Genomic DNA, 56,160 nt, shown 5'->3' with positions numbered 1-56,160 from the left:
CCACCAACGTGGTATCCCGTGCCGGATCCATACGGGTGGTGATAGCCCAGATTACCTCCTTCCAATCGCGCACGTTCACGTCCTCATCCACTACGACGATAAACTTGGTATACATGAACTGGCGCAGGAAAGACCAGATCCCGAACATCACGCGCTTGGCATGTCCTGGATACTGCTTGCGGATTGATACCACGGCCATGCGGTAACTGCAGCCTTCGGGCGGCAGATAGAAATCGACGATTTCCGGAAACTGCTTCTGCAGGATCGGCACGAACACTTCATTCAGCGCCACGCCGAGCACGGCCGGCTCATCCGGTGGTTTGCCGGTATAAGTGCTGTGGTAAATCGGGTTTTCGCGCATGGTCATGCGATCGATGGTGAATACCGGGAACCAGTCCTGCTCGTTGTAGTAGCCGGTATGGTCGCCGTATGGCCCCTCCAGGGCCATTTCAAATCCAGTGCTCGGCCGTGGCGGAACGCCGGCCGGGCGGCCTTCCAGTGCCTGCTCAAAGCCGGTTGGTGAATCGGCATCCGGGTAGATATGGCCTTCCAGCACGATCTCGGCGCGTGCCGGCACTTGCAGGCCAGAACCGAGACACTGCACCAGCTCGGTACGGGCACCGCGCAACAAACCGGCGAACTGGTATTCGGACAAGGAATCGGGTACCGGCGTTACCGCCCCCAGAATAGTGGCCGGATCGCACCCCAATACCACGGCGATCGGAAAAGGCTGGCCCGGATACAAGCGGGCATGTTCGCGAAAATCCAGCGCCCCGCCGCGATGCGCAAGCCAGCGCATGATCACCTTGTTGCGGCCAATGACCTGCTGACGGTAGATCCCCAGATTCTGGCGCTTTTTCTCCGGGCCGCGCGTTACCACCAGCCCCCAGGTAATCAGCGGTGCCACATCGCCGGGCCAGCAATGCTGGATCGGCAATGTTCCCAGATCGACATCAGGGCCTTCAATCACGATTGCCTGGCATGGCGCCCGCCCAACCACCTTGGGCGCCATGTTCAGCACCTGCTTGAGCACCGGCCACTTTTCCCACGCATCGCGCAGGCCTTGTGGCGGCTCCGGCTCTTTGAGGTAGGCCAGCAACTTGCCGATCTCGCGCAGGGCAGTGACATCATTCGCCCCCATACCCAGCGCTACCCGCTGCGGCGTGCCGAACAGGTTGGCCAACACGGGCAGTGAATGGCCGACAGCCTTTTCAAACAAAATCGCAGGCCCGCCGCTACGCAATACCCGATCGCAAATCTCGGTCATTTCCAGTACGGGAGAAACCGGCACGCCGATGCGCCTGAGCTCGCCCCGACACTCAAGCTGTTGCATGAAATCGCGTAAATCCTGGTATCGCATGGGGATGGACTCAAATGGAAACAGCCCATCATTATGACGGGCTGTTCATTGGCATGGAATACGGAATCAGTACGACAGAGTCATCGAACACTGGTATTGGCCACCCGGCGGCAGCGTCACTGCCCGGTCTGCCACATCGCAACGCTCCACGCAGAGATACCCGACATGATTGCCTTCGCCCAGGTCAGCCATATTCTTGTCGTTGGTCCAGGCATTCCAGACTACGGCGCATTTGGCATCAGATTCAATCACTACCTGGCGCCCGGCAGCATTCAGGTGCTGCACGGCAGGCACATCCAGGTAAATGCGGTCGGTCACACCTTCAATCGTCACCTCGCCAGACTGGGTCTTGCGCGCGAAATTATCCATCTTGTCGATAAAGGTCGTTCCTTCCAGGCCCGCCACACGTGCCTTGGCTACATCTTCAACAGCAAAATAGGTATGGAAGGCAAAGGCAAACGGCGCCGGTTGGTTGCTACGGTTCTCGGCGACCAGTTTGAGCGAGAGCTTGCCGCCAACCGTTATCTCCAGGCGGAAACTGAAGGCATGCGGCCACAGCGGATTCACACTCTCATCGCCTGTCAACTCCAGCACCACGCGCGTTGCCCCATTGCCACAAACCTCTGATCCCACCAGACTCCACGGCATCAGTCTGGCAAAACCGTGCGGCGTGCTGCCATCGGCACCCGGCCCAAACCAGGGCAGGCAGAGCGGGATACCGCCACGGATCGGCTTGCCGGCTTCAAGCATGCACTTGGGCGAGATCCAGAACATTTCCGGCGCGCCAGCTGGCTTGAATTCCATAAGGTGAGCACCCTGCAAAGCGATTACGGCACGCCCAAGCTTGTTTTCAACGACAAGCATGGGCAAACCGACATCACCAGCCTGGTGCAGGGCCGGATAAAGCTCCGTCGAATTGACCAATTGCACGCCGGCTGCTGCGGCGAGTTGCGCAAACATATTCTGGATAGACATTCGGGCCTCCTTCGAAAACCGCGATTGTAATGGAAGCCAGCCCCATCTGCTCAGACCGTCAAACCAGATTTTGATTTCAACCTGGATGATCCGTTAGAACCTGTTCAAAGTCTGTCGCGAGAGGATCTCTGCGGGGTGAAGCGCAGCACAGGAATCGGGGTTTATGTGGATAAATGATGACGCTCGAAGGAGTCTCTCTTGGGACGTTCCGAGCAGCGCCTCGCCGCAAGACTTTGAACAGGTTCTTGTGGAGCACGATAGGATGGCAAGGCAGCGTTCACGCAGGCTCAAAGGGCGTTCAATGGAGAACCGGATTCAACGACCTTGCTTGCTGCTGGGGGGAACGCCCTGGATTGCACGCTCCGGATCAAACCAGCGTGAAAACCATTTAAACGTACGGCGATTGGCATCTTGCGCAGCATCGACGGCCGGTTCATTAAAGGCCGAATCCTTGCTCCGCGCATGGTTGGGAACATCATTCTGCGCAGAAGGGCTGGCCACCGGCGCATCGAAATCATGTCCAACCTCGGGATAAGTCACGACATGAAACAGATCCTGGCCTGTCTTGGCGGCCAATTTCTTGCACTCCTGCGCCGGCGCGGCTTTGTCCATTTCGCCCACCAGGACCAGCGTAGGTGCCGAAACCCGATACTTCTTTAACTTGGCAAACGAACGGCAGCTGGGGTAATAGGTCACCGCGGCCTTGATCGAACGGTTCTTGCGACCCAGCAAGGAAAGAATGGCATCAGCGCCGTGCGACCACCCCAGTACGCCAATCCGGGAACCATCGACATTTTTTTGCCGACGCAACCAACTGACCGCAGCTTCGGCATCCCGCGCCCGGATGGATGGCGCAATCGTGCCTGAGGATGCCCCCGGAGAACACACTTGCTTGATGCCGCGCGGAGTAAAGCTGTCCAGGTAAAGAACCCCGTAGCCCATTTCCTGCAGCAGGTTGCCTACACGAACCATACGGCTGCTGATCTGCCCTGTCGGCGTAAGCAAGCCGCCACAGCCATGCATCATCAATATGGCAGGCATGCGGGGCTGGGTAGGTGCGCGATATTCCGCCGGTAAGGAAATATCCCCGGCCTGAATGAGAACACGACGAGCTTCTGCCGGGATGACTACCCCAAGCATCAGGAATGAGATAAAAAATCGGAGCAACACAGCGGGGAACCAACCTGTCATCAGGCAGCGTGCGGACAGGAATCCATCCTCAAACGAACCTGAAAAATGCGTGCAACTGTACCATAACCAGCCGCTTCCCAGTTACAGCCAGCCAACAGCAAGGGCATGAGGATCAAAAAGACAAGAAGCCCGGCGGAATTTTAATGACGTTATGCAATTCAGACAGCGCGCGATGCACGAGCAATGATGGCTCCCTCTCGCGCAGCGCAACCACATCGAGCATACCTGCATCGCGGCTGACGGCCTGATCGCTCTCGCCGCCGAGCACCTCGCAACACACTTCCCATACCTGCCCCATTTGCATCCTCTCTACACAACAGCCTCATACGCTTTATCGGCAGAAATCCAGAAAAATGGAGGGTGAAATGCAAAACGGCGACATAAATGTCGCCGTTTTGCATTTCTTAACATACCTGCTTATTCAGTCTTGGCCTTTGCTGCCGGATACTCAACCTGGATCTGCTTGCGCAGGCCATCAAGATAAGACTGCAACGCCACCTGCCCATACATTTGCGCAAGCGAGTCGCTCATCTGCCGGCGAGCCGAAGCTTCGAGCGGCGTTGCTGGGGACACCTTGGCCACCTTGAAGATCAGATAACCAACGCCCTTGAGCTCGCCGCCGACATAACCCGGCAACTTGTCCGCCGGCACACGGAATATCGCCTTCAATTGCTCTTCGTCGATCTGGCGAGTGCCGATGCGAACAACCTCTTGTGGCTGAGACCACTGCAGATCAATGCGCTCACCTGCCTGCAAACGCTTCAGGCGGGCCGCACCTTCTTCCATCGCATTCTGCACCGCCTTGTCTTCACGCAGTTTGGCAGAGATCTTTGTACTGACCTCGGCCAGCGCAGGGATCTGCTCCGGCTTATGTTCAATCACACGCGCCGAAACCAGCACGCCCGGCGCGACCTCGATTGCTTCGGAATTGTGCTTGCCTTTGAGCACATCATCACCGAAAACAGCTTCCATAAGCTTTGGGCTCGCAAGATCGCCGTTCTGCGCACCCTGTTTGCCGATCCAGTCACTCTTGTGAATTTGCAGCTTCAGTTCGTTTGCAGCGGGCTGCAAACTGTCGGCTTGCTGGTAAACGATTTCGTTGAATTTTTCCATCTGCACTTGGAAGGCGTTTTGCGCCTTCTGTTGCTTCAGGGTTTCAAGAATTTCCGATTTGGCATCTGCCAGTGCCTTGTTACGCACATCATCCAGTTTGATGATATGGAAACCGAACTCGCTTTCCACCAGAGTGCTGGTTTTTCCTTTTTCCAGTGCGAATACTGCATCCTCAAACGGCTTGACCATCATGCCGCGCCCAAACCAGCCCAGGTCGCCACCATTTGCGGCAGAGCCGGGATCCTGCGATTTCTGCTTGGCAATTTCGGCAAAGCGCGCTGCGTTTTGCTGGACTTCAGCCAGGACTGCTTCAGCCTGCTTCTTGACAGCCGCCTTCTGCTCGGCAGAGGCTCCCTGCGGGAAGGTCAGCAGGATGTGGCGAGCACGGCGCTCTTCCTTGGCAAGATCCTGCTTGTGGGCATCGTAGTATTTCTGCACTTCATCATCCGATACCACCTGCGCTTTGGACAACTCATCGCGCGAGAGAACCAGATACTCAAGCTTGACCTGTTCCGGCATCTTGAACTCGGCCGAATGTGTCTCGTAATACTTTTGGATTTCCGCGTCGGTAATAGCCACTTTTTGCACGAATTCCTGTGCCGACACCACGGACACTTGCAGTTCGCGGCGCTCGCCTAGCAGCTTTTCCATTCTCTCCTGCATGGCCGATGAAACAATCCCAGCGCCAGCCATGCCTCCGACCAATTGGCGCAATGCCAGATCCTGCTTGAGCTTTTGCTCAAAGGCTTCCGGCGTCATGCGCTGTTGCGCCAGCAACTCCTTGTAGAGAGCCGGATCGAATTTGCCATCTTTCTGGAAGGCATCGATCTTTGCGATAAACTCACGCAGGGTGGCATCGCTCACGTTCAGACGCAATGCCGCAGCCTGTGTTGCCAGCAACTTTTGCTGAACCACCTGCTCGATGATTGCAGGGCGCATTTCCGCCGGAACATTTTGATTATTGACTGCTTCGGCAATATCGCGCTCCGTGATCTCGACATCACCCACCTTGGCGAGATAATTACCGCCATCCTGGAAGGCGCTATAACCACTGATCCCGAATCCGACCACCAGACCAAGGGATACCATTGCCAGCACAATCTGTACTACGGTTTTATTCTTCTGCACCAGATCAAACATGAACCCCGAACTCCTTCAATCAAACAGCGGCATATGATGCCAGATCAGCATGCACTCTGTCTTTCCGTACTTTCCGGCATTCACACGCGCATAGCCCACCATCCACGGAGGCCGAACTCACATGAACGCCTATCAGATGCACAAAATAAAAAAGGGCAAACCTGAGTTTGCCCTTTTCTAGCATTTTGGCGGAGCGGACGGGGCTCGAACCCGCGACCCCCGGCGTGACAGGCCGGTATTCTAACCAACTGAACTACCGCTCCAAAACGGACGTGGATGTTAACCCAAAAAACAGCAACCAGCAAGCAACTGCATTTTGGTGGGTAGTAGTGGATTCGAACCACCGACCTCCTGCGTGTGAAGCAGGCGCTCTAACCAACTGAGCTAACCACCCTTTACCACATATCTATCTCGCCTATAGGGCGAGATAGAAAGTCGATTATTGTACTGCATCCTTCAGGGATTTGCCAGCCCTGAACTTCGGTTGCTTGGCAGCAGCGATCTTGATCGTTTCGCCAGTACGCGGATTGCGGCCGGTACGCTCTTCGCGATCTGCCACATAGAAAGAACCAAAGCCAACCAGCGTTACTTCTTCGCCTTCTTTCAATGCCTTGCCGATGGCATCCACGGTTGCATCAAGTGCTTTGCCTGCCTGAGCTTTAGTCAAACCAGCAGATTCAGCAATGGCGTCGATCAGTTCCGATTTATTCACTTACGTCCCCTTTCAGATTTATGGTTGGATAGGTCCGGGAGTCCGAATTACCAAGGCTTTATAACAAGTGGCAAATTGCCATGTCAACTAGTGTTTAACCGGCTGTTGGATCGGCTCAACGCTGTTGTCGGCAATCACCGCCTCAACCGCCACATCCTTAACCGGTAATAACTCAGGCTGACGCTCCAATGAAAGCCCAAGCACCTGATCAAACCACTTAACTGGATGAATTGTCAGGCCACGCTTTACATTATCCGGAATTTCAGCCAAGTCCTTTACGTTACCATCCGGGATCAATACATGCTTGATGCCGCCACGCAATGCAGCCAGCAGCTTTTCTTTCAGACCACCAATAGGCAGCACTTCGCCCCGCAGCGTGATCTCGCCCGTCATGGCAACATCACAGCGTACCGGAATACCGGTCAGAATGGAAACCATTGCCGTCGCAATGGCGATACCGGCTGACGGACCATCTTTCGGCGTAGCCCCTTCCGGCAAGTGCACATGGATATCATGCTTTTGATAAAACTCGGTATCGATCCCCAACAAGGCGGCACGGCTACGAACTGCCGATAAGGCCGTCTGAATCGACTCCTGCATGACATCGCCCAGCTTGCCGGTACGCAGGATATTACCCTTACCCGGCAACAGCACCGCCTCAATCGTCAAAAGCTCGCCACCCACCTCGGTCCAGGCAAGCCCCGTCACCTGGCCGATCTGGTTTTTCTGCTCGGCCAGACCGTATTCATAGCGCCGCACCCCCAGATACTTGTCGAGGTTCTTGGCCGTCACCACGATTTTTTTGTCGGAAGGCTTGGTCAGCAAACCTTTCACCACCTTGCGGCAAATGCGTGCAATCTCGCGATCCAGACTGCGCACCCCGGCCTCGCGCGTGTAATAGCGGACAATATCGCGGATCGCGGCGTCGCCGATCTGCAACTCCCCTTCCTTCACGCCATTGGCATTCAATTGCTTGGGCACCAGATACTTGAGCGCGATATTTACCTTTTCATCCTCGGTGTATCCGGACAAGTGAATCACTTCCATCCGATCCAGCAAGGCCGGCGGAATATTCAGGGTATTGGCCGTAGCAACGAACATGACATCGGACAGGTCATAATCCACTTCCAGATAATGATCGCTGAAGGCGTGGTTCTGCTCCGGATCAAGCACTTCCAGCAAAGCCGAAGAAGGGTCGCCCCGGAAATCTGCGCCAATCTTGTCGACTTCATCCAGCAGGAACAGCGGATTCTTGACTCCGACCTTGGTGATCGACTGCAGGATTTTACCCGGCATTGAACCGATGTAAGTGCGGCGGTGTCCCCGAATTTCAGCCTCATCACGCATGCCACCCAAGGCCATTCGCACAAACTTGCGATTGGTTGCCTTGGCTATGGATTCACCAAGCGAAGTCTTGCCCACACCGGGCGGCCCAACCAGGCAAAGAATTGGCGCCTTGAGCTTGTCGACCCGACTTTGCACCGCCAGATACTCGACAATGCGCTCCTTGACCTTTTCCAGGCCATAGTGATCAGTATCGAGCGTCACTTCGGCGGCCGCGATATCCTTGCTGATCTTGGTTCTCTTCTTCCAGGGCAGACCAATCAGCGTATCGATATAGTTGCGTACCACCGTCGCCTCTGCCGACATCGGCGACATCATGCGCAGCTTCTTGAGCTCCGCCTCGGCCTTTTCTCTGGCCTCTTTGGTCATGCCGGCGTTTTTGATTTTTTTGTCCAGCTCGTCGAGCTCGGCACTTTCCTCGGCCTCACCGAGTTCCTTTTGAATGGCCTTAACCTGCTCGTTCAGGTAATACTCGCGCTGGCTCTTTTCCATCTGGCGTTTCACGCGACCACGAATGCGCTTTTCCACCTGCAGGATATCGAGCTCGGTTTCGAGCTGCTTGAGCAAATGCTCCAGCCGGCGCTTGACGTCGGTCATTTCGAGCAAAACCTGCTTTTGTTCAAGCTTGAGCGGCAAATGTGCCGCCACGGTATCCGCAAGACGGCTGGCGGATTCGATTCCGGACAGAGAGGCCAGAATTTCCGGCGGTATTTTCTTGTTCAGCTTTACGTACTGATCAAACTGCGTCATCAGGGTACGACGCATCGCCTCGATCTCATGCCCATCATCATCGCCGACAGCCAGTGGCAAGGCCTCTGCGCGGTAATAGCCCTCCTCATCAGAAAGCGCTGAAATTTCTGCGCGCTGGACACCTTCGACCAGCACCTTGACCGTTCCATCCGGCAACTTCAGCAACTGCAGAACCGTTGCAACCGTGCCGACCGGATAGATATCGGCCAGTTCAGGTTCATCCTTGGCTGCATTCTTTTGTGCGGCCAGCAAAATATGCCGACCACCATCGGCGGCAGCCTCCAACGCACGAATCGATTTGGGCCGGCCAACAAACAGCGGGATAACCATGTGCGGAAACACGACAACATCGCGCAACGGCAACATGGGTAAGGCGGTGAGTTCAGCGGGCAATGCTTGATGTTCGGACATGATGCTCAAGGCCTGATAAGAAATATGCTTGGTATGACAATGCGGTTGAAAGACACTTTATTCAACCCGAAGAAACAAAACAAGCCGCCCTTTTATGTACGGGCGGCCCGTTCCTGTGACAAATAGCTTATGCAGCGGCTTGCTGCTTTGGATCGGCAGGCACGAGTAGTGGCTGCGTTTTGCCGGTAATCACCTCGGCATTGACAACCACCCGTGAGACTCCGTCCATGGCAGGCAATTCGTACATGGTATCCAGCAAAACGCCCTCAAGGATGGAACGCAAGCCCCGCGCACCGGTTTTACGCTCCATGGCCTTGTGTGCCATGGCCGTCAGCGCTGACGGTTCGATTTCCAGCTGCACTTCTTCCATTTCGAACAGCTTCTGGAATTGCTTGACCAGCGCATTCTTGGGCTCGGTCAGAATCGACACCAAGGCAGCCTCATCAAGCTCATCCAGCGTGGCAATCACGGGCAAACGGCCAACGAATTCCGGAATCAAGCCAAACTTGACCAGATCATCCGGTTCAACATCCTGCAACCGCCTAGCCGTTTTTTCGCGGGCTTCTTCGCTGATCACCTGCGCTCCAAAACCGATACCCCCCTTGACCGAGCGGTTGCGGATTATCTTTTCCAGCCCTTCGAATGCACCACCGCAAATAAAAAGAATATTCGTGGTATCAACCTGCGGCATCTCCTGATTGGGATGCTTGCGCCCGCCATGCGGCGGTACCGATGCAACCGTACCTTCGACGATCTTCAGCAAGGCCTGCTGTACACCCTCGCCTGAAACATCGCGCGTAATCGAAGGATTTTCGGATTTGCGTGCAATCTTGTCGATTTCATCGATGAAAACGATGCCGCGCTGGGCCTTTTCCACGTCGTAATCGCATTGCGCCAACAACTTGGCAATGATGTGCTCCACATCCTCGCCAACATAACCCGCCTCAGTCAGCGTCGTGGCATCTGCAATTACAAAAGGCACATCCAGCATCTTGGCCAGCGTTTGCGCCAGATACGTCTTGCCTGAACCAGTTGGACCGATCAGCAGGATATTGGATTTGGACAGCTCGACATCACCAGTCTGCACCTTGCTGGCAAGCCGCTTGTAGTGGTTATAGACCGCCACGGCCAGAATTTTCTTGGCACGATCCTGGCCAATCACGTACTGGTCGAGGTTTTCACGGATTTCAGTCGGCAAAGGCAAATGCTTGCCTTCCGGCGTATGCACTTCACTCACACTGGCCTGGCCAGCTTCTTCGCGAATAATGTCCTGGCACAATGCAATGCATTCATTGCAGATGAATACCTGAGGCCCGGCTATCAGCTTGGTGACTTCATGCTGGCTTTTGCCGCAGAAAGAACAATAGAGAAGTTTGTCGCTTGATTTGGGCATTTTGTGCGATCCCTGTCATCAGGGCAGAGAAAATGAAGGCTGCCGTACAAATACGGCAGCCAGGGAAAACATCAGTGTGCGGCTGCGCGGGTCAGCAACACTTCATCCACGAGGCCATAGGATTTGGCTTCCTCGGCGCTCATGAAATTGTCACGGTCGGTATCACGTTCAAGCGTGCTGATATTCTGGCCGGTATGTTTGGCCAGCAACTCATTCAAGGTTCGCTTGGTTTTGATCAATTCACGCGCGTGAATTTCAATGTCGGAAGCCTGGCCCGCCAAGCCGCCGATCAGCGGCTGATGAATCATGATACGCGAATGCGGCAGCGCAAAGCGTTTGCCCTTGGCGCCGCCTGCCAGCAGGAATGCCCCCATACTGGCAGCCATGCCGACGCACAAGGTCGATACATCTGGCTTGATGAACTGCATCGTGTCATAAATCGCCAGTCCGGCCGTAACCGAACCTCCGGGCGAATTGATGTAGAGGGAGATATCCTTATCCGGGTTTTCCGATTCAAGGAACAGCAACTGCGCTACCACAAGGTTAGCTGTCTGATCATTGACCGGCCCAACCAGGAACACAACCCGCTCCTTGAGCAGGCGTGAATAAATATCGTACGAACGCTCGCCACGCCCACTTTGCTCAACCACCATCGGGATGTAGCCAAGGTTTTGCGGATCGAATTCCTGTTTGGTCATACTTTATCTCCCTGCCGATGCATCAGCCTTGCTGACCCATCAACTCATCGAAGGCTACAGCCTTTTCCACAACCTTGGCCTTGCCCAGAACAAAATCAACCACGCCATCCTCGAGCGCCATCGACTCTACATTAGCCAGGCGCTTCTTGTCGGCGTAGTACCATGCTACGACTTCAGACGGATTTTCGTAGTTTTGTGCCATATCTTCGATCAGCGCCTTAACCTGTTCCGGCTTGGCTTTCAGATCATTGGCATCCACCAGCTCAGCAAGAACCAGGCCAAGATGAACACGGCGCTTGGCTTGTTCTTCAAACATCTCTGCCGGGAACGGCATCTGCTTCGGATCAATGCCACGCGCTTTCATGTCCGACTGAGCATTTTCATGCAGGCGTGCGGTTTCAATGGAAACCAGCGCCTTGGGCAATTCGATCGGGGCAACCTCGACCAATGCATTCAGCACATTTTCCTTTACGCGCGCCTTCAGACGGTTGCGAACTTCACGGGACAGATTTGCCTTGACCTCTTCGCGCATCTTGGCAACATCGCCGCCTTCAATGCCAAGACTCTGGGCAAACTGCTCATCCACTTCCGGAAGTTGTGCTGCAGCGACGTTTTTCAAGGTGATTTCGAACTGGGCAGTTTTACCAGCCACATCCTTGCCGTGGTAATCCGCGGGGAAGCTCACCTCAACCGTACGGGTTTCGCCTTCCTTCATACCGCGAATGCCGGCTTCAAATTCGGGCAACATCTGGCCCTTGCCCAGCAGGAATGCGTAGTTTTCGGCAGTACCACCAGCAAAAGCCACGCCGTCGATCGTACCCTTGAAGTCGATAATCACGCGATCCTCGTCAGCGGCTTCGCGCTCAACGCGGTCATAGCGCGTACGCTGGCGACGCAGGATATCAATAGTCTTGTCGACCTCGGCATCACTAACTTCAAGCAACGGCTTTTCCACTTCGACAGCAGACAGGTCGCCGATCTTCACGTCGGGATAGACCTCGAACGTTGCAGCAAACTGGAAATCAGCATCGGCACCTTCACTCTCTTGCGGTTCGAAACGGGGATAACCGGCCACATTGAGATTCTGCTCTTTTACTGCTTCGCCAAATGCGCGCTCAACCGTTTCGCCCAACACTTCTTCCTGCACGCGGAAACCATAATTCTGTGCAACGATATTGATCGGCGCCTTGCCCGGACGGAAACCGTCAAGCTTGGCAGTCTTGGCTACACGCTTCAGACGAGCATCGACCTGCTTGGCGATTTCTTCACGCGGCACCGAAATGACCAGGCGACGCTGGAGGTTTTCCAGGATTTCCAGTTGTGCTTGCATTACCTGTATTCCTTAATATTTTCTGAGATATGGATTCGACGCCACTTCGTGCCGTCAGCAACATTTGAGCGGATCCAGACTTGTTGCAGCTGGTGCGAGCGGGGAGACTCGAACTCCCACACCTTGCGGCGCTGGAACCTAAATCCAGTGCGTCTACCAATTTCGCCACGCTCGCAAAGCGCGCAACAAGCGCTCCGTTTTGGACCAAGCGCGTGATTATAGATTAAAGCGCACACTCCCACAAACAACACCAGCAGATGGCAAGCCGCGCGCCGCCACACAACTATTCTTCACGCAGGCTTGCAAAATAAAATGGCTTCCGTATAATGCCGGTCTCTCGTTAGGCACGTAGCTCAGCTGGTTAGAGCACCACCTTGACATGGTGGGGGTCGTTGGTTCGAGTCCAATCGTGCCTACCAACGAATACACACAGGATCAGAAACAAATGTTCCGAACTACCACGACTTCCGAAAAACACAGCCGGTAAGTCGTGCATTTGACCTGATCCAGAAAAAAGTGCGGCTAACCCCGCACTTTTTTTTTGCCGTTTTACAACCTCCAAGATAAGCAGGTGACAATCATGCCGGTCGTAACCCTCCCCGATGGCTCCCAACGCAGCTATGACGCCCCCCTGACCGTCGCACAGGTCGCAGCCAGCATCGGCGCTGGCCTGGCGCGCGCAGCGCTTGCAGGCAAGGTGGACGGCAAACCGGTAGACACAAGTTTCCTGATCGATCGCGACATACAACTCGCCATCATCACCGATCGCGACGCAGAGGGCGTGGATATCATCCGCCACTCGACCGCTCACCTGCTGGCACAGGCAGTCAAATCACTCTTCCCGGACGCGCAGGTCACGATCGGCCCAGTGATCGACAACGGCTTCTACTATGATTTTTCGTACAAGCGCCCATTCACCCCGGAAGATCTTGCCGCTATCGAAAAGAAAATGGCCGAACTTGCCAAGGCCGATACACCACTTGAACGCCGGGAGCTGTCGCGCGACGAAGCGGTTGCCTACTTCAAGTCGATCGGGGAAAAATACAAGGCCGAGATCATCGAATCAATTCCTTCGAATGAAGCCTTGTCGCTATACAAGCAAGGTGACTTCACCGATCTTTGCCGCGGCCCGCACGTTCCCTCCACCGGCAAGTTGAAAGTCTTCAAGCTGATGAAGGTTGCCGGCGCCTACTGGCGCGGCGACAGCAAGAACGAAATGCTGCAGCGTGTCTATGGCACCGCCTGGGCCAAGAAAGAAGATCTCGAACAGTACCTGCACATGCTGGAAGAAGCCGAAAAACGCGATCACCGCAAACTCGGCAAGCAGCTGGATCTGTTCCACATGCAGGACGAAGCCCCCGGCATGATCTTCTGGCACCCGAAGGGCTGGAGCCTGTGGCAGTCGATCGAACAATACATGCGTCGCACCCTGACCGCACACAACTACCTGGAAATCCGCACCCCGCAAGTGATGGATCGGGCGCTATGGGAGAAATCCGGTCACTGGGAAAACTACCACGACCTGATGTTCACCACCGAATCGGAAAAGCGCGACTACGCCGTCAAGCCGATGAACTGCCCGGGCCACATCCAGGTTTTCAACAGCGACCTGCGCTCCTATCGCGACCTGCCGCTGCGCTATGCCGAATTTGGCTCCTGTCACCGCAACGAACCGTCTGGCAGCCTGCACGGCATGATGCGCGTACGCGGTTTTACCCAGGACGATGCCCACATTTTCTGTACCGAAGCCCAGGTCCAGGAAGAATCCGCCAGCTTCATCGAGCTGCTGCAAAAGGTATACAAACATTTCGGCTTTGACGACATCATCGTCAAACTTTCCACCCGTCCGGAAAAGCGCGTTGGCTCGGACGAGCAATGGGATCGCGCCGAGGCCGCACTGGCTGCTGCGCTTGCAGCCAAGAGCCTGCCCTACGAAGTTCAGCCTGGCGAAGGCGCCTTCTACGGCCCGAAGATTGAATTCTCGCTGAAGGATTGCCTTGGCCGTGTCTGGCAATGCGGCACATTGCAACTGGACTTCAACCTGCCGGTTCGCCTGGATGCCGAATACGTCGACGAACACAGCACCCGCGTGCATCCGGTAATGCTGCATCGCGCCGTGCTCGGCTCCATGGAGCGCTTTATCGGCATCCTGATCGAGCACCATGCCGGCGCATTCCCGCTTTGGCTCGCACCCGTACAAATGGCGGTGATGAATATCTCCGAACATCAGGCCGATTACGCTACCGAAGTCACGGCACAACTCAAGGCCGCCGGTCTGCGCGCAGTAGCCGACTTGAGAAACGAGAAGATTACCTATAAAATCCGCGAACATAGCTTGCAGCGCCTGCCTTATCAGATCATTGTGGGTGACAAGGAGAAAGCTGCGGGCTTGGTGGCCGTGCGTAGCCGTACCGGAGAAGATCTGGGCCAAATGACTGTAGCCGCGTTGATCGAACGCCTGCAGGCCGACCCGATCTGAGACCGGATGGCAACAGACGCACGGTTTTTGTTTTAACTTGATTTGGAGAACTGCGATAGCTGCCCAGGAAAAAGAGCCGCGGATCAATGGTGAGATTACCGCGCGTGAAATTCGTTTGCAGGGTGCGGAAGGCGAACAACTTGGCATCGTGAGCCTGTATGAGGCATTGCGCCAGGCCGAGGATGCCGAAATGGATCTGGTGGAAATTGCGCCCAATGCGCAACCGCCGGTCTGCCGATTGATGGATTACGGCAAATTCAAGTATCAGAACGCCAAGAAACAGCACGCTGCCAAGCTCAAGCAGAAGCAGATCCAGATCAAGGAAGTAAAGTTCCGCCCCGGAACGGACGAGAACGACTACCAGATCAAGTTGCGCAATGTGATCCGCTTTCTGGAAGATGGCGACAAAGCCAAAATCACGCTGCGCTTCCGTGGCCGTGAAATGGCCCACCAGGATATCGGCATGGCGCAACTTAAACGCATCGAGGCCGATTTGGGAGAACTGGCAGTAGTAGAGCAGTTCCCAAAGCTGGAAGGCCGCCAGATGGTGATGATGCTGGCGCCCAAGAAGAAAGTCTAAAGTTTTACCGGGTGGGCTGCTGCACCCGGCAAGGCCAATCCTTGCGGAATGGCCGGCAGCAGCAAAAAAGCGAGGTGGCGGGCATAAAGACCCTTTGGGGCGCCTGTTGCCGAATCTAACGAAAGAAGGACATCATCATGCCCAAGATGAAATCGAAGAGCGGCGCCAAAAAGCGCTTCATCGTTCAAGGCAGCGGTGGCATCAAGCGCAGCAAAGCGTTTAAGCGCCACATCCTGACCAAGAAAACCACCAAGAACAAGCGCCAACTGCGCGGCACCCAACAAGTGACCGCCTGTGACATGGGTCACGTTCGCGCCATGTTGCCCTACGCATAACATAAAGGAGAGAAAATATGCCTCGCGTTAAACGTGGTGTAACGGCTCGTGCCCGTCACAAAAAGGTTCTGGAACTTGCCAAGGGCTATCGCGGCCGTCGCAAGAACGTCTACCGCATCGCCAAGCAAGCGGTGATGAAGGCAGGTCAATACGCTTACCGTGACCGTCGCCAGAAAAAACGCCAGTTCCGTCAACTCTGGATTGCGCGTATCAACGCAGCTTCCCGTGAGTGCGGATTGGCATACAGCCGCTTCATGAACGGCCTGAAGAAGGCTGGCATTGAAGTGGATCGCAAGGTTCTGGCCGATCTGGCCGTGTTTGACAAGCCGGCATTTGCCAAGTTTGTTGAGCAAGCCAAGGCTAGCCTCGCCTGATCCTCGGCAGTAACTAAAGGGAGGCTATCAGCCTCCCTTTTTTCTTTCTCCACCGAATACTCACTTCCGGCCAAGACCATGACGACTGACAACGTCCAAGCCCTCCTGGAACAAGGGATTGCGCAGCTGAGCGCAACACATGACCCGCAGGAACTCGAAAACGTTAAAGCACACTACGTAGGCAAGCAGGGCCTCATTACGGCACTGCTGAAACAGTTGGCCACGTTGCCACCGGAAGAAAAGAAAACTTTTGGCGCCACCGTCAACCAGACCAAGCAGGCATTCGAAGCCGCCCTGACGGAACGCCGGGAAGCGCTGGCAGCCGAAAAACTGGCAGCCCAGCTGGCAGCCGAGGCGCTGGACATCACCCAGCCCGGACGTGGCCACGGCAAGGGTGGCCTGCATCCGGTGACACTGGTGCAGCAACGCATTGAAACCCTGTTTTCGACACTGGGTTTTGAAGTTGCCGACGGCCCCGAAATCGAAACCGATTTCTACAATTTTGAAGCGCTGAACATCCCCAAGGATCACCCGGCCCGCGCCATGCAGGATACCTTCTATGTAGAAGGTGCCAGTCCGGAGATGCCGCTCGTTCTGCGCACGCACACCTCGCCGATTCAGGCCCGGTTCATGGAATCGCACGAGCCGCCGATCAAGATCATCGCCCCTGGCCGGGTTTATCGCGTCGACTCCGATGCCACCCATTCGCCCATGTTCCACCAGATGGAAGGCCTGTGGGTAGATGAAAATGTCTCGTTTGCCGATCTGAAAAGTGTGCTGATCGATTTCCTGCGCAAGTTCTTCGAACAGGACGACCTGCAGGTGCGCTTCCGCCCCTCCTTCTTTCCGTTCACCGAGCCTTCGGCCGAAATTGACGTACTTGGCGCCCGTGGCTGGCTGGAAGTCGGCGGCTGCGGCATGGTGCACCCCAATGTTCTGAAGAAAGTTGGCATCGACAGCGAAAAATATACCGGCTTTGCCTTTGGCATCGGGCTGGACCGCTTTGCCATGCTGTACTACGGCGTAAACGATCTGCGCCTCTTCTTCGAGAACGATCTCGGTTTCCTGGAACAATTCCGCTAAGAGCAGGAGCCCCTCATGCAATTCTCCGAACAATGGCTGCGCACGTGGGTAAACCCGGCGCTCGAATCAGAACAGCTGGCCCATTTGCTGACCATGGCAGGCCTGGAAGTGGAAGAAAACGATCCTGCTGCCCCAGCATTCAGCAATGTCATCGTGGCCGAGGTACTCTCTCTGCAGAAACACCCGGACGCCGACCGCCTGAACGTCTGTAGCGTCAATGTCGGCGAGGCCGAGCCGTTACAGATTGTCTGCGGCGCCCCCAATGTGGCAGCCGGACAAAAAGTACCGTGCGCACGTATCGGTGCTGTATTGCCCGGCGATTTCGCCATCAAGCAGGCCAAGGTTCGCGGTATCGAATCACGCGGCATGCTCTGCTCTGCCAAGGAGCTTGGCATCAGTGAAGATGCCAGCGGCCTGTTGACCCTGCCGGCGGATGCACCGGTTGGCATGTCGATTCGTGACTATCTGAACCTGGATGACCGCCTGTTCACCCTGAAGCTCACACCCAACCGCACTGATTGCCTGTCGATTCGGGGCATTGCGCGTGAAGTTGCCGCATTGACCGGCGCCGAACTCCATCCGATTGTCATTGATTCCGCAGCGGTTACCCTCAGCGACACACGTACCGTGACGCTGACAGCACCCCAGGCCTGCCCGCGCTACGCCGGCCGCGTCATCAAGCATGTCAATCAGGCGGCTGCGACACCCGAATGGATGAAGCAACGCCTGGAACGCTCCGGTGTGCGCTCGATCTCGGCTATTGTCGACATCACCAACTACGTGCTGCTGGAACTCGGCCAGCCGATGCACGCCTTCGACCTGGGCAAGCTTAACGGTGGCATCAGCGCCCGCTTTGCCCGCAGTGGCGAAACGATCAAGCTGCTCAACGACAAAGAACTCGCGCTTGAGCCAGACATGCTGGTGATTGCGGATGAGGCAGGCCCCGTTGCCCTAGCCGGAATCATGGGTGGCGCAGAATCGAGCGTAGAGGCTGGCTGCACGGAAATTTTCCTGGAATCCGCGTTTTTTGCTCCCGAAGTAATTGCCGGCAAATCGCGTCGGCTTGGCTTTGGCTCGGACAGCTCCTACCGCTTCGAGCGCGGTGTCGATTTCGACAACTGCGTAGTTGCGCTGGAGCGCGCCACCCAACTGGTGCTCGGCATCTGCGGCGGCCAGGCCGGCCCGGTGACCGAAGCCCGTGCAGAATTGCCACTGCGCAAGCCAGTCGCCTTGCGCGTCAGTCGTGTAGCCAAGGTACTCGGCGTCACCCTTTCTGCTGACGAGATCCTGAATCTGCTGCGCCGGCTGGATTTGCCTTGCCAGATCGCTGGTGATGTCATCACCGTCACACCGCCTTCCTTCCGTTTCGACATCGAAATCGAAGAAGACCTGATCGAAGAAGTCGCACGTCTCTACGGCTACGACAACGTGCCGGTGCAACCATCGGCCACGCGCTTGTTCATGCTGCCGCAACCGGGACACAAGCGCTCCAAGCGTACGCTGCGCGACATTCTCGCTGGCCGCGACTACCAGGAAGCCGTGACTTATGCCTTTGTCGAAGAGAAATGGGAAACCGATTTTGCCGGCAACACCACACCGGTCAGATTGATCAACCCGATCGCTTCGCAAATGAGCGTTATGCGCTCTACCCTGCTGGGCGGCCTGATCAACTCGCTTAAGCACAACCAGGCCCGCAAGCACGAACGCATACGTCTGTTCGAGATCGGCCGCGTATTCCATGGCACGACAGCAGACAGCCAGCCGGAAAAGGTTGCCGGATTGGCTTGGGGTGGTCGCTTTGCCGAACAATGGGGCGCAGGCAAGGAAAAAGTGGACTTCTTCGATATCAAAGCTGATGTCGAATCGCTGCTGGCTCCACGCACCGCCGAATTCCGCCGCATCAACCACCCTGCCCTGCATCCGGGCCGCAGCGCTGAAGTCGTGCTCAATGGCAAGGTAATCGGCATGCTGGGCGAACTGCACCCGCAGTGGATTCCTGCCTACGATCTGGCCAGCGCCCCCGTGGTATTCGAACTAGATCTGGCTGCGCTGATGCAGATTGAGGCAGTACGAGCCAAGCCGGTTTCCAAGTTCCAGCCTGTACGACGTGATCTGGCCCTGATCGTTGAAGAATCTCACTCCTGCGATATGTTGCTGCAGGCGTTTGCAAGCCTGAATAACCCGCTCGTGACGGGCATCAAGCTCTTCGATGTCTACCGCGGCAAAGGGGTGCCAGAAGGCAGAAAAAGCCTTGCTTTCAAGGTGTTGTTGCAAGATACTCACAAAACTCTTACTGAAGAGGATGTTGACGCCGCCATTGCCAGCATCATCCGCAAGGCCGAAGCGTGCGGCGCAACATTGAGAGTCTGAATAGTTCGAGACCAATAAAAAATGACACTAACCAAAGCAGACCTCGCCGACATGCTGTTCGACAAGGTAGGCCTCAACAAACGTGAAGCCAAGGACATGGTTGAGGCCTTTTTCGATGAAATCCGCGTAGCACTGGCTGTGGGTGACACAGTCAAACTTTCCGGATTTGGCAACTTCCAGTTGCGTGACAAGCCACAGCGTCCCGGCCGCAATCCGAAAACGGGAGAGGAAATTCCCATCTCGGCGCGCCGTGTGGTGACTTTCCATGCCAGCCAGAAACTGAAGGGAATGGTGGAACTCCACTATGCAAAGCAGCAACAACGTCACGCCAACGACTGAGTTACCGCCGATCCCGGCCAAGCGCTACTTCACCATTGGAGAAGTCAGCGACCTGTGTGGCGTCAAGCCGCATGTCCTGCGCTACTGGGAGCAGGAATTCACGCAACTCAAGCCGGTCAAGCGGCGCGGCAATCGGCGTTACTACCAGCACCACGAAGTGCTGCTGGTGCGCCGCATCCGCTCGCTGCTATACGAACAGGGTTTCACCATCAGTGGCGCCCGCAACCAGTTGGCAACCATCACGGGCGACCCGGTCGTGGTTGAATATCTGGAACAAGCCGACATGAGTGACATCCGGCGCGAACTGGAAGATTTGCTGGACTGGCTGAAAAGCTAGCCAGACATGAAGAGAGTCGTTATAATCCGCTCTCTTTTCGGAGTGTAGCGCAGCCTGGTAGCGCACTTGCATGGGGTGCAAGGGGTCGCGAGTTCGAATCCCGCCACTCCGACCAATAAAATCAAGGGCTTGTAAATCAATGATTTACAAGCCCTTGGTCTTTTCTGCTACCGAATGACTTGATACCCCAACATCGATACGACTTATCGGCCGTTATCTGTATCCGGTCTGCAGATGGCTCTCTTCATGCAATCCATTTGCTCTGCGCTTCTGCAACGCTTCATTTGCGCCCGAACTGTTTGTCCAGCCAAGCAAACGCGGCATCCTGCTGTTCCTGCACAAAGGTATGCCCCAGCGGCCAGAAACGCGTTTCCAGCTTGTCGGCAGCCTGATTGGCCGCCCAGATCTGCTTCATTTTGGCAAAGGCGGCATTGACCGATTCGATCGGGAACAGCGTGTCTTTCTCACCGGCATAGACCAGCATCGGTTTGGGTGCAGCCAGCCCGGCCACATCGGGGTAGTCCAGGTAACGACCAATGCCTGGATGCAGCATCGGGAAGGCAGATTGGCCACGCAGCTGGTTGTTGCCCGGCACCATCAGCCCCTGCATCGTTCCCATCCAGCAGTCTGCAATGGCCGCGGTTACCGCGTCCGATAAGGCCGCGACCTGCCAGGCACGGAAAGCGCCCATCGAGAAACCGACAGCAGCCACTTTCTGCTTGTCGACTTCAGGCAAGCTGGCTAGGAATTCGGAGGCACGCACGTCTTCCTGCGCCACGATCCCGGCATATGAGCTACCGAGGTTGAACAGGTTGCTGGCCAGTGCCTGCTGCGATTCGCGCTGGAAGCCGGGTACGCTGCGATCACCCCAGCCCAGCGCATCGGTTGCAAACACGACATAGCCACGCTTGGCCAGTTCATCGCCAGGGAAGCGGTTGCTGAAAAACTTGCCGGCCCACTCCTGCGCCGATTTCAGTTTTGCCTCATCCCCCCAGGGCTGGATGAACTTCTCCTTGCCGATATCAAACTTGCTGCCGTGATCATGCAACATCAGCGCGGCGGGAAATGGTCCCTTGCCCTTGGGCACCAGCAACAGACCCAGTACCCGGCTTTCGGCAGTCACGTTGAACACGACCTTGCGCGCGATATAGCTGCCCCGGTCAATTTCATCGATGACCTGCGGCGCAAACGGTGAATTTTCCTCACCAGGCAGCATCACCTCGCGCGCCTTGGCCAGTCCTGTCTTGCGCCAGGCCGCTGGATCCTTGTTGTCCGGCTTCCAGCCGAGCGGGAAAGTCATCTTGGCTTTCAGGGCTTCATAGAAAACCGGCAAGCTGTTTTCAGCAGCGGTGAGTCCCTGAGTCTGGTAATCGGCTGCATGGGACATGGCAGTAAGACTCATGAACCCGGTCAAAACGAGACCGGTAACAATTTTATTTTGCATGCAAAATTCTCCTGTAGAGATGGCCATCCGGATTAGCAGATTTCCCTGGTGCTCACTGGCGGCATCAGGAAGGAATGGTCTGGCGGCGCTCCAGATCGGCAGCCATGGACCAGCCCGCTGCTTCCAGCACGGCGATACTGACTGCCGGTGCGATCAACATACCCAGCACCGGAACGAATTTGGTGACTTCCTTGGCCACAATGCGCACCGGCTGCTTCAGCACGGTCTGCCGTACCGAATTGATGGCGAGCGCACGCGCGGCCTCTTCGGTCAGACTGGCACCGAATACCGAAGCCAGACCGATAGCCATGGTTGTCATCGCGACCGTATCGGCTGCAACGCCGGTACCGGGAATCGGGATCAGGTTGCCGGCCCCCGCCAGCACAGCAGCACCATGGATGATTTTCCGGCACCGCGATTTTTGTTCCTTGTTCATATGACCTCCCCTGCTCCATTTCCTATCGCGACCTGCACACATAACCAAGCTTAACCTGAATTTGCCTGTTCCTGCCTGTCTGAGACTGCCTGCTCCCGGCAAAATTCCGTACCTGTCATTACGGAACCCGGCAATGCGAACACACATGAGCGTATCTCTGACCCTGCTGGCCATGGCCCTGGCTGCTTGCAGCGGCCCACCACGCGATCACGGCGATATGCCGGGCGGAAGCGACATACCCCGGGAGAGTGCGCGTAGCATGATCAGTTGCCAATCGGTGACCGCGCCGCTGCAAACCCAGTTGCAGGAAACAGCCATGGCACTGACGCTGACCCCCAGGCAAGTGGTGCTATGGAATAGCTATCAGGAGAGTGTCAGCGCCCTGATGGCAGACCAGATGAAAGCCAGTCTGTATCAGTCGACTGCACGCAGCGCACTGGCGCAAATACAGGCAAGGATCGACACCGCCAGCAACCGGCTCGCGGCGCTGGAACAGATCGCCGACCAGGCACGCATCCTGTATCAGTCGCTCGATGCCAGCCAGCAAAAAATTGCCGACCAACGCCTGGCCGGTACGCTTCCTGCACTGTATACCGGACTGGATTGCCAGAACCGTACGGATGCCGACCGGGAAACCCGGCGTGACACCAGCCCCGGAGGTCGGCCCGGGCCGGGCATGGGGGGTGGCATGGGCCGGTTCTGAAGCTACTTTTGGTCTGCTCCGGCCTGACGTTGCGCACACATCTGTGCCAGGCCCGATGCCAATTCCATCGGCAATGGAAAGACAATGGTCGAGGATTTATCGCCGGCGATATTGGCCAGTGTCTGCATATAGCGCAACTGCATGGCGCCCGGTTCCCTGGCCATGATCTGCGCGGCCTGCATCAGCTTTTCGGCTGCCTGCAGCTCACCTTCGGCATGGATCACTTTGGCGCGGCGCTCGCGTTCGGCCTCAGCCTGCTTGGCGATGGCACGCACCATCGACTCATCCAGATCGACATGCTTGATCTCGACATTGGATACCTTGATGCCCCAGGCATCCGTCTGTGCATCAAGCACTTGCTGAATATCCAGATTCAGCCTTTCGCGCTCTGCCAGCATATCGTCCAGTTCGTGCTTGCCCAATACCGCGCGCAAGGTGGTCTGCGCGAGCTGGCTGGTGGCATCGAAAAAATTTTCCACCTGGATGATGGCCTTGTCAGGCTCGACCACGCGGAAATACAGCACCGCATTCACCTTGACCGATACGTTGTCGCGCGAGATGACATCCTGCGTCGGCACATCCAGCACGATTGTGCGTAAGTCGACTTTCACCATCTGCTGGATCACCGGGATGATGATCACCAAGCCCGGGCCTTTTACCGCCCAGAATCGCCCCAATTGGAACACCACCCCTCGCTGGTATTCGCGCAGGACGCGAATGGATGCGGACAGCAGCATGATCAGCAGGAATGCCAACGCACCGAATCCGAAACTCAGGTCCAAAATCATGATCATTCTCCCTTCTCGATGTCATCGATAACGACAACTTCCAGCAGCAATCCCTTGCGGGCCACAACCTGTACCGACAATCCCGGCCGTAATGGCTGCCGGCTGAGCACACGCCAGTTTTCCCCGTGCAAACGCACCCAGCCCTCCTGTCCCATAGCTTCCACCACTTCGGCACGTTTGCCGATCAGCTCATCTGGACCACCGACTACCGCCCGATGGCGCGATTTAACCGCAGCACCAACCATGAGGCCGATCAGCAATGCGCTGCCCAGTGCAACGGCTCCCACCCATACCGGGGAAATGCCAAAGCCGGGCAGATCGGTCTTGATCAGCATCAGTGCGCCGGCAACAAACGCGGCAATCCCACCGACCCCGAAGATGCCGAAGCTCGGCAGGAAAGCCTCCGTCACCATAAAGCCGATTCCCAGCAGGATCAGCGCCAGACCGGCATAACTGACCGGCAACAACTGCAAACCATAGAGCGCCAGCAACAGGCAGATGATGCCCAGCACACCCGGTGCGCTAAAACCCGGGCTCAGGAGTTCAAAAATGATGCCGTACAGCCCGATTGACATCAGCAGCAAGGCAATGCTGGGGTTGGTAATGACTTCCAGCAGCTGGGTACGCCAATCCGGCGGCACCTCAACCGCCACCGCCTGTTGGGTCTGCAACGTTTTTACGCCATGCAGGACCTTGACCGACAGGCCATCGAGCCGCTGCAACAGGGCCGGTACATCGGCCGCAACGTGATCGATCACCTGTTGCTGCAGCGCATCTTCGGCCGACAGGCTGACGGCCTCTCGTACGGCACGTTCTGCCCATTCGGCATTGCGGCCGCGCAACTGCGCCAGGCCACGGATATAGGCAGCAGCATCATTCACTTGCTTGCGTGTCATGGTGGAGGCCGTGGGCAAATCCGTGGTGTCCGGGTGGCTGGCTTCCTTGCCCGGATCATCCGGGCGACCAACTGGGGCCGAGGGATCGGGTGGCAAACCGCCGACCTGAACCGGCGTGGCCGCACCCAGATTGGTGCCGGGCGCCATGGCGGCAATGTGGCTGGCATACAGGATATAGGTGCCGGCACTGGCCGCCCGTGCGCCCCCCGGCGCAACAAAGCTGGCCACCGGCACCTCGGAAGCCAGAATGGCTTTGATGATGTCGCGCATGGCGGTGTCGAGTCCGCCCGGCGTATCCATCTGCAGGATCACCAGCTGGCTCTGCCTGGCAGAAGCTTGGCTGATGCCGCGCACCACATAATCGGCATTGGCCGGACCGATGGCGCCATTAATGGTCAGAATCGTCACAACACCGGCTGCGGCGGTAGGTTGCGCCATGGCAGCAACGGCGGATAGACCGAGCCAGAATGCAAGCACCAGCCGGCCAAGCAGGCACAGGAAAATCCGGCGCCGGGCACTACCGTTGATGGCGGCAACAGATGATTTCTGGGCAGACATGGGCGACTCCCGGAAATGGCAATATGAGCCTGTTTACAAACAGGACATCGTGCTTCCAGCCTAGTCAGGATGAAGGAAATCAAACCGGATATGGCTCGATCAGAGGGGCAAGCGGTCAAATTCGTGAGCCGTGTGATATCTCGCGCTCTCCCGGCAAGGGGATGATCACGAAAAAAGACCCGCCGATGCTACCCGGATGCAAGCATCCGGACACAGACGGGTCAGACGCGCACAGCAAAAAGCAAATTGCGCGGTGAGCTATCCAGTCAAAGACCGGGGCACCCACAGAAGGAGAAGTTAGAACCTACCCGAAGTCAGGCAGGCAGTGGCGCATGGCTGTAGCAATCCTTCGGGCAGACGCGCGAACAGGCGGCACAGCCGATGCAATCGCCTTCATTGACGATATCCATCACCATGGCGGTGCTGTCGCAATCATCATCGTCATCGGTCATCTGGTATTCAACCAGCGTGAGCACATCGCGCGGGCACGCCTTGAAGCAGCGGCCGCAGCCGATGCAGGCCGCCTTGTTGATGGCGGTAACGAAATCGGGCACCCAATCGGCACCGCCACGGGTTTTTCCAGTCATGAAAGCCATGATAGTTTCCTCTCTGAGCTGTTTATTAAAGGTTGGCTGCTTCCGGGTATTTGCCGATCAGGCCGACAGCCACCGCAAGCATTTTTTCCGCTTCGGCCTGCATGGCCTGGGAGGTGGCGAAGCTGAAACGTCCGGCATCGCGCACGGTTTTATCGAGCACTACCAGTCGCCCGACAATCAGGACCACACGGCCGAATCCTTCGTCATTGATGTTGACGATGGTGCTCACCATCTGGCCGCACTCGCCTTCGATCAGAATGGCCAGTGCCTGGTAGAAAAGCTGTACTCGCAGCAGTGCTGCGCTATCGAGCGTGCAACCGGCTTCGGTGCCACGCTTCTTGAAATAAGGCTCGAACAATCGCTCGGCAGTCCAGGTACTGCGCACGCCATAGGTATCCGTTGCCCGGATCTGGCGCAGCAATTCCTGCATGAAGGCAGATTGAAAAACGCCGGTATCGGCAACTTCGGTCATGGCTGATTCCTCCCTTTTCCCATTGACGGCGGCACTGGCGCCTGTTGAAACAATTCCAATGATGCGGATACCCGGCGCGCCAGCCGGCCAGCCAACACGAACCCGCCCAGCAGGCCCATCGCAGCACCCAGCATGGCCATTGGTTCATCCTGCAACGCCCCCAGCAACAGGCCGACGACGAAACCGGCCAGCGGCAAGCCATACATCAGCAATGCCGCATGCCAGACCGCCTGATCCGGCATGGCCACCGCTACTGTCTCGCCCGTTTTGAGGGGGATATCCGTTTCCAGCCATATACGCTGGGCACGACCGGCATCCTGCTTGCTGCCGCAGCCGTGGTTATGCGAGCAGGCGGTACAGGCACTCTGGCGAGAGACCGCCAACTCCACCCGCTTACCATTTCGCGTCAGCACTACGGCTTGGGCATAGCGCCGGTCGGCGTCGGAACAGGTCATGGCTGCGTTCATTCTTCCCACCCCTCATCCAGAAACTTGTCGAAGCGATCCGTGCCCTCTTCGGCTTTCTTCAATCCCAGCCCCAGCCTGCCTGCCGACCAATCCGCCAGCAGCGTGTTGATACTGGCGCCCTCCGGCACCCGCACGGCTTCAAGTCCGGCGGCACGCAACTGGCGCAAGGCGCCCTGCCCGATGGCGGTACAAACCACCGCACGGCATTGCTGCAGGGCCTGAATACGCTCGGACAGGCGAACACTGTCGTGGCCCTCGCCGCTCTGGCACTGGATCACGGCACAGTGCTGCGGGCCATCGGGCTCCAGCGCGAACACATGAAAGCGCGGCGCAGAACCGAAGTGATCGTTGACGCTGTGGCCGTCAGTGCTGGCAAACGCAAGTCGCGGGCTCATGGTCTTTTTCTCCGGAACAAGAGTCAGCGTGCGCACCGCTGCGGAAACGGGAGACGTAAGGCGCGGGCTCGATGGCGTGTTCATGGTGTTCCGTCCACAGATTGCCGAGATCGAAAAAGGCCTGGCGCGCGCCGCGGTAGCCAAACCACACGCGCTGGTAGCCACCCAGCCAGTCGTATTGCGGGAAGCCGACCCGCAGCAGCGGCACTTTCAGGCGCGCCGCAACGGCGACACCGTGCGAATTGGTCATCAGCAACTCTGCACCGGCTGCGCTGGCCTCGTCTTCCCAATCCTGCAGATCGCCAACCGTGATCGACTCCAGCGACAGCTCCGCCAGCCAGGCCGGCTGCGATGGGCACACAGCGCTGACCGGCACCGCGCCCACTTCATTGAGCAAGCCAATCAACTGGCCCAGATGATCCGGCTCGGCCGCAACCGCAACCCTGGCGCCGGTGAGCATGAAGTGGCTGTCGAGCAGCGCATCCTGCAGTTGCTGCCTTTGGCGGGTAAAACCTTTGGGGACTGGCTGCCCGGACAACTCGGCCAGCGTCATCAGGATCTGGTCGGTTGCATTCAGGCCCAGACACTGATCCAACTGGATACTCGGCACTCCAGTGCGTACGGCCAACAGATCGCCGGCAGCCCGCAGGCTACGACCAAACACCAGTGTGGCAATCGCATTACCCAGATTTTCAATGGCATTGACCGATACGCCGCCTTGGCTGACCGGATTGAGCCGTGCCTCGCCCAAGTGGCCATCGAGCGAACTGGCCAGATCGGGCAACATGACCGGATTCAGCCCGAAGGCTTCGACCATCTCGGCCAGTGCTTCCTGATCGCCGGGCGTCATCCAGGCAGGGCAAAGCAGGTTGAGATTGCGGCTGGCTTCACGCTCAGTGATGCTGAAGGCTTGTCCAGAAATGAGCTGATCGATCAGGCAGTACAGCGCCTCGGCAAACCCCTGCTCGAAGCCGCCCCGGAAATCCGGCGTACTTGCCCACACCACCTTGGTTGCTTCGTATTGAGGATACTGGGCGCGGAACGACTTGATCACACGCGCCACGTCGGCGCCCTGCGTTTCGGCCAGCCCCGACGTGGCCACACCGATCAGCGCCGGTTTCTGCTTGCCGCAGAGCAGCGCCAGCGCTTCGACCAGATTCTCGTCGGCGCTCATCACCGTAGCGACGTGATCCATCGCCGTAGTCTGCAGCGGAATCGGTTCGCGGAAATGACGCACGAAAAACACCTTGGCAAAGGCCGAACAACCCTGTGCGCTGTGCAGCAAGGGAATCGTGCGTTCCACGCCGAGGTAGGCCAGTGCCGCGCCCATGAAAGCACTGCTCTTGAGCGGGTTCACCGCCAGTGGCTTGGAAGATTTTCTGATCGCTGCCATGCTTAGGCCTCCCACGGTGCGGTGCTGCGTACCAGCGGCCAGATCGGGCTGGTAATCGCATTGACCAGACGTTGCGCCAGCGTGACCATGCCGGTGTAACCGGCAAACGCGAACTCGCGTTCCTGGTTCACATCAAGGAAGGGCGTGCGCGATTTCAGACCGGTGTAGAGGTTGCGCCCACCGGCAATCAGGATGTCGGCCTGGTAACGATCGACCAGGCCCACCAGCTCGGCTGGCGTGCCCTCCTCGATCATGTGTGCTTCATCGCCCATCAGATCGCGGATACGGGCCTTGTCGGCCTCGGTGGATTTCTTGGTACCTGTCGCCACCACCTCGACCCCCAGATCCTGCAGCGCCGAGACGATCGACCAGGATTTCACCCCGCCGGTATAGAGCACGGCTTTCTTGCCAGAGAGGATCGCGCAGTACGGCGCCAGGGCTTCGTTCAGTTTGGCTTCTTCGCGCTCGATCAGTGCTTCGGTGCGCGCCATCAGATCGATATCGCCGATCAGGCGGGCAAAGTCACGTAGTGATTGACCCATGTCGCGCACGCCGTAGAAACTGCCTTCGAACCAGGGTGTGCCGTGGCGTTCCTGCAGCTTGCGCGCCACGTTCTGCAGCGCTTTCGAGCAGACCAGCATATTGGCCTTGGCCCGGTGCATCGTCTGCAACTCGGCAAAGCGGCTATCGCCCGCCAGCGTCGAGAGCACGCGCAGGCCCAGCTCGTCGAACAGCGGCATCACATGCCACAGCTCGCCGGCAATATTGAATTCCCCGATCAGGTTGATGTCATGCACGCCAGCCGGTGCGGGCTCCGGTTCGCGGGTGCCGATCACATGCTTGAGCAGCGTTTCGCCCGCGATGCGGTTGCCCAGATTCTTGCTGCCGTAGAAACCGGCGCAATCCACCGGCACCACGGGAACGCCGAATTTCGCTTCGGCCGCCTGGCACACGGCGGACAGATCCTCGCCGATCAGCGCGGTGACACAGGTGGCGTAGACAAACACGGCGGCTGGATGGAAACGGTCGATCGCCTGCTTGATGCCGAGGAACAGGCGCTTCTCGCCGCGTCCCATGATGATGTCCTGCTCGGACAGATCGGTGGTCAGCCCGTAGCGGTACAGGCCGGGCCCGCTGGTGCGTGCGCCGCGGTTATCCCAGGAGCTGCCGGCACAGCCGATCGGGCCATGCACGATGTGCGCAGCATCGCTCACCGGCAGCAAGGCGATCTGCGCGCCATCGAACGTGCAGCCACCAGCAGTCGCACCAGGCTTGGGGCGGGAACAGCCGGTCTTGGGCTTGGCCGCGTCCTGGTGCTCGCAGGCCGGTTCGGTCATCAGGGCAGTGAGGTCTCGGGCGTTCACGATGCAATCTCGACAAGGTTTGCACTACCTGTATCAAGATGCGTGCCAGCCGGACTGCGCGGATTTTCAGTGGCTTTTGCCAGTTTCTTGTCGCAGTCGCGACAAGCACCCGCCGGAATTGTTGGATTTGTGTGGAGTTGTCATGGCGGCTTGGTCTGGCCGGGAGTTCGTCCCGGCGGCCGAGTTTCTTTTCTTGCTTCGCCAAGAAAAGAAACCAAAAGAAGGCGACCCCGCTGCCACGCCCTACGGGTTCCCTTGCGCTTCTCGCCAAACGCGGCGGCTGCGAAACTCGGGCTTCGCCCTCAAACAGTCCTCGCCGAATTCCCGCGTCTGGCTGCGATGCTCGGCGTGGCAAAGGGGAAAGGTAATACTGCATACCGCAGCGAATACTCGATTGTCTGCAAGAACACCCCGAACCCCTTCAAGGCCGCCGAGTGCGCGGAGGGAGCCTTTGGCTCCCGACCAAACGAGGGTAACGCGGAGCGCCGGCCGCCCGGGGGCTGCTTTCTTTGGTGACTTTCTTTGCAGAAGCAAAGAAAGTCACTCACCCGCCGGGGTGAACTCCCGGCCAATCCCGGTAGAAAGCACCTAATGCGTTTAATCTTATTTCAACGCCTTAAAAGCATGCGAGAGAGGACTGGTGATAAGGTCGCGAAACGCTACTTGCCGCCCCACGGCATCACCGGCACCGTGGAGATGCTGTTGGCCGGCGCGCCTTCGATCAGCTTGCGGCTGATCGCCAGATACACGAGCGTGCGGTGCGCTTCATCCCACATGCGGGTGATGCGGGTTTCCTTGAACAGGATCGACGTATCCTCGGAAAAGATTACCTCATCCTTGGGCAGCTTGGCCGGCAGCGTGATCGGCCCCGTCTGGCGGCAAGCCAGCGAAAACTGCGACGGGTCCTGCGCCAGCCCGAGCGATCCGGCCACGCCGCCGGTGCGGGCCTGGCTCACATGGCAGGTCACGCCGGGAATCTTGGGATCGGAAAAGGCTTCCACGCATACCCGATGGTTGGCGCCGATCAGCTTCCATGCCGTGGTCACGCAACCGATGGTCTCTGCCTGCGCCAGCCCGGCACAGAACAGCATCACCGCAGCAAACGGGAAACGCATCCTCATGATCACTCCTCCTGGATGGCTTTCTGGATCAGCGGCAGCAGATCGGCTGGCAGCCTGATCCTGCCCGACAACGCAAAGGCCCGGCCCGCTTCCGACATCTTTTTCCAGGTCTTGCGAACGATATCCAGCCATTTTTGCTCGCTGTAATCGGGATTGTGCGCGGCAAAACCGGTCATGTAATGCTCGAGGAAAACCAGCGCCACCACATCCTCCAGCGCCTGCGTGGCGGGGTTGACCTTCATGCCGCGCTTGCCGATGGCCCGCTTCACCGAGTCAATCAGGTCGGGCTCGTAGCCGGCCTGCGCCATCAGCTCCCCCGCCAGATCGGCATGGAACTTATAGAGCGCCGTGCGCCACATCAGATAGCCTTCGCGCGTCATCGGGTAATCCTGGCGCGGAATCTTCCAGCGCTGGATATGCTGGGCGCGGCAGGCCAGACGCACCACTTCGTCGGCATCGGGCATGAAACGCCCCAGCATCTCGCTCATGCGCTGCGCATACAGCAATTCCTTGGGCCAGGACTTGCCTTCGGCAATTTCCTGATTCGGGTCTTCGGCATTGGCGGCATCGAACAGGGCGATCGCACGATCGAAACGGGTCTGGGACATGACATCTCCGAAGGAAATCAGATCAAAAGGAAGTCGCTTATTTTCTATCACGCAAGGTGGGCAAGGTGACCCGAAACGCGAGGGCGAGCAGCCGGATGACCAGAATCAACGCCATGCCACACCACGCAGAGACAACCGGTGAAACACCCAGCGCCTGCAAACCGATCAGCGCAACCGCGCCTAACCAGGCCGCCGAGGCATAAAGCTCGCCGCGCACGAACACCAGCGGCACATCGTTGCACAGCACATCGCGCAGCACGCCACCGACCACGCCGGTGATCACACCGAGAAGGCTGGCCGCCAGCCAGTGCACATGCGCGTGCAGCGCTACCTGGGTGCCGATGATGGTAAACAGCGCCAGCCCCAGCGCATCAGGCAACAGAAACAAGCGGGGTGGCAAAGACCGCCGGCGTACCAGGAAAAAACTCAGCGCCGCCGTGCCGGCAGCCGCCACCAGATACCAGTGATCCACCAGCCAGAACACGGTGCGATCAAGCAGGACATCACGCACGGTTCCGCCCCCCAGCGCGGTGGTAGTGCCGATCGTAATCGCGCCAACCAGATCCATATCCTTGCGCGCGGCATCCAGCACGCCGGTTATCGCCATGACCGCCACCGCCGCCACGCCTACCCAGTACAACAGAGCTTCCACGTTCTATACCTCGAATCCTGAGAGCCTGTTCACGATCTTTTCACCGCAGCGTTCTGTGCAGTGCCGGATAGAGGCCAAAGCACAAACCGTGCCGTGGTACGTGTACCACAAGCGGTTTGTAACGCCGGCGGCTGCCGGCAATGCCCGGAACCCGCCGGGCCAGGCAGGAAAATGGCCATCCACTGCATTGAACGTCTTGGAAATAACCCGTTATTGCCGGTGTCGTTCGCCTTGTGGCTAACCCTTTTCCTGTCTGGCGCTGCGGTGAAAAGATCGTGAACAGGCTCTGAAGCCCTGAACGATAGTGGAGGCCCGCCAGCCGGTCAAACCATGCGGTGAATCAGCGCAAGTCAGGAGGTTCGGCGCTGCCCGCACCAGACACAAATCGTGTCGGTATCAGCCATCATCGCACCGCAATGCGGACATGGAGCGCGATGCTCCGGCGTCGGCACCGTGGGGCTGCGCGGTTCATCCTGTGCGGATACAGGTTGCTGCATGTTCGAGGTTGAAACCGCTTCACTCTTATCGGTGATATCGGCGCGAGCAACTTCCGGTGAATGCGTTGCCGGTGCTGGCCGGGTGATATGGCGCGCCGCAAGCTCGTCCTCGGTTTCCATCAAATACTGCAATCCGGGCCGGCGTGCAGGTCGCCTGCGCAACAGTGACCAGATCGCCCCGGTCACGATCGCGGCCTGTATTGCCGCGCCAGCCAGGCCGCCGATCACGACCAGCGCCACGCTGCCCAGCAACCATTGCAGCAGTGGCACTTGCGCCCCGGCTGAGGCACGTTCCAGCGTCATGGCAATCGATACGCCAGCAAACATCCAGACAAAATACAGAATGAAGCAGCACCCCAGCAGCGCCAACTTGCGTTGCGGCGAAAACTGCCTGGCCGAGGTATAGCCCGCCACCGCGTAGCCGATCGAAGCAGAGATCGGCAAGGTGTTTCGAATGTCATCGACCGACAACCGTGCGCCCATCAGGATCGGCAGGATGCCGGAAATGACAAAGAAAACCACCATCGCCAACATGCCATAGCGAATGCCACGCAGGGCTGTGTGCAGCATGCCGGGCAAGCTATCCAGCCAGTCGGTCTGATCCTGTCCGACATCCTTGCTGCCAGGCTTGAAATCACGGGTTTCGGTAAACGCCTTGCCCGCCGCCGTGGCCTGCTCCAGTTCCGCCGAGGTAATCGTGCTATCCATGCCTGCCAGCGCTGCCACACGCTCACCGACGGGCGGGTGCGGATCGAACAGCTCCCAGGTTGTGATGGGTGTGAGCAGGAACAGGTGGCTGAACGCCGGATGGGCAAAACCGGCTGACTGCCTGACAGCCGTGGCACCGCCTGCAGCAATCGCACTGCTGGCCTTGCTCAAGGCGCCAGCCAGCCCTGCCGGATAGCGTGTCAGTAGCACGGCATCTGCATCGGCCAGCAGTTCTCGGCGACGCGATACCGCATGCTGGATCAGGCGCCCCACCCACGGCCACAACAAGGCCCAGATCACGAGCACCGACTGCAATGCGATCAGGATGCGCGCCTGGGGAGGAAAATCGCTGAACATCTCGGCATCGACAAAGTACAGCGGCACCGACAGCACGATTCCCAGCCACAGCACGATCCGGATCGGCAACGGAATGATCATTGTGCGCAGCATCACCGACAGCACGGTATTGAGCCTGGAATCACGATTGCCGACATGCGAGAGCTCGTGTGCGATCACGCCTTCCAGTTCCAGCCGGTCGAGCAGATCAAGCAAGCCGCGCGTGACCACCAGGCTGGCGCTTTCCGGCGTGAAGCCGACGCTGAAGGCATTGGGCAGCCAGGTATCCACGACATACAACTGCGGCTGCGGTAACCCGGCACCGATGCACAGGTTTTCAACCGTACGGACGTATTCGGATTCTTCCGGCAAGGGTGCGCGTGCACCCAGCGTATGCAAGGTCGATTCCACGGCTGCGAAATACCTGAAGGCCGCAAACGCCAGCAAGCCCAGCAGGATGAAGCCGCCCATGAGAAACCACATGCTTATCATCTGCTGCTGGCTTTGCAGGTTGGCCATCACTGCCGGCGACAACATCAGCAGCCAGACCGCGCCATATTCGACCAGAAAAGCCAGCGCCGGCAGCACCAGCACGATGAAAAAACCGAGCAGGAGGCGTGTATCGCGCACATTCTGGTCGATCCGGTCATACACCAGAACGGGGCGGGAAAACGGCTCGGCAGCACTTGCCATGTTCTGCCACTCCTACTTCCAGAAACTCACGCTGACATTGCCCTGCGCCTCTTTCGACTCGAAGAATTCAGCGGGAGTAAAGCCGAAGATCGCCGCCAGAATGGACTGCGGGAAGACCTGGATACGGATATTGAAATCGAGCACATTGCGGTTATAGAACTGCCGGGCGTAGGCAACCTTGTCCTCGATATCGTAGAGATCCCGCTGCAGTGCCATGAAATTGTCGGAAGCCTTGAGCTGGGGATAGGCTTCGACCACGGCGAACAGCCGACCCAGCGCCTGCGTGAGCATATTGTCAGCCTCGGCCGCCTGGTTGGCGCCCTGCGCCTGCTGCAAAGCCCCCCGCGCCCGGATCACTTCGGTGAGCGTATCCTGTTCGTGCGCCGCATACCCGCGCACCACCTCGACCAGATTGGGCACCAGATCGGCGCGGCGCTTGAGTTGCACATCGATTGCCGACCAGGCTTCGCGGGTACGCAGGCGTGATCGGACCAGACCGTTGTAAATCGCGATCACGACCACGATCAGCGCCAGCAACAGCACCAGCAACGAGACCAGAATCGATCCGACCACTACCATAGCCAGCCTCCTTCTTAGAGCCTGTTTCATTGCTCCTTGCGCCGGGCCAGCCCAACCAGCCAGACCAGCAACAGCGCCAGCACGGTAAATGCCGCATTGCATGCAATGGTGGCAATCGCGGTGCGATACAACTCCAGCACCAGGATATCCTCGCTGATCACCACACTGGTTTTATCCGTCACGTAGCGTTCGATATCCCAGATACGGGTACCGATGACTACGCTCAGGATGCCGATCAGAAACAGGATATAGCGCCCCCAGATGCTGCAGGCTTCTGCATCGAAGCGTTTCAGGATCAGTGCCTGGAGCGGGCGCCGGAACACGGCCACCGCCAGCAGGCTGATGACAATGGCAAGCGCCAGATTGGCGATAATCAGCACGGTAAACATCGACGTTCCCCCGTCTGCGCCCAGCCTGCGGGCCGGGACACAAGAACACAGCCCTTACTTGCCGTTTTTCTTGGGTTTCGGCTGTTTCTTGGTTTGGGCATCGCCGGATTTGGAATGCTCCAGCCCTTCTTCGCTCATGCGCTCACGCGCGCGATCCAGGCCTTGCAATTTGTCGTCACCGCTATTGCGATTGACGTTTTCCTTCGCTTTCTGACTTTGTGTCGGCACTGGCAGGGCTTCGTTCGCCTTTTTATCGGCTTGCCCACCCTTGGCGGCAACCGCACCCGCGGCAGACAACGCCAGCGCGGCGGTGGTGACAATAACCGGAATGAGTTTGATCATGGCAAGTTCCCTCCTGTAATGGGGATATCGCGGAATATCCCTTCTACAGTCAGGGTAGATCGATTCATCACAAAGCTGACAAGCCGATCTTGCTTTCAGGGGAATGAACGGCAGGGATGTGCATAAAGCCGTCAGAGGGCTAGGCTCTGCCAGTCGCTGCCAATGCGCTGGTGCGAATTCGCCAGCGGCGCACCCAACCTTCGCCGGTTGTGAGTAGCAGCAACAGCAACGCGCCGGCAGCCAGCACGAGGAAATATCCTTGGCTGGTGCCGTTCACGCCAGGGACAGTCGACAAGGGCAAGGTGTGCCCCGTTTCGCCAAACAAGGTGGCCAGGGCAATGCCACAGGCCAGCGCCACTTCGCGCACGATGTTTTTGGTCTGATAAGCATCGGAAAACACATCGGTATCGATGCCCTTGAGCGCGGTCTGCGCGGCGGCTTCCATGCCGAAAGTCGAGGATGCGCCAAACACGATCAACAGCAGCGCAAGGTACCAAGGGGCCATCTGCGCCGGCATGAACAGCATGCCGGCGGCGTAACACGCCAGCAGCAGTAGCGATGCCTGCAAAAACTTGCGCGCACCCGGGTACTTGTTGGCCAGCGAGATGGCCAGATTCAGCGTTCCCATGCAGACCAGAAAAGGCACGGCCAGCCACCACCCTGCTTGCTGCAAACTCATGCCGAATTTGTGCGACAACAACAGGGGCAGAATGTAGCCATTGGAGGCGGCCACCAGATAACAAAAAAAGAAGACGGCGATACCGGACACATAACGTCGATTGATGAAATGCCGGTATCCCAGCAACGGGTTCGGGCGGTGCCATTCGTGCACGACAAAGGCGGTGATACCGGCCAATCCCAGCCCGCCCAGCAGCAACAGCTCACGCGGTGCCTGGAGGAGTTCGTAAGGCAGGCGCTCCAGCATAAACTGCAACAGGAACACCGCTGCGGTAAGCATCAGCAAACCGCCCACATGCGGCTGGCTGCGCCCAGGCTGCTGCGCTGCCTTTTCTGGCAGCAGCCGTGCAGTCATGCCCATGGCTGCCAGCGCTGGCAGCAGCATGATCCAGAACAGCCAGCGCCAGTCCGCAATGGCCAGCAGCCAGGCACACAAAACCGGCGCCAGCATCGAGCCGGCAAAGATCCCCATGACAAACAGGCGCAACGAAACCAGACGCGAAGGCCCGCTGAACAAATTGACCTGCATCCGTGCCGCTGTGAAGAAAGTCGCACCGCCGAGCGCCTGGAGTGCGCGGGCAATGGAAAACTGCAGCATGTCCGTGGCCAGCCCGCAGGCCAGTGCACCAACCATGTACAGCGCCAATGAGCCCAGTACGTACTTGCGATAACCCAGGCTTTCCGCCAGCCAGCGGTGTTTCACGATCAGCATGATCGCCACGCTGGCATAAATGGCCGCAGCGAGGCTGAATGCCTGGGGAGAGCCGTTAAGCCCTTGAATAATGCTTGGGGCCCCCAAGGCCAGCATGCCGTTTTGCAGGAATTCCAGCGCCACCAGCAACATGATGCACAGGCGCAAAGCCAAGGGTGAAGACGGGTGCGTTTGCATGAATCGGGCAATTTAAAAGGACACCCAAGCATGCCTGTTTGCATTGATCAGATAAACAGTTACATGATTAACTTATTGTTCACATTTAATTGACAATAACACCATGTCACGACGCATCGATCTCAATCGTCTGAGTTATTTTGTCTCTGTGGTGGAAAGCGGCGGCTTCACCGCAGCAGCCGATCAACTGGGCGTGACCAAGGCACTGGTCAGCCAGCAGATCGCCAAACTGGAAGCGGAGCTTGGCATCAGCCTGTTTACCCGCAGCACCCGGCGCGTGAAGTTGACGGAAGCAGGCGAGCAGTTTTACGCCAGCAGCACCGATATCCTGGCGCAAACAGAACAAGCCATCGAGCACATCAGCATGGGTCAGGTCACGCCGCAGGGCGTGTTGCGCCTGCAGGTGCCGATGGACTATGCCACCGATGTGCTGGCACCGGTCTGTGCAGCCTTCAACCAGCTCTATCCGGCGATCCGGATCGAATTGCAGACCAGTTATGAACTGGTTGACCTGATCGCCCACCGCATCGACCTGGCGATCCATATCGGCCTGCTGCAAGATTCCACCCTGCGCGCGACACGGCTGGATGATTTCGAGCGCTGGATCGTGGCCACACCCGATTACCTGGCGCACTTTGGCATCCCCGCCACACCGCAGGATTTGCTGCAGCACCGGGTACTGATGCAGGATCAGCTACCCACGCCTGCCAGTGGTGATTTTCGGGGCGAAATGGTGAGCGTGCGACTGGCGCCAAGCTTCAGCTCCAACTCCCCCCCGGTTGTGCATGCCATGGCCCGACAAGGCGCCGGCATTGCCGCACTGGCCGATTTTCTGGTGTCGGAAGACGTACGCGCCGGGCGCTTGGTGCGTATCCTGCCGGATTGGAAAATATCCAGCGGCGGTATCTACGCGCTCTACCCTGCCCAGCGTTATGTACCGGCCAAGGTTCGCTGCTTCATCGATTTCTTCAAGGAAAATTTCGCACATCCCGCCAGATAAAGCATCAGTACGACGATGGCAGGCACTGGCGCACCGCTTGACTCCGGAGTTGCTACAGGGTGTCAGATAGAAATATTCAAACTTGTTGCCGAGGATGCGGCCATGTCCAGCCAACTTCCCTTCAATCTGGTCAAGAATCACGCAGCCAGCACCAAAGCCCGTCATGTCCCATCTGTTGCAGGCAAAGCTGCTGCAGAGCCTGCCGGCTGCGGTTGCAATCATGGTTGCGACAGCGCGGCAACCAAGCCTGAAACACAACCCATACCCGCCGGCTGCTCGCGTACCAAGTTGCATATCGCCCAGATGTGTTGCCCGACCGAGGAGGCGCTGATTCGCAAAAGCCTGGCGCGGCTGCCCGGCGTGGTGGCGCTGGAATTCAATCTGATGCAGCGGGTGCTGACCGTGGATCATCAGCCGGGCAGCCTGCCGGCAATCGAAGCCGCCATTCGCAGCATCGGCATGACCGTGCAAATACCCAACCCAGCCGGTTCAACGGCTGAACCTGCTATCAAACAGTCCGCACCCGTATGGCCACTGGTGCTGGCCGGCCTGGCCGCCATCGGCGCGGAAGCCGTGCACTGGGCCAATCTGCCGGAATGGCTCTCCGCCCTGCTGGCACTGATCACCATTTGCACATGCGGCCTGGGCACCTACCGCAAGGGCTGGCAGGCCCTGCGTCATGGTGATCTGAATATCAATGCCCTGATGAGCATTGCTGTGAGCGGGGCGCTGATCATCGGCCAATGGCCGGAAGCGGCGATGGTGATGTTCCTGTTCACGATTGCCGAGCTGATCGAGGACAAATCGCTCGATCGGGTGCGCCATGCCATTCAAGGTCTGTTGCAACTCTCGCCGGAAACTGCGACGGTGCAACACGCCGATGGCAGCTGGCGGGAAATGGCGACCCATGCCGTGGCGATCGGTAGCAGGGTTCGGGTCAGGCCAGGAGAACGCATCGGGCTCGATGGCATTATCGAGCTTGGACAATCGAGTATTGATCAAGCACCGATTACCGGCGAGAGCCTGCCTGTCGACAAGGGGCTGGGGGATGCGGTGTATGCCGGTACGCTCAACCAGACTGGTGCGTTTGAATATCGCGTCACCGCTGCGGCCAGCCAGACCACGCTGGCACGCATCATCCATGCGGTGGAAACCGCGCAAGCCAGTCGCGCGCCGGTGCAACGGCTGGTTGATCGCTTCGCCCGGGTCTATACACCGCTGGTCCTGCTCATTGCTGTGGCCGTGGCGGTGATCCCGCCACTCTGGCTGGGCGGGGCCTGGTTCGACTGGATCTACAAGGCGCTGGTGCTGCTGGTGATCGCCTGCCCGTGCGCCTTGGTCATCTCCACCCCGGTCAGTATTGTCAGCGGACTTGCAGCAGCCGCGCGGCACGGCATCCTGATCAAGGGTGGTGCTTATCTGGAGCAGGGCCGCAAACTGCGCTGGCTGGCCATCGACAAAACCGGCACGCTCACCCATGGCAAGCCGGCCCTGACCGGCATCACCCTGCTAGGCACTACCCCCCAGGCGCAAGCCATGCAGATTGCCTGCAGTCTGGCCGAACATTCCGATCATCCGGTATCGCGCGCCATTGCCCAGGCCAGCCAGGAAGAACAGATCCCACGGCTGACGGTCGATGCATTTACCTCTATTCCCGGGCGCGGTGTACGCGGCCTGATCAATGGCCAGATTCATCACCTGGGCAACCATCGCCTGATCCACGAACTCGGCCTGTGCTCGACTGAGCTGGAAGCACAGCTGGCCCCGATCGAGTCACAAGGGCAAACCGTTGTACTGCTGTGCGACGAAACACAAGTGATGGCACTGTTTGCTGTGGCAGATACGCTTAAATCGCATAGCCGCGAAGCCATTGCCGCCCTGCACAACCTGGGCATCCAGGTCATCATGCTCAGTGGCGATAATCCGCACACCGTGCAAGCGATTGCAGCCCAAGCCGGGCTGGACGATGCACGCGGTAATCAGCTGCCCGAGGACAAGCTGCAGGTGATCGAATCGCTGGCTCGCAGGGGCATCGTGGGCATGGTGGGCGATGGCATCAATGATGCACCGGCGCTGGCACGCGCCAATATCGGCTTTGCCATGGGGGCCGCCGGGTCCGATACCGCCATTGAAACCGCCGACGTGGCGCTGATGGATGACGACCTGCGCAAGATCGCCCGCTTTGTCCGGTTGTCACAAGCCACGTTTGCCATCCTGCAGCAGAACATCGCGCTGGCGCTCGGCATCAAGGCGATCTTCCTGCTGCTGACGGTGCTGGGCTACGGCACGATGTGGATGGCGGTTTTCGCCGACATGGGCACCAGCTTGCTGGTAGTCGGCAACGGCCTGCGCCTGTTGCGCAAATGAAATGAATGTACCCGTTTCGGGTAGTTGAAAATCAAAAAGCGCCGGCAGGTTCGCCGGCGCTTTTTCGTACAGCCAAACAGCCTGAAATTATTCCCGATCAATCACGGCTGTTGCCGGTGAAAGCCATCAGGATATGCAGCAGGCTGACGAACACGTTGTAGACATCCAGGTACAACTGCAGCGTTGCCGTGATGTAATTGGTTTCGCCACCGTTCACGATACGGCTGACATCAACCAGGATATACAGCGAGAAGATCACGAGCACCGCCGCCGAGATTGCCAGCGACATTGCCGGGATGGCGAAGAAGATGTTGGCAACCGCAGCCAGCAGCACGATGATCATGCCCACGAACAGGAAATTGCCCAGGAAGCCGAAATCCTTCTTGGTCACTGTGGCAATGGTCGACAGCGTGAAAAAGATCGCCGCAGTACCGATTGCTGCCGTACCGATCAGCTCGGCACCATTGGAAAAGCGCAAGGCTACCTGCAGGATCTGAGACAGCCACAGCCCCATGAAACCGGTCCAGCCGAGGAGGACAAATACACCGGCAGCACTGTTCTTGGTCTTTTCAATGGCATAGAAGCAGCCAAAGCTCACGCCCAGAAACAGCAGCAGGCCCATCAGGGGCGTCATGGCAAACTGCATGGAAATGCCGAGCATGGCACCCGCTGCGGTCGGCAGCATGGACAGCGCCAGCAGGAAATAGGTATTGCGTAACACCCGGTTGCGCTCGGCGACAGCCATGGTGCTGCCGTAGGTCGCGGTGTTAAATCTCATTTTGGTTCTCCTTGAGAATCAAGCCAAACGCACGCTGCGTTCGCTTATAAGATGCCTGTGGCCGGTAAAAGTTTCAAGCACCGTAACGAAAATTCATCTTGTTCAGCCTGTACCACCGACAGTCAAGCCACCATCGATGCGCAAGGTGGGTTGCCCCACACAGACCGGCACGCTCTGACCTTCCTTGCCGCACGTACCCACTCCGGGATCCAGCGCGAGATCATTGCCGATCATGGTAACCCGGGTCAGCACATCCGGACCATTGCCGATCAGCGTAGCGCCTTTCACAGGGTAGAGCAGCTTGCCCTTTTCCACCCACCAGGCTTCAGCGGCGGAAAACACGAATTTTCCGCTAGTGATATCAACTTGGCCCCCACCGAAATTCACGGCATACAGGCCGCGATCAATCGATGCGATGATTTCGTCCGGTGTCTTGTCACCCGCCAGCATCAGCGTGTTGGTCATGCGCGGCATCGGCAGGTGCGCAAAGCTTTCGCGACGACCATTGCCGGTTGGCGCGGTGTTCATCAAACGCGCATTCAGGGTATCCTGCAGATAACCGCGCAGGATGCCATCCTCGATCAGCGTGGTGCACTGCGCGGGCTCGCCTTCGTCATCGACATTGATCGAGCCGCGCTGATACGGCAGCGTACCATCATCCACCACGGTCACGCCGGGAGCCGCCACCCGCTCTCCTATGCGACCGGAAAAAGCGGATGCGCCCTTGCGGTTGAAATCGCCTTCCAGGCCATGGCCAATGGCTTCATGCAGCAGAATGCCGGGCCAGCCATTGCCGAGCACGACCGTCATCTCGCCCGCAGGCGCCGGGCGGGCATCCAGATTCAGCAAGGCCTGATCAACAGCCTTCTTGGCATAGTCGTGCAGCACGGCCTCATCGAAAAACGCGTAATCAAAGCGACCGCCGCCACCCGCACTACCCTGTTCACGCCGCCCACCATCTTCGACGATCACCTGGATCGACAAACGCACCAGCGGGCGAATATCGGCGGCACGTCGGCCATCATGGCGTGCGATGTAGATCAGTTCGTATTCGCTGGCCAGGCTTGCCATCACCTGCGTCACCCGCGAATCAAGCCCTCTGGCAATGTGTTCCAGCCGCTCCAGCAGCACGACCTTGGCCGATTCATTCAGACTGGCGAGCGGATCAAGCGGACGATACAGATCCAGCCCCGCCACTTGCCGGCGCAACGGTGCAATGCCGTGACCACCTTGCCGGCCGATGGCGCGCGTGGCCTGTGCCGCCTCTTGCAAGGCACGCAGGCTGATATCGTCGGAATAGGCAAATGCGGTTTTTTCGCCGCTGATTGCCCGCACACCCACACCCTGGTCGATATTGAAACTGCCGGCCTTGACGATGCCTTCGTCCAGGCTCCAGGCCTCGCTGCGCGAATACTGGAAATACAGATCGGCATAATCAAGTTCGTGCTGGAACAACTGGCCGAATACCTTGTCGAGCACTGCATCATCCAGCGCAAAAGGTTCCAGCAATTGTTGACGTACGGTATCGAAGGGATCGGAAGGGGGGATCATCAGCATATTATGGCCACAACACCGGCCGTGCCGGATGAGTTAGCGTTACAAGACGGAACGCTAGACTAGCTGAAGTCGATGCATGACGAAAGTGTTACGCATCAGTTATGAACGGAATGGCACAGCTTGCATGGGCAGATGGCTTGCCTGGCAGGCAACATCCACCCCAGCACTCCTACTGCGACACCGAACTCGCGACCGAGCCTGGTCGCCCTTGCTGCAGACATGACTGCCAATCATGGTTTCCTTTGCCGGATGTTACTTTGCAATCAACATTACCGAAGCGGACATAGCGCTTGGCTGGCTCCGACGCTTGCCTGGCTGCAGACTTGTCCGGACTCTGCGCTACTGAAGTGGAAGCTGCTGCGGCCTGTTCCTTTTGCATCGACTGCAGGGAAACGGCAAGTTCTGCTTCCAGCTGATCAATCCGGCTGGCCTGTTGCATCAACTTCTGCTGCAACGATTTTTCCTTGGCCTCGAACAGTATTCGTTCCTTTTCGAGCTCGGCCAGTTTTTCATTGAATTGCGATGCGCGCTCAACGTATTGCTTGCGTTCCAGCGCCAGCTTGGCACGCCCTAGCCCCAGTCCGGCCAGCAATGCCAGCAACGCACCCAGCAGGACTGCGGCGATCAGCAGGGGAACACGGAAATGGGCAAGGCGCTCGGCCAGGCTGATTTTTTGAGGTAGTGGACTGGCTTCTGTCTCGGACATGTGACTTGCTCCCCGATCAACGCAGCGCTTGGTTCAGTTGCAACACGTAATTTTGAATACCCGATAGCAGCATTTCCACGGCAATGGCCGTCAGCACCAGCCCCATCAGGCGCTCGAAGGCCTTGGTGACCGATTCTCCGACAAAATGGCAAATGCGCTCGGCCGACAATAGCGTCACCATGATGACCAGCATCGTGACCGACAGGGCTGCCAACACTTCCGGCATTTTGTCCGGCCCGCGCGCAACCAGCAAGAGCACCGTCGCCAGCGCGGATGGGCCGGCGATCAGCGGAATCGCCAGCGGCACGATAAACGGCTCCTTTTCCAGCGTCTCGCCCATGATGCCGTCCGGATGTGGAAATATCATGCGCAGCGCGATCAGGAAAAGCACGACACCGCCGGCAATGCCGAGTGAAGTCTCGGACAGGTGCATGACCGACAAGAATCCATGTCCGAAGAACATGAACGCCAGCAACACCAGGTAGGCGACGCCGACTTCACGCAAAATCACCTTGAGCTTGCGTTCAGGCGGTACATTCTTGAGCAGCGATACATAGACCGGAAAACCGCCCAAGGGATCGGTAACCAGCAATAGCAAGATGGTAGTGGAAAGGAAGGAATTTCCCATAGAAACCCGGGAGCATGGCACCAATTGTCGATGCGGCTATGATACCGGAACAATCTGGCTGTCCCATGGCGGGAAACCGCAATGGGACAGCCAAGTTCAGCGCGCGAAGGCAATCAGGTGATCAGCCTGTACGCGGATACCGATATCTTCGCCGATATCATGATTGTGATGGCTGGCCACGAGTGACAACACCTGCTGGCCGGAAGGCAACGCCAGGGTATAGAGGAATTCCGCACCTCGGAATGCCTTGGCGACAACCTTGGCGCGCAACGGGCTGGCATCATCATGCTGCACATCATCCGGTCGGATCAGTACATCCAGTTGCCGACTTTCCGGGTCATCGGCACAGCGTATGCCGGCCAGTTCGCCCAGCTCCGTCTGCACACAGTCCCGTCCGTCGACATCTGCGACGAGCCAGGCCCCTTCACCGATAAAACCGGCCACATAACGATCCACCGGACGGTGGTACAGATCGTACGGGCTGCTCCATTGCCTGATCTGGCCCGCATGCATCACACCCACGCGATCCGCCATGGCGAATGCCTCATGCTGATCATGTGTGACCAATAACGCGGTCGTCCCGGCAGATTTCAAAATCGCGCGCACATCCTGCGCCAGTTTTTCCCGCAACTCGGCATCCAGATTGGAAAATGGCTCATCCAGCAGCATCAGCTGCGGTGCTGGCGCCAGCGCCCTCGCCAGTGCGGCACGCTGCTGCTGCCCACCGGAAAGTTCATGCGGATAGCGCTTGGCCATCTCTTGCATGCCCACCAGCGCCAGCATTTCCGCCACGCGCGCATCGCGCTGCGGACGGTCCATGTCACGCAGGCCGAATCCGACATTGCCGGCGATATCCAAATGCGGAAACAATGCATAATCCTGGAAAACCATGCCGATACGCCGCTGCTCTGGCGGCACACTGCGATCCGGGCCACCAACGATCTTGCCCGCCAGTCGAATCTCCCCGGTCAATACCGGCTCAAAACCGGCCACGGCACGCAACACAGTGGTTTTTCCGCACCCCGATGCCCCGAGCAAACAGCCGATTTCACCTTGCTCCAGCCCCAGGGCAAGGTCGTGCACGACTGGCGTGACGCCGTAACTGATCGCAAGTCGATCGATTTCCAGCAACGGCATGTCATTTCTCCGTTTGTCTTATCAAAAGCAGTACTGGCAACAATCCCGCCAACACGATACACAGACTGGGCAATGCTGCACTTTCCCACATCCCTTCCGATGTCATTTCAAACACGCGCACCGCCAGCGTGTCCCAGCCAAACGGTCGTGTCATCAGGGTAATCGGCATTTCCTTGAGCGTTTCCACAAACACCAGCAACAAGGCAGACAAAATACCGCCTCGCAGCATCGGCAGATGCAGGCGCCACAACAAGGCGCGGCCGGTCACGCCGAGGGACCGCGCGGCATCTTCCTGATTGCGGGTAATGCGCTGCATGGCGGCTTCGACCGGCTGATGGCCAACCGCCATAAAGCGCGCGGCCAGCGCCAGCAGCATCACGGCCACGGTACCTTTGAGTACCTGAGTTACCGATCCGCCCAGGAAGTTGACCAAGGCAATCAAGCCATTATCCAGCCAGGCAATCGGGATAAACACGCCCACTGCCAGCACCGTACCTGGTACGGCATAGCCGAGGATGGCCAAACGCCCGAGCCAGCGCGTGGCCGGATCATGAAAACGCCGTGCCAGATGCGCCAGCAACAAGGCCACTCCAGCCACGGCCAGCGCCGTCATCGCCGACAGTAGCAAGGAGCGCAGCACGAATCCCCAATAACGGGCATCGGCATCCTGCGACCAGACCGCCACACTCCAGTACAACAACTGCGCGGCTGGAATGGCAAAAGCGAACAGCAGGACAGCCAGGCAAAACCCGCACGCCAGCCAGCGCGGCCAGCCATAAAGGAGAATGCGTGCGCCCTGTCCGCCCTTGCCATGGAAACGCCTGGCGCCGCGGCTTCTGGATTCCGCCCAGGCCAGCACCAGCACGAACAGAACCAGCAATGATGCCAGTTGCGCTGCGGCTGGCAGGTTGAACAAGGCAAACCATGCCTTGTAGATCGCCGTGGTAAAGGTATCGAAATTGAAGATTGCCACCGTGCCGAAATCGGCAAGGCTCTCCATCAACGCCAGCATGACGCCTCCCGCCAACCAGGGACGCGCCATCGGCAAGGCAACACGCCAAAACGCCTGGCGGCGGGTCAGACCCAATGTCTGGGCTGCCTCCAGTGCTCGCCGGCCCTGTGACAGGAAAGCCTCGCGCGCCAGAAGATAAACATAAGGATATAGCGCCAGAGTCAGCGTCAGCACGACCCCGCCTGGCGAGCGGATTCGGGGGAATACGCCAGTGTAGCCCAAGCCTTCACGCAACCAGGTCTGGATCGGGCCGGTATAGTCGAACAAGCCGACCTGAACGAAAGCCAGCACATAGGCCGGCATTGCCAACGGCAGCATCAGCGCCCAGGAAAAGAAACGTCGGGCGGGGAATTCGCACACCGCGGTCAGCCAGGCCAGCGGTACGCCCAGCAACAACACGCCCACGCCCACGCCCACAACCAGCAGCAGGGTATTGCGCAGAACATCCGGCAGCACGTACTGGGTCAGGTGCGCCCATACCTCAACCTGAGGCTGCAGAAATGACGACAGCACCACAGCTAGCGGCACCAGCGTCAACAAGGCCAGTGGCAAGGTATAAAAACTGCCACGCGAAATAATTGTTTTCATGCGTCCAGCAGATGAAAAACCCGCATCACACCTGAAGGCGGGATGCGGGTCAAGGTGCAGATCAGAAAGGCCGAGGATTCAGATCACTTGTAACCGGCCCGGTCCATCAGCTTCGTGGCCTGTGCCTGCAATTCCCCAGCCTTGGCCACATTGATCAGATTGGGTTTGAACGAACCCCAGCCCGTCACGATGCTATCCGGTTTGATCTTCGCATTGGCCGGGTATTCCATATTGCGGTCGGCATACAGATTCTGCGCTTTTTCCGATGACAACCATTCGATCAGGCGAATCGCACCCTTTTCATTCTTGGCGTAACGCGTCACACCCGCACCTGAAATGTTCACATGTACGCCATCGGCTTTCTGGTTGGCCCAGAAGATGCCCACCGGGAAATTGGGCTCTTGCTCAACAATACGACCATAGTAGTAAGTGTTCGCGATCCCGACTTCGCACTGGCCAGCGGCAATTGCCTTGAGCATGGCCGTATCATCAGCAAAGACATCAGTCGCCAGATTGGCAACCCAGCCACGAACGATCTGCTCCGTCTTGGCTTCACCATGCTGCGCGATCAACATGGCCACCAGCGACTGGTTGTAGACTTTCTTCGAGGTGCGCAAACATAGCTTGCCCTTCCATTTCGGATCAGCCAGGTCTTCGTAACTGCTTAGGCTTTCGGGTTTGAGCTTGTTCTTGCTGTAAAACATGGTACGGGCACGTACCGACAAACCGAACCATTCGCCATCGGCTGCACGCAGATGCGCCGGAATATTCTGGGCCAACACGTCGGATTTGACGGGCTTGAGCACGCGCTGGTTAGCAGCCTGCCACAAATTACCGGCATCGACCGTAATCAGCATGTCTGCCGGGGTATTTGCGCCTTCTGCCTTCAGTCGTTCCAGCAAAGCCGCCTCGGTACCGGTGATGAAACGGACATCTACGCCTGTTTCCTTGGTGTATGCGTCAAACAACGGCTTGATCAGCTGCTCATTGCGTGCGGAATACACCGTTACCACCTCAGCTTGCGCCATGGCACCAACCGTCGCCAGCGCCACCGCCAGCATTGTCAACTTTGATTTCATCGTCATTTCCTTGTCCGTGATGTCAGCAATGTGGCGATGATAATAGCAATGAGAACCGTTATCAATGTTGATTTAGATCATTTTCTGACGAGTTACTCTGACAGGCCGGTTGAATAGGTGAGAGAAATTGAGCTGGCCAGTTACCAGGCCAGCGATGGCCTCAACCAGGAAAGCATGCCCGGCTCGTGAACACTACAGGAAACAGGGGAAACCACACGATGGCGAATCAAGGACAGATTCAGCAGAGGTGAGTGGCCGGAGCAAACACCCCGGCCAGAAACATTACTTCTTGGCTGCCGGCGCAGGACAAGCGCTGGTCACAACATAATCACCAGACTCTTTGAGGATATCAGTGGCCTGGGCGCAGGCTGCAGCATCGGCCGCTTCCAATTGCAGTGGCTTGCCGCTGCTCTTCTGCTGCAAAGTCAGCTTGACCGGCAGGCTGGCCGATTCGTTATCGGAATCCAGCCAGCAATCCACGGCGTACTTCAAGACATCAGGCTTGCTGTCAAACAGGGCAACAAACTTCTGGCAGGATGCCGCATCCGGCTGCACGATCTGCCAGGTCACCTTGCCTTTGAAGCCATCGGTAAACTGTGCAATCTTGCCACCTGGCGCATTACGCTCAACTCCACTGCTCGGTGCCTGTGTCGCACATCCGGCCAGCAAACCAGCAACCCCTGCCGCAATCATCAATTTTTTGAACATTTACATCCTCTCCTTGTTCGCTTGTTGTCTGACTCAACACACGAAGAAACATCAAAACAACGTTTCAAAATGAGCCAAGACAAGTCTACCCACAAACAAAGCAGGAATAAAGCATTCAAAATCAATTATTTAAAATGTCGGAAAAATACAATACCTCACCACTCTGGCCACGGCTGGCGGAACCCAGCCAGTACAGCACCGCAGGTGCCAGGCGTTCCGCTGCGGGTAAGGTATCCTTCGATTCAGCCGGATGCGTAGCCAGGCGAAATGGCGACTGAATCGGGCCAGGCACCAGCAGATTGATGCGCAGATTGGGCATGCCATCCCATTCATCCGCCGCAATTTCCACCCAGTTTTTCTGACCAATCTTGCTGACACTGTAGCCACCCCAGAAAGCCTTGGGTGCCATTGCATGCGTCTCTCCCAGCACCAGCACGGCAGCATCCTCGGATTGCTGCAGCAATGGCAGCAAGGCTCGCGTCAAGGCAAACGGTGCCGCAACATTGACCCGGAACATTTCAATCCATTCATCCAGTGTCTGGTTGGTCAGGGGGGAAAGGTGAGAAAAACCATTGGCAGCATGCAAAATGCCATCCAGCCGCCCGAATTCCTTGTCGATCATGACTGCGAGCTTGCCAATCTCAGCCTCACCAATGCGGGCAAGATCAAGCGGCACTTCAGCCGGGCGCGGGTAACCGGCGGCCTCGATCGCATCGTAGACTTTGGCCAGCTTCTTTTCGTTGCGATCCAGCAAAATGACAGTAGCACCGCGACTTGCCAATGCCCTGGCAGCCATCTCACCCAGGCCTTGCGCTGCGCCGGTGACCAGGATAACGCGCCCGAGAAAGCTGTCCGGTGCAGCCTCAAAAGTTTGCCACTGCATCATGTTATTGTCTCCAGTAGTTGTTTGGCGGCAGCAACGCCGCTGCGTACCGCACCTTCCAGCGTTGCCGGGTAATCAACATCCTCACCCTTCGTGTAATCGCCAGCCAACCATAATCCAGGATTGGCAGTACGATTGGTCGGCCTCAACATACCCGGCACACAGGCATAGGTCGCCAGCTTTTCGGCGATCATGCCGCGCCACTCAGCCTTTTCCGGCAACTGCAAACGCTGATGCAATTCTGCCTCGATCGCCGACATCAACGCCTCACGCGTCAATTGCATATGCTGGCCTTCGGCCGATATCACGACCGCAATCAGGCCCGGCGTAGCATGGCTGTAATTGCGATCGAACACCCATTGCGCCAGAGAACCAGACAGGCCGACCATCGGGCAAGGCAATCGTACCTCGGGCAGGTATTGCAGATAGAGCGTGACGATAGGCTGGTATTCCCACGCCTCCAGTTGTTGCGCCAGCGCTGTCAATTCAGGCAAATCGCGCAACACCATGCCAGCCCGATGCGGTGGCAAGGCGCAAACCACGGCATCAAACCATTCGCTGTCAGCACCCACCAGCCAACCAGTGCCTGCCTGTCGCAATGACTTGACCATTGATCCCAGGCGCACAGCTCCCCCGCGATCAGAGATAAAACGTGCCGCCGCAAGTGGAAACAGCTCGGAAAAATCCACTTTCGGAAACAACAGGTCCGAGGCTGCACGCGTCCCACCCAGGCTGTCACGCAAGACATTGAGCAAGACCTGCGCCGAGGCTTTTTCAATCGGGGTATTGAGCGCCGCGACCGTCAACGGCTGCCAGAATCGTGCGATCAACCCGGCTGGCTGCGCCTGCGATGCCAGCCAGTCTGCCACCGTACAGTCTTGCACCAGCTTCCAGTTGGCAGCCCGGGCCGATTGAACCGCCCGGATCAGACGCCAGCGCGCACGCAAGCCCAAGCCACTCGCGCGCAGCAGGCCAGCGACCAAGTGCAACGGTGCAGGCAAGGCCGGGCAACGCAATCTGAAGCCGGGTTCAACCACCAACTGCAGCGCCTGGCGCAAAAAGAGCGATTCAGCATCCAGTCCGACCCGTTGCATCAATCGCAACAGCTCACGGTAGGCGCCGATGATCAAATGCTGGCCATTATCGAGTGCACGTCCATCCAGGGTGACACCGCGAGCCCGGCCGCCCAACACCCTGCCGGCCTCGAACACCGTGACCGCAACGCCTGCTGCCGCAAGCTCGACTGCCGCGGCCATGCCCGCGTATCCACCACCGAGGATGGCCACACGTTTAGTTTGATTATCAGGACTCATGGGAGAAATTCCGAGCCTGCCGCATGCACGGATCCGCATGCGGCATACGATTCGTCAGGCGAAGAACCAAGCTTTCCAGGCCAGCCACACTTTGCGCAGCTTGCCCAGAGACAGGCGCTGGTTCAGCACTTTGCCAGCCCCATCGCGCTTGATTTCGTCGAGCGTGGTGCGGTAGATCGCCGCCATCACCAGCCCGCAACGCTGCGCCTTGCGGTCGGCCGGAGGCAACTCATCCAGCGCCTTGGCGTAATAATGCTCGGCGCGTTCGATCTGGAACTCCATCAGCGCCCTGAAGTTGTCAGTTTCCTTCAGGCTGAACAGGTCATCGGCCGTGACATTGAAACGCTGCAGCTCATCCACCGGGATATAGATGCGGCCACGCCGTACGTCCTCGCCCACGTCGCGGATGATATTGGTCAGCTGAAACGCCAGCCCCAGATCATGCGCATACTTCAGCGTCCTGCGATCGGTGTAACCAAAAATCTGCGCCGAAAGCTGCCCGACCACCGAGGCGACACGGTAACAGTACAACTGCAGATCCTTGAAGCTGGCATAGCGCGGAATATCGAGATCCATCTCCATGCCGTCGATGATCTCAAGGAACAATTCGCGTTGCAGATCAAAAGCTTTCACATGCGGCAGCAAGGCGCGTGTGACCGGATGCTGCGGGCCGCCGGCATACAGATTGTCGATTTCGGCGCGCCACCAGTTCAGCGTGGTACGCGCGACATTGTCGTCGTGGGTTTCATCCACGACATCATCCACTTCGCGGCAGAAGGCATAGAGCGCGGTAATGGCCCTGCGACGATTTTCCGGCAGGAAGCGGAAACTCGAATAGAAACTGGAACCACTCTGCCTGGCCTTGTCGTCGCAGTATTGATCCGGCGTCATGCGATCCGCCCCGCAATACGGGGTGTCGCCACCGACACATCGTCACACTGCCCGCGATGACGCAAGGCATGGTCGATCAGCACAAGTGCCAGCATCGCCTCGGCAATCGGCGTCGCACGAATCCCCACGCATGGATCATGCCGGCCTGTGGTCGCCATCATGACCGGATTACCCTGCTTGTCGATTGAGCGGCGCTCCTGCGCGATACTGGAAGTCGGCTTGATCGCCATGTGTACGACAATATCCTGGCCAGTGGAAATGCCGCCAAGAATTCCACCCGCCTCATTGGCGGCGAAGCCTTCGGGCGTCAGCTCATCGCAATGCTGCGATCCTTTCTGGGCAATCGAGGCAAACCCGGCGCCGATCTCGACCCCCTTGACTGCATTGATACCCATCATCGCGTAGGCAATGTCTGCATCCAGCCGGTCGAATACCGGCTCACCCAACCCGACCGGAACCCCTTCGGCCACCACCGTGATACCAGCCCCCACCGAATCGCGCTCGCTGCGGATCTGGTCCAGATAGGCTTCCAGTTGCGGAACAATGGCCTGGTTCGGGGCAAAGAAAGCATTCTGTCCCACCTCGTCCCAATTCATGAACGGAATGGCGATCTCGCCCAGTTGATGCATGTAGCCACGAATCGTAATGCCAAACTTTTCCGTGAGCCATTTCTTGGCAATGGCCCCAGCGGCCACACGCACCGCTGTCTCGCGCGCAGACGAGCGCCCGCCGCCGCGATAATCGCGAATGCCATATTTATGCCAATAGGTGTAATCGGCATGGCCGGGGCGGAAGGTTTCGGCAATCTTGCCGTAATCGTGGCTACGCTGGTCCTGGTTACGAATGAGCAGGGCGATCGGCGTACCCGTGGTCTTGCCCTCAAACACACCGGACAGGATTTCGACCGTATCCGGCTCCTTGCGCTGGGTGACATGACGACTGGTGCCAGGCTTGCGCCGATCAAGCTCAAGCTGGATTTCTTCCGCAGTGATTGCCAGCCCCGGAGGACAGCCATCCACCACGCAGCCAATGGCGGGGCCATGCGATTCGCCAAACGAGGTAACAGTAAACAGGTGGCCAAAGGTATTGCCGGACATCCATCATCTCCAGACGCGACTGCGCGATCAAATTGGCTGGGATTTTAGCACAGGGATATTTCAGGCCCGGGCACGGGCAAACAGCCGGAAAAAGTTATCCGAGCTCGCGGCTGCCAATTCTGTCACCGGCATGCCACGCAGATCGGCAATATGCTCGGCCACGTGCTTCACCAGGGCAGGGTGATTCATCTTGCCGCGAAAGGGCACCGGCGCCAGATAGGGGGCATCCGTTTCGATCAGCAAGCGATCCAACGGCACTCGTTTGGCCACTTCCTTGAGTTCCTGCGCAGTCTTGAACGTGACGATACCGGAAAAGGAAATGTAAAAACCCAACGCCAGTGCCTGTTCAGCCACCCCCCAGGATTCGGTGAAACAGTGCATGACACCACCAACCCGCTCGGCACCTTCCTCGCGCAGGATCTGCAATGTATCTGCCGCGGACTCGCGCGTATGGATGATCAGTGGCAAACCTGTCGCGCAAGCAGCATGGATGTGCGTGCGAAAGCGCTCGCGCTGCCACGCTGGCTTATCCTTGTGCCAGTAATAATCCAGACCGGTTTCCCCGATGGCAACCACCTTGGGCCACTGCGCCAACTCCAGCAATCGCTCAAGACTTGGCTCTTCGCCCTCCTCGTGGCTGGGATGCACACCCACCGAGGCAAACAGGTTTTCATGTTCCTCTGCCAGTGCAAAAATCTGCGGCAGGTTTTCCAGATCCACGCCGACGCATAGTGCGTGGCTAACCTTGTTTTCGAGCATCTGGGCCAGATGCAGATCGAGATCCTTGGCCAGATCAGGAAAATTCAAATGGCAATGCGAATCCACAAACATCGGATCAACCTCAAATGAAAAAGCCGCACGCGCCTGGTGCGGCCTGATGGGAAACAGGGTCGTTACATGGTGTGCGTGGTACGGGCAGACTGCAGATATCCACCAAGCAAAGCCTCGATCTTGGCACGTGCCTGATGGCCGGCTTCGTTGCCGGAGAACTGCACACCAATTCCCTGCTGGTGATTATTGTGCGCACCTGCAGGCGTCAGCCAAACCACATGCCCGGAAACTGCAATCTTGGCCGGATCATCCAGCAAGGAGAGCAGCATGAAGACTTCATCACCCAAGGCGTAATGCTTGTTGGTCGGGATGAAGATGCCGCCATTTTTAACAAACGGCATGTAAGAAGCATAAAGCGCCGCCTTCTCGCGGATATTCAGGGAAAGTACGCCAGGGCGACTCATCGACGGCCTGCCAGATTCAGCCATTTCTTCCTCCACGCAGCCGCCCATGTGCAGCCTCGAGGTATGAGAACAACAAAGACTCAAAAACCAGTCGCTGATTCAGCGGGTGGTGCGACAATCGACGCGACTCACGCAATTGATCATTCAACTTCAACATGGATGCAGTTTGCCGGGACAATCGCGTTATCTGATCACGTCTATCCGGATAATAGCGGATATGGCCACTCAGCCCAACGCTGATCAAATCGTGTACCCATTTCTGCAGCCAATCGACCAGCAGCGCGGTATCCAGTTTAGCTTTTTCCAACTCAGCCGCCACCGCAAGCACATTGAGCGAAGCCGGGCTGGCGATATGATCCAGCAAGGCATTGCGCACCGGCAGCCATTCCGCATGGGCATCATCCAATGCGGCAAGCGGAGCTCCGGCGGTATGTGCCAAGTGTAGCGCAGGATTTACGACGCCTTGTGACGCCAACCATTTACTTGCGATATGAGCATCGGGCGTGTGCAGAGGAAATATGCGGCAGCGACTGCGCACCGTTGGCAGAAGTCTGCGCCAGTGGTGCGATACCAAAATAAAGGTTACGCCTGCCGGAGGCTCCTCCAGCATCTTCAGAAACGCATTGGCAGCACTGGCATTCATGACCTCTGCCGGATCGATCAAGACGACTTTCGCACCACGACGATGGGCGGTCAAATTGACGAAATCAGTCAACTCGCGAATTGCCTCAACCTTGATCAGCGGAGCCTTGCGCTTGCCTTTACCCTCCTCCGTTTCACTCTCTGCCTGATCATCCGGCGAGAGCACACGCAAGTCGGGATGATTGCCACTGGCAAACCAGCGGCATCCCTCGCATTCGCCACATGGAACATCGATTTGGGACGCAGATTCGCACAGCAGATATTGGGCCAAGTGCTCGGCAAAGCGCCGCTTGCCAATCCCGGGCGCCCCCGTCAGCAATAGGGCATGCGGCAAGGTCGCCGCATGGCGCACCAATTGCTCCCAGGCATGCGCCTGCCAAGGGTAGAGTGCCATGGGCTTCATGCTGGCAGAGACTCCAGCACATCGGACAGCTCTTGGCGAATCGACTCCAGCGATCGATTGGAGTCCACGACCCTGATTCGTCCCGATGAAGCCTGTGCGCGTGTCAGATATGCCTGACGCACACGCGTATGGAAATCAGCAGCTTCCTGCTCAAAACGATCCAGTGTACGACCGTTGGCGAGTCGTTCCTGGCTGACAGAAAGGGGAACATCAAACAATAGCGTCAGATCAGGCTGCAACATCGACTGCCCATCACCTTGCACCCACTGTTCCAACTGCTCCAACTTTGTCTGCGACAATCCCCGCCCGCCGCCCTGATAAGCGAAACTGGCATCGGTAAAGCGATCGCTCAGCACCCAATCACCTCGTGCCAAGGCAGGCTCAATGACTTGGGCAATATGCTCGCGCCTTGCCGCGAACATCAGCAAAGCCTCCGTTTCAAGATGCATCGACTCATGCAGCAACAAAGTTCGCAGCCTCTCCCCCAGAGGCGTCCCGCCCGGTTCACGAGTAACAATCACTGTTTTTCCATGCGCTTGCAGCCATTGGGCAATCCAGTTCAGATGGGTGCTCTTACCTGCTCCATCGAGCCCTTCGAGAGAAATGAACTTTCCACGCATGTTTTCTGGGTTTGGCATGCCAATTATCTTGCTGAACGGAGGAGGGATTTTCGCACAATCAGACATGTGATGGCGCAGGCAATTGCAGCTGTCCACCAAAGCAAAACCCCCAGCTTTGTGGGCTGGGGGTTTTTAAGGGGAGTCTGGCGATGACCTACTTTCACACAGGCAATCTGCACTATCATCGGCGCTGAGGCG

55 protein-coding genes and 5 tRNA genes (1 of these 60 only partly in view) are annotated in these 56,160 nt (G+C 57.9%); 13 read left to right on the top strand and 47 right to left on the bottom strand.

The features are described 5' to 3' along the window. From AC0KVQ_RS07970 to AC0KVQ_RS07910, 13 genes are all read right to left on the bottom strand, one after another. Nucleotides 1-1,360, bottom strand: the 5' portion of a protein-coding gene (locus AC0KVQ_RS07970) for a UbiD family decarboxylase (RefSeq protein WP_473420613.1). It extends 182 nt beyond the left edge of the window; 1,360 of the gene's 1,542 nt are visible here — the first part of the coding sequence; it begins with the start codon at nucleotides 1,358-1,360; its stop codon lies off the left edge, out of view. A gap of 66 nt (nucleotides 1,361-1,426) precedes the next feature. Further along, nucleotides 1,427-2,335, bottom strand: a complete 909-nt coding sequence (locus tag AC0KVQ_RS07965) for a D-hexose-6-phosphate mutarotase (RefSeq protein ID WP_473420612.1) — start codon at nucleotides 2,333-2,335, stop codon at nucleotides 1,427-1,429. Nucleotides 2,336-2,650: 315 nt separating this feature from the next. After that, a complete protein-coding gene (locus AC0KVQ_RS07960) occupies nucleotides 2,651-3,475 on the bottom strand; it encodes a dienelactone hydrolase family protein (RefSeq protein ID WP_473420611.1) in 825 nt (274 codons plus the stop codon). A gap of 163 nt (nucleotides 3,476-3,638) precedes the next feature. Continuing rightward, nucleotides 3,639-3,824, bottom strand: a complete 186-nt coding sequence (locus tag AC0KVQ_RS07955) for a hypothetical protein (RefSeq protein WP_473420610.1) — start codon at nucleotides 3,822-3,824, stop codon at nucleotides 3,639-3,641. Between the two features lie 119 nt (nucleotides 3,825-3,943). After that, nucleotides 3,944-5,779 carry a SurA N-terminal domain-containing protein gene (locus AC0KVQ_RS07950; RefSeq protein ID WP_473420609.1) on the bottom strand — a complete coding sequence of 612 codons (1,836 nt, stop codon included), beginning with the start codon at nucleotides 5,777-5,779 and terminating at the stop codon, nucleotides 3,944-3,946. Nucleotides 5,780-5,965: 186 nt separating this feature from the next. Continuing rightward, nucleotides 5,966-6,042, bottom strand: a tRNA-Asp gene (locus AC0KVQ_RS07945). Between the two features lie 54 nt (nucleotides 6,043-6,096). Continuing rightward, nucleotides 6,097-6,173, bottom strand: a tRNA-Val gene (locus tag AC0KVQ_RS07940). 45 nt (nucleotides 6,174-6,218) lie between these two features. Further along, complete coding sequence (locus AC0KVQ_RS07935; RefSeq protein ID WP_473420608.1) at nucleotides 6,219-6,491, bottom strand: HU family DNA-binding protein; 273 nt, start codon at nucleotides 6,489-6,491, stop codon at nucleotides 6,219-6,221. Nucleotides 6,492-6,578: 87 nt separating this feature from the next. After that, nucleotides 6,579-8,996, bottom strand: a complete 2,418-nt coding sequence (gene lon, locus AC0KVQ_RS07930; RefSeq protein ID WP_473420607.1) for an endopeptidase La — start codon at nucleotides 8,994-8,996, stop codon at nucleotides 6,579-6,581. 127 nt (nucleotides 8,997-9,123) lie between these two features. After that, nucleotides 9,124-10,389, bottom strand: a complete 1,266-nt coding sequence (clpX, locus tag AC0KVQ_RS07925; protein ID WP_473420606.1) for an ATP-dependent Clp protease ATP-binding subunit ClpX — start codon at nucleotides 10,387-10,389, stop codon at nucleotides 9,124-9,126. A gap of 71 nt (nucleotides 10,390-10,460) precedes the next feature. Next, nucleotides 10,461-11,087, bottom strand: coding sequence for an ATP-dependent Clp endopeptidase proteolytic subunit ClpP (gene clpP / locus AC0KVQ_RS07920; protein WP_473420605.1), 627 nt, complete (start codon nucleotides 11,085-11,087; stop codon nucleotides 10,461-10,463). A 22-nt stretch (nucleotides 11,088-11,109) separates the two neighbouring features. After that, nucleotides 11,110-12,417, bottom strand: a complete 1,308-nt coding sequence (tig, locus tag AC0KVQ_RS07915) for a trigger factor (RefSeq protein WP_473420604.1) — start codon at nucleotides 12,415-12,417, stop codon at nucleotides 11,110-11,112. A gap of 90 nt (nucleotides 12,418-12,507) precedes the next feature. Further along, a tRNA-Leu gene (locus AC0KVQ_RS07910) sits at nucleotides 12,508-12,592 on the bottom strand. A gap of 167 nt (nucleotides 12,593-12,759) precedes the next feature. Between AC0KVQ_RS07910 and AC0KVQ_RS07905 the strand changes: the two genes are divergently transcribed. From AC0KVQ_RS07905 to AC0KVQ_RS07860, 10 genes are all read left to right on the top strand, one after another. Continuing rightward, nucleotides 12,760-12,836: transfer RNA gene (locus tag AC0KVQ_RS07905), tRNA-Val, on the top strand. Between the two features lie 161 nt (nucleotides 12,837-12,997). Next, on the top strand, nucleotides 12,998-14,896 hold the full coding sequence (thrS, locus tag AC0KVQ_RS07900) for a threonine--tRNA ligase (RefSeq protein WP_473420603.1): 1,899 nt from the start codon (nucleotides 12,998-13,000) through the stop codon (nucleotides 14,894-14,896). A gap of 37 nt (nucleotides 14,897-14,933) precedes the next feature. Beyond that, complete coding sequence (infC, locus tag AC0KVQ_RS07895) at nucleotides 14,934-15,476, top strand: translation initiation factor IF-3 (protein ID WP_473420602.1); 543 nt, start codon at nucleotides 14,934-14,936, stop codon at nucleotides 15,474-15,476. Between the two features lie 137 nt (nucleotides 15,477-15,613). After that, nucleotides 15,614-15,811, top strand: a complete 198-nt coding sequence (gene rpmI, locus AC0KVQ_RS07890) for a 50S ribosomal protein L35 (protein ID WP_473420601.1) — start codon at nucleotides 15,614-15,616, stop codon at nucleotides 15,809-15,811. 17 nt (nucleotides 15,812-15,828) lie between these two features. Next, a complete protein-coding gene (gene rplT / locus AC0KVQ_RS07885) occupies nucleotides 15,829-16,185 on the top strand; it encodes a 50S ribosomal protein L20 (protein ID WP_473420600.1) in 357 nt (118 codons plus the stop codon). A gap of 78 nt (nucleotides 16,186-16,263) precedes the next feature. Next, a complete protein-coding gene (gene pheS, locus AC0KVQ_RS07880; protein ID WP_473420599.1) occupies nucleotides 16,264-17,268 on the top strand; it encodes a phenylalanine--tRNA ligase subunit alpha in 1,005 nt (334 codons plus the stop codon). A 15-nt stretch (nucleotides 17,269-17,283) separates the two neighbouring features. Continuing rightward, the gene (gene pheT / locus AC0KVQ_RS07875) at nucleotides 17,284-19,638 is read left to right on the top strand and encodes a phenylalanine--tRNA ligase subunit beta (protein ID WP_473420598.1); all 2,355 of its coding nucleotides are present in this window, start codon (nucleotides 17,284-17,286) and stop codon (nucleotides 19,636-19,638) included. A 21-nt stretch (nucleotides 19,639-19,659) separates the two neighbouring features. Beyond that, nucleotides 19,660-19,977, top strand: coding sequence for an integration host factor subunit alpha (locus AC0KVQ_RS07870; protein WP_473420597.1), 318 nt, complete (start codon nucleotides 19,660-19,662; stop codon nucleotides 19,975-19,977). After that, entirely contained in the window at nucleotides 19,943-20,314 is a 372-nt protein-coding gene (locus AC0KVQ_RS07865) for a MerR family transcriptional regulator (protein WP_473420596.1), read from the top strand. The genes AC0KVQ_RS07870 and AC0KVQ_RS07865 overlap by 35 nt, the downstream gene beginning before the upstream one ends. Nucleotides 20,315-20,352: 38 nt before the next feature. Then, a tRNA-Pro gene (locus AC0KVQ_RS07860) sits at nucleotides 20,353-20,429 on the top strand. Nucleotides 20,430-20,594: 165 nt separating this feature from the next. Here AC0KVQ_RS07860 and AC0KVQ_RS07855 read toward each other — a convergent pair. Continuing rightward, on the bottom strand, nucleotides 20,595-21,758 hold the full coding sequence (locus AC0KVQ_RS07855; protein WP_473420595.1) for a dienelactone hydrolase family protein: 1,164 nt from the start codon (nucleotides 21,756-21,758) through the stop codon (nucleotides 20,595-20,597). Nucleotides 21,759-21,822: 64 nt separating this feature from the next. Then, a complete protein-coding gene (locus AC0KVQ_RS07850) occupies nucleotides 21,823-22,194 on the bottom strand; it encodes a hypothetical protein (RefSeq protein WP_473420594.1) in 372 nt (123 codons plus the stop codon). Nucleotides 22,195-22,339: 145 nt separating this feature from the next. Between AC0KVQ_RS07850 and AC0KVQ_RS07845 the strand changes: the two genes are divergently transcribed. Next, complete coding sequence (locus tag AC0KVQ_RS07845) at nucleotides 22,340-22,897, top strand: hypothetical protein (RefSeq protein ID WP_473420593.1); 558 nt, start codon at nucleotides 22,340-22,342, stop codon at nucleotides 22,895-22,897. A 2-nt stretch (nucleotides 22,898-22,899) separates the two neighbouring features. On the opposite strand, the gene AC0KVQ_RS07840 is transcribed toward AC0KVQ_RS07845, so the two are convergent. The 16 genes from AC0KVQ_RS07840 to AC0KVQ_RS07765 form a co-directional block, all read right to left on the bottom strand. Then, nucleotides 22,900-23,685 carry a slipin family protein gene (locus AC0KVQ_RS07840; RefSeq protein ID WP_473420592.1) on the bottom strand — a complete coding sequence of 262 codons (786 nt, stop codon included), beginning with the start codon at nucleotides 23,683-23,685 and terminating at the stop codon, nucleotides 22,900-22,902. A gap of 2 nt (nucleotides 23,686-23,687) precedes the next feature. Beyond that, complete coding sequence (locus AC0KVQ_RS07835) at nucleotides 23,688-25,139, bottom strand: NfeD family protein (protein WP_473420591.1); 1,452 nt, start codon at nucleotides 25,137-25,139, stop codon at nucleotides 23,688-23,690. A gap of 314 nt (nucleotides 25,140-25,453) precedes the next feature. After that, nucleotides 25,454-25,735, bottom strand: a complete 282-nt coding sequence (gene fdxB, locus AC0KVQ_RS07830) for a ferredoxin III, nif-specific (protein WP_473420590.1) — start codon at nucleotides 25,733-25,735, stop codon at nucleotides 25,454-25,456. A gap of 25 nt (nucleotides 25,736-25,760) precedes the next feature. Continuing rightward, nucleotides 25,761-26,207: a NifX-associated nitrogen fixation protein gene (locus AC0KVQ_RS07825; protein ID WP_473420589.1), complete on the bottom strand. Its 447-nt coding sequence runs from the start codon at nucleotides 26,205-26,207 to the stop codon at nucleotides 25,761-25,763. Next, a complete protein-coding gene (locus tag AC0KVQ_RS07820) occupies nucleotides 26,204-26,662 on the bottom strand; it encodes a SoxR reducing system RseC family protein (RefSeq protein WP_473420588.1) in 459 nt (152 codons plus the stop codon). Before AC0KVQ_RS07820 ends, AC0KVQ_RS07825 begins: the two co-directional genes overlap by 4 nt. A gap of 8 nt (nucleotides 26,663-26,670) precedes the next feature. Next, nucleotides 26,671-27,069 carry a NifB/NifX family molybdenum-iron cluster-binding protein gene (locus AC0KVQ_RS07815; protein ID WP_473420587.1) on the bottom strand — a complete coding sequence of 133 codons (399 nt, stop codon included), beginning with the start codon at nucleotides 27,067-27,069 and terminating at the stop codon, nucleotides 26,671-26,673. Then, nucleotides 27,038-28,462 (bottom strand): nitrogenase iron-molybdenum cofactor biosynthesis protein NifN, encoded by a 1,425-nt coding sequence (gene nifN / locus AC0KVQ_RS07810; RefSeq protein WP_473420586.1) that lies wholly within the window; start codon nucleotides 28,460-28,462, stop codon nucleotides 27,038-27,040. Before nifN ends, AC0KVQ_RS07815 begins: the two co-directional genes overlap by 32 nt. Before the next feature lie 2 nt (nucleotides 28,463-28,464). Continuing rightward, nucleotides 28,465-29,826 (bottom strand): nitrogenase iron-molybdenum cofactor biosynthesis protein NifE, encoded by a 1,362-nt coding sequence (gene nifE / locus AC0KVQ_RS07805; RefSeq protein WP_473420585.1) that lies wholly within the window; start codon nucleotides 29,824-29,826, stop codon nucleotides 28,465-28,467. Between the two features lie 659 nt (nucleotides 29,827-30,485). Beyond that, nucleotides 30,486-30,947 (bottom strand): CreA family protein, encoded by a 462-nt coding sequence (locus AC0KVQ_RS07800; RefSeq protein ID WP_473420584.1) that lies wholly within the window; start codon nucleotides 30,945-30,947, stop codon nucleotides 30,486-30,488. A 2-nt stretch (nucleotides 30,948-30,949) separates the two neighbouring features. After that, complete coding sequence (locus AC0KVQ_RS07795; protein ID WP_473420583.1) at nucleotides 30,950-31,555, bottom strand: DUF4202 domain-containing protein; 606 nt, start codon at nucleotides 31,553-31,555, stop codon at nucleotides 30,950-30,952. A 37-nt stretch (nucleotides 31,556-31,592) separates the two neighbouring features. After that, complete coding sequence (locus AC0KVQ_RS07790; RefSeq protein WP_473420582.1) at nucleotides 31,593-32,207, bottom strand: trimeric intracellular cation channel family protein; 615 nt, start codon at nucleotides 32,205-32,207, stop codon at nucleotides 31,593-31,595. A 350-nt stretch (nucleotides 32,208-32,557) separates the two neighbouring features. Then, nucleotides 32,558-34,441 carry a M48 family metalloprotease gene (locus AC0KVQ_RS07785; protein WP_473420581.1) on the bottom strand — a complete coding sequence of 628 codons (1,884 nt, stop codon included), beginning with the start codon at nucleotides 34,439-34,441 and terminating at the stop codon, nucleotides 32,558-32,560. Between the two features lie 12 nt (nucleotides 34,442-34,453). Beyond that, nucleotides 34,454-35,020, bottom strand: a complete 567-nt coding sequence (locus AC0KVQ_RS07780) for a LemA family protein (RefSeq protein ID WP_473420579.1) — start codon at nucleotides 35,018-35,020, stop codon at nucleotides 34,454-34,456. A 26-nt stretch (nucleotides 35,021-35,046) separates the two neighbouring features. Next, a complete protein-coding gene (locus tag AC0KVQ_RS07775; protein WP_473420578.1) occupies nucleotides 35,047-35,409 on the bottom strand; it encodes a hypothetical protein in 363 nt (120 codons plus the stop codon). Between the two features lie 54 nt (nucleotides 35,410-35,463). Beyond that, nucleotides 35,464-35,751 (bottom strand): hypothetical protein, encoded by a 288-nt coding sequence (locus tag AC0KVQ_RS07770; protein WP_473420577.1) that lies wholly within the window; start codon nucleotides 35,749-35,751, stop codon nucleotides 35,464-35,466. 139 nt (nucleotides 35,752-35,890) lie between these two features. Continuing rightward, nucleotides 35,891-37,318: an MFS transporter gene (locus tag AC0KVQ_RS07765; RefSeq protein WP_473420576.1), complete on the bottom strand. Its 1,428-nt coding sequence runs from the start codon at nucleotides 37,316-37,318 to the stop codon at nucleotides 35,891-35,893. Between the two features lie 103 nt (nucleotides 37,319-37,421). On the opposite strand from AC0KVQ_RS07765, the gene AC0KVQ_RS07760 reads away from it, so the two are divergent. Beyond that, on the top strand, nucleotides 37,422-38,318 hold the full coding sequence (locus AC0KVQ_RS07760; RefSeq protein ID WP_473420575.1) for a LysR family transcriptional regulator: 897 nt from the start codon (nucleotides 37,422-37,424) through the stop codon (nucleotides 38,316-38,318). Between the two features lie 102 nt (nucleotides 38,319-38,420). Next, nucleotides 38,421-40,685, top strand: coding sequence for a heavy metal translocating P-type ATPase (locus AC0KVQ_RS07755; RefSeq protein ID WP_473420574.1), 2,265 nt, complete (start codon nucleotides 38,421-38,423; stop codon nucleotides 40,683-40,685). Nucleotides 40,686-40,782: 97 nt separating this feature from the next. On the opposite strand, the gene AC0KVQ_RS07750 is transcribed toward AC0KVQ_RS07755, so the two are convergent. From AC0KVQ_RS07750 to tmk, 16 genes are all read right to left on the bottom strand, one after another. Continuing rightward, the gene (locus AC0KVQ_RS07750; protein WP_473420573.1) at nucleotides 40,783-41,463 is read right to left on the bottom strand and encodes a Bax inhibitor-1/YccA family protein; all 681 of its coding nucleotides are present in this window, start codon (nucleotides 41,461-41,463) and stop codon (nucleotides 40,783-40,785) included. A gap of 102 nt (nucleotides 41,464-41,565) precedes the next feature. After that, on the bottom strand, nucleotides 41,566-43,014 hold the full coding sequence (gene tldD / locus AC0KVQ_RS07745) for a metalloprotease TldD (protein ID WP_473420572.1): 1,449 nt from the start codon (nucleotides 43,012-43,014) through the stop codon (nucleotides 41,566-41,568). A 175-nt stretch (nucleotides 43,015-43,189) separates the two neighbouring features. Beyond that, the gene (locus AC0KVQ_RS07740) at nucleotides 43,190-43,726 is read right to left on the bottom strand and encodes a hypothetical protein (protein ID WP_473420571.1); all 537 of its coding nucleotides are present in this window, start codon (nucleotides 43,724-43,726) and stop codon (nucleotides 43,190-43,192) included. Nucleotides 43,727-43,742: 16 nt separating this feature from the next. Further along, complete coding sequence (locus AC0KVQ_RS07735; RefSeq protein ID WP_473420570.1) at nucleotides 43,743-44,354, bottom strand: MarC family protein; 612 nt, start codon at nucleotides 44,352-44,354, stop codon at nucleotides 43,743-43,745. A 96-nt stretch (nucleotides 44,355-44,450) separates the two neighbouring features. Next, entirely contained in the window at nucleotides 44,451-45,491 is a 1,041-nt protein-coding gene (locus tag AC0KVQ_RS07730) for an ABC transporter ATP-binding protein (RefSeq protein ID WP_473420569.1), read from the bottom strand. 1 nt (nucleotide 45,492) lies between these two features. Further along, nucleotides 45,493-47,091, bottom strand: coding sequence for an ABC transporter permease (locus AC0KVQ_RS07725; protein WP_473420568.1), 1,599 nt, complete (start codon nucleotides 47,089-47,091; stop codon nucleotides 45,493-45,495). An 83-nt stretch (nucleotides 47,092-47,174) separates the two neighbouring features. Next, nucleotides 47,175-48,170 (bottom strand): Fe(3+) ABC transporter substrate-binding protein, encoded by a 996-nt coding sequence (locus AC0KVQ_RS07720; protein ID WP_473420567.1) that lies wholly within the window; start codon nucleotides 48,168-48,170, stop codon nucleotides 47,175-47,177. 282 nt (nucleotides 48,171-48,452) lie between these two features. Further along, entirely contained in the window at nucleotides 48,453-48,878 is a 426-nt protein-coding gene (locus AC0KVQ_RS07715) for a hypothetical protein (protein WP_473420566.1), read from the bottom strand. Between the two features lie 121 nt (nucleotides 48,879-48,999). After that, nucleotides 49,000-49,764 carry an SDR family NAD(P)-dependent oxidoreductase gene (locus tag AC0KVQ_RS07710; protein ID WP_473420565.1) on the bottom strand — a complete coding sequence of 255 codons (765 nt, stop codon included), beginning with the start codon at nucleotides 49,762-49,764 and terminating at the stop codon, nucleotides 49,000-49,002. Then, nucleotides 49,761-51,074: a hydroxysqualene dehydroxylase HpnE gene (gene hpnE, locus AC0KVQ_RS07705; protein ID WP_473420564.1), complete on the bottom strand. Its 1,314-nt coding sequence runs from the start codon at nucleotides 51,072-51,074 to the stop codon at nucleotides 49,761-49,763. Before hpnE ends, AC0KVQ_RS07710 begins: the two co-directional genes overlap by 4 nt. Before the next feature lie 54 nt (nucleotides 51,075-51,128). Then, nucleotides 51,129-51,965, bottom strand: a complete 837-nt coding sequence (gene hpnD / locus AC0KVQ_RS07700) for a presqualene diphosphate synthase HpnD (protein WP_473420563.1) — start codon at nucleotides 51,963-51,965, stop codon at nucleotides 51,129-51,131. Next, on the bottom strand, nucleotides 51,962-53,062 hold the full coding sequence (gene aroC, locus AC0KVQ_RS07695; RefSeq protein WP_473420562.1) for a chorismate synthase: 1,101 nt from the start codon (nucleotides 53,060-53,062) through the stop codon (nucleotides 51,962-51,964). The genes hpnD and aroC overlap by 4 nt, the downstream gene beginning before the upstream one ends. Before the next feature lie 60 nt (nucleotides 53,063-53,122). Further along, nucleotides 53,123-53,893, bottom strand: a complete 771-nt coding sequence (locus AC0KVQ_RS07690) for a TatD family hydrolase (protein WP_473420561.1) — start codon at nucleotides 53,891-53,893, stop codon at nucleotides 53,123-53,125. 62 nt (nucleotides 53,894-53,955) lie between these two features. Continuing rightward, on the bottom strand, nucleotides 53,956-54,321 hold the full coding sequence (locus AC0KVQ_RS07685) for a PilZ domain-containing protein (protein ID WP_473420560.1): 366 nt from the start codon (nucleotides 54,319-54,321) through the stop codon (nucleotides 53,956-53,958). After that, complete coding sequence (gene holB, locus AC0KVQ_RS07680; RefSeq protein ID WP_473420559.1) at nucleotides 54,314-55,342, bottom strand: DNA polymerase III subunit delta'; 1,029 nt, start codon at nucleotides 55,340-55,342, stop codon at nucleotides 54,314-54,316. Before holB ends, AC0KVQ_RS07685 begins: the two co-directional genes overlap by 8 nt. Then, entirely contained in the window at nucleotides 55,339-55,962 is a 624-nt protein-coding gene (gene tmk / locus AC0KVQ_RS07675; RefSeq protein ID WP_473420710.1) for a dTMP kinase, read from the bottom strand. Before tmk ends, holB begins: the two co-directional genes overlap by 4 nt. Nucleotides 55,963-56,160: the final 198 nt, after the last annotated feature.

The organism is Formivibrio sp. oc-25, from assembly GCF_055810895.1.
Note: the sequence above shows the minus strand (reverse complement) of the source record. Positions and strands in the feature narration are given on the sequence as shown.

What these genes read in the sequence shown, in the direction of transcription:
- tmk (WP_473420710.1), bottom strand. Translation starts at nt 55,962, where the DNA reads ATGCGTGGAAAGTTCATTTCTCTCGAAGGGCTCGATGGAGCAGGTAAG.
- AC0KVQ_RS07735 (WP_473420570.1), bottom strand. Translation starts at nt 44,354, where the DNA reads ATGGGAAATTCCTTCCTTTCCACTACCATCTTGCTATTGCTGGTTACC.
- AC0KVQ_RS07765 (WP_473420576.1), bottom strand. Translation starts at nt 37,318, where the DNA reads ATGCAAACGCACCCGTCTTCACCCTTGGCTTTGCGCCTGTGCATCATG.
- fdxB (WP_473420590.1), bottom strand. Translation starts at nt 25,735, where the DNA reads ATGGCTTTCATGACTGGAAAAACCCGTGGCGGTGCCGATTGGGTGCCC.
- lon (WP_473420607.1), bottom strand. Translation starts at nt 8,996, where the DNA reads ATGTCCGAACATCAAGCATTGCCCGCTGAACTCACCGCCTTACCCATG.
- AC0KVQ_RS07845 (WP_473420593.1), top strand. Translation starts at nt 22,340, where the DNA reads ATGAGCGTATCTCTGACCCTGCTGGCCATGGCCCTGGCTGCTTGCAGC.
- AC0KVQ_RS07820 (WP_473420588.1), bottom strand. Translation starts at nt 26,662, where the DNA reads ATGACCTGTTCCGACGCCGACCGGCGCTATGCCCAAGCCGTAGTGCTG.
- nifN (WP_473420586.1), bottom strand. Translation starts at nt 28,462, where the DNA reads ATGGCAGCGATCAGAAAATCTTCCAAGCCACTGGCGGTGAACCCGCTC.
- AC0KVQ_RS07800 (WP_473420584.1), bottom strand. Translation starts at nt 30,947, where the DNA reads ATGAGGATGCGTTTCCCGTTTGCTGCGGTGATGCTGTTCTGTGCCGGG.
- AC0KVQ_RS07690 (WP_473420561.1), bottom strand. Translation starts at nt 53,893, where the DNA reads ATGTTTGTGGATTCGCATTGCCATTTGAATTTTCCTGATCTGGCCAAG.
- thrS (WP_473420603.1), top strand. Translation starts at nt 12,998, where the DNA reads ATGCCGGTCGTAACCCTCCCCGATGGCTCCCAACGCAGCTATGACGCC.
- rplT (WP_473420600.1), top strand. Translation starts at nt 15,829, where the DNA reads ATGCCTCGCGTTAAACGTGGTGTAACGGCTCGTGCCCGTCACAAAAAG.
- AC0KVQ_RS07740 (WP_473420571.1), bottom strand. Translation starts at nt 43,726, where the DNA reads ATGTCCGAGACAGAAGCCAGTCCACTACCTCAAAAAATCAGCCTGGCC.
- AC0KVQ_RS07955 (WP_473420610.1), bottom strand. Translation starts at nt 3,824, where the DNA reads ATGGGGCAGGTATGGGAAGTGTGTTGCGAGGTGCTCGGCGGCGAGAGC.
- AC0KVQ_RS07730 (WP_473420569.1), bottom strand. Translation starts at nt 45,491, where the DNA reads ATGCCGTTGCTGGAAATCGATCGACTTGCGATCAGTTACGGCGTCACG.
- AC0KVQ_RS07775 (WP_473420578.1), bottom strand. Translation starts at nt 35,409, where the DNA reads ATGTTTACCGTGCTGATTATCGCCAATCTGGCGCTTGCCATTGTCATC.
- AC0KVQ_RS07780 (WP_473420579.1), bottom strand. Translation starts at nt 35,020, where the DNA reads ATGGTAGTGGTCGGATCGATTCTGGTCTCGTTGCTGGTGCTGTTGCTG.
- AC0KVQ_RS07840 (WP_473420592.1), bottom strand. Translation starts at nt 23,685, where the DNA reads ATGATTTTGGACCTGAGTTTCGGATTCGGTGCGTTGGCATTCCTGCTG.
- AC0KVQ_RS07855 (WP_473420595.1), bottom strand. Translation starts at nt 21,758, where the DNA reads ATGCAAAATAAAATTGTTACCGGTCTCGTTTTGACCGGGTTCATGAGT.
- AC0KVQ_RS07710 (WP_473420565.1), bottom strand. Translation starts at nt 49,764, where the DNA reads ATGATGCAGTGGCAAACTTTTGAGGCTGCACCGGACAGCTTTCTCGGG.
- tldD (WP_473420572.1), bottom strand. Translation starts at nt 43,014, where the DNA reads ATGATCCCCCCTTCCGATCCCTTCGATACCGTACGTCAACAATTGCTG.
- holB (WP_473420559.1), bottom strand. Translation starts at nt 55,342, where the DNA reads ATGAAGCCCATGGCACTCTACCCTTGGCAGGCGCATGCCTGGGAGCAA.
- tig (WP_473420604.1), bottom strand. Translation starts at nt 12,417, where the DNA reads ATGCAAGCACAACTGGAAATCCTGGAAAACCTCCAGCGTCGCCTGGTC.
- rpmI (WP_473420601.1), top strand. Translation starts at nt 15,614, where the DNA reads ATGCCCAAGATGAAATCGAAGAGCGGCGCCAAAAAGCGCTTCATCGTT.
- AC0KVQ_RS07725 (WP_473420568.1), bottom strand. Translation starts at nt 47,091, where the DNA reads ATGAAAACAATTATTTCGCGTGGCAGTTTTTATACCTTGCCACTGGCC.
- pheT (WP_473420598.1), top strand. Translation starts at nt 17,284, where the DNA reads ATGCAATTCTCCGAACAATGGCTGCGCACGTGGGTAAACCCGGCGCTC.
- AC0KVQ_RS07750 (WP_473420573.1), bottom strand. Translation starts at nt 41,463, where the DNA reads ATGAGATTTAACACCGCGACCTACGGCAGCACCATGGCTGTCGCCGAG.
- hpnD (WP_473420563.1), bottom strand. Translation starts at nt 51,965, where the DNA reads ATGACGCCGGATCAATACTGCGACGACAAGGCCAGGCAGAGTGGTTCC.
- AC0KVQ_RS07850 (WP_473420594.1), bottom strand. Translation starts at nt 22,194, where the DNA reads ATGAACAAGGAACAAAAATCGCGGTGCCGGAAAATCATCCATGGTGCT.
- AC0KVQ_RS07785 (WP_473420581.1), bottom strand. Translation starts at nt 34,441, where the DNA reads ATGGCAAGTGCTGCCGAGCCGTTTTCCCGCCCCGTTCTGGTGTATGAC.
- AC0KVQ_RS07755 (WP_473420574.1), top strand. Translation starts at nt 38,421, where the DNA reads ATGTCCAGCCAACTTCCCTTCAATCTGGTCAAGAATCACGCAGCCAGC.
- AC0KVQ_RS07965 (WP_473420612.1), bottom strand. Translation starts at nt 2,335, where the DNA reads ATGTCTATCCAGAATATGTTTGCGCAACTCGCCGCAGCAGCCGGCGTG.
- hpnE (WP_473420564.1), bottom strand. Translation starts at nt 51,074, where the DNA reads ATGAGTCCTGATAATCAAACTAAACGTGTGGCCATCCTCGGTGGTGGA.
- AC0KVQ_RS07685 (WP_473420560.1), bottom strand. Translation starts at nt 54,321, where the DNA reads ATGGCTGAATCTGGCAGGCCGTCGATGAGTCGCCCTGGCGTACTTTCC.
- AC0KVQ_RS07960 (WP_473420611.1), bottom strand. Translation starts at nt 3,475, where the DNA reads ATGCTTGGGGTAGTCATCCCGGCAGAAGCTCGTCGTGTTCTCATTCAG.
- AC0KVQ_RS07865 (WP_473420596.1), top strand. Translation starts at nt 19,943, where the DNA reads ATGCAAAGCAGCAACAACGTCACGCCAACGACTGAGTTACCGCCGATC.
- AC0KVQ_RS07835 (WP_473420591.1), bottom strand. Translation starts at nt 25,139, where the DNA reads ATGTCTGCCCAGAAATCATCTGTTGCCGCCATCAACGGTAGTGCCCGG.
- AC0KVQ_RS07950 (WP_473420609.1), bottom strand. Translation starts at nt 5,779, where the DNA reads ATGTTTGATCTGGTGCAGAAGAATAAAACCGTAGTACAGATTGTGCTG.
- AC0KVQ_RS07870 (WP_473420597.1), top strand. Translation starts at nt 19,660, where the DNA reads ATGACACTAACCAAAGCAGACCTCGCCGACATGCTGTTCGACAAGGTA.
- AC0KVQ_RS07770 (WP_473420577.1), bottom strand. Translation starts at nt 35,751, where the DNA reads ATGATCAAACTCATTCCGGTTATTGTCACCACCGCCGCGCTGGCGTTG.
- AC0KVQ_RS07720 (WP_473420567.1), bottom strand. Translation starts at nt 48,170, where the DNA reads ATGAAATCAAAGTTGACAATGCTGGCGGTGGCGCTGGCGACGGTTGGT.
- clpP (WP_473420605.1), bottom strand. Translation starts at nt 11,087, where the DNA reads ATGACCAAACAGGAATTCGATCCGCAAAACCTTGGCTACATCCCGATG.
- pheS (WP_473420599.1), top strand. Translation starts at nt 16,264, where the DNA reads ATGACGACTGACAACGTCCAAGCCCTCCTGGAACAAGGGATTGCGCAG.
- AC0KVQ_RS07795 (WP_473420583.1), bottom strand. Translation starts at nt 31,555, where the DNA reads ATGTCCCAGACCCGTTTCGATCGTGCGATCGCCCTGTTCGATGCCGCC.
- AC0KVQ_RS07815 (WP_473420587.1), bottom strand. Translation starts at nt 27,069, where the DNA reads ATGAGCCCGCGACTTGCGTTTGCCAGCACTGACGGCCACAGCGTCAAC.
- AC0KVQ_RS07715 (WP_473420566.1), bottom strand. Translation starts at nt 48,878, where the DNA reads ATGTTCAAAAAATTGATGATTGCGGCAGGGGTTGCTGGTTTGCTGGCC.
- AC0KVQ_RS07760 (WP_473420575.1), top strand. Translation starts at nt 37,422, where the DNA reads ATGTCACGACGCATCGATCTCAATCGTCTGAGTTATTTTGTCTCTGTG.
- clpX (WP_473420606.1), bottom strand. Translation starts at nt 10,389, where the DNA reads ATGCCCAAATCAAGCGACAAACTTCTCTATTGTTCTTTCTGCGGCAAA.
- aroC (WP_473420562.1), bottom strand. Translation starts at nt 53,062, where the DNA reads ATGTCCGGCAATACCTTTGGCCACCTGTTTACTGTTACCTCGTTTGGC.
- AC0KVQ_RS07825 (WP_473420589.1), bottom strand. Translation starts at nt 26,207, where the DNA reads ATGACCGAAGTTGCCGATACCGGCGTTTTTCAATCTGCCTTCATGCAG.